This is a genomic window from Mycolicibacter acidiphilus, from assembly GCF_018455725.1.
GTDB lineage: Bacteria > Actinomycetota > Actinomycetes > Mycobacteriales > Mycobacteriaceae > Mycobacterium > Mycobacterium acidiphilum.
Genome location: NZ_JAHCLR010000019.1, coordinates 1 through 53501 on the forward strand (window position 1 = coordinate 1; position 53501 = coordinate 53501).

Annotated in this window: 51 protein-coding genes; 16 read left to right on the forward strand and 35 right to left on the reverse strand. The window is 69.9% G+C overall.

Annotated features, from left to right (window positions below):
- Positions 1–999: 13E12 repeat family protein (locus tag KIH27_RS10925; protein ID WP_214092971.1), on the reverse strand; the 999-nt coding region annotated here is incomplete at its 3' end.
- 182 nt (positions 1000–1181) lie between these two features.
- On the opposite strand from KIH27_RS10925, the gene KIH27_RS10930 reads away from it, so the two are divergent.
- Positions 1182–1889, forward strand: coding sequence for a histidine phosphatase family protein (locus KIH27_RS10930; RefSeq protein ID WP_214092972.1), 708 nt, complete (start codon positions 1182–1184; stop codon positions 1887–1889).
- 50 nt (positions 1890–1939) lie between these two features.
- Positions 1940–3958, forward strand: a complete 2019-nt coding sequence (locus tag KIH27_RS10935; RefSeq protein ID WP_214092973.1) for an SDR family oxidoreductase — start codon at positions 1940–1942, stop codon at positions 3956–3958.
- Here the strand turns inward: KIH27_RS10935 and KIH27_RS10940 are convergent.
- From KIH27_RS10940 to KIH27_RS10960, 5 genes are read right to left on the reverse strand one after another with little or no spacing between them, the layout of a single operon-like run.
- Positions 3949–4836 (reverse strand): dihydrodipicolinate synthase family protein, encoded by an 888-nt coding sequence (locus tag KIH27_RS10940; RefSeq protein WP_214092974.1) that lies wholly within the window; start codon positions 4834–4836, stop codon positions 3949–3951. The two genes, KIH27_RS10935 and KIH27_RS10940, sit on opposite strands and share 10 nt — an antisense overlap.
- Positions 4837–4856: 20 nt before the next feature.
- Positions 4857–6065 (reverse strand): dihydrolipoamide acetyltransferase family protein, encoded by a 1209-nt coding sequence (locus tag KIH27_RS10945; protein ID WP_214092975.1) that lies wholly within the window; start codon positions 6063–6065, stop codon positions 4857–4859.
- Complete coding sequence (locus KIH27_RS10950; RefSeq protein WP_214092976.1) at positions 6065–7072, reverse strand: alpha-ketoacid dehydrogenase subunit beta; 1008 nt, start codon at positions 7070–7072, stop codon at positions 6065–6067. Before KIH27_RS10950 ends, KIH27_RS10945 begins: the two co-directional genes overlap by 1 nt.
- Positions 7069–8100, reverse strand: coding sequence for a pyruvate dehydrogenase (acetyl-transferring) E1 component subunit alpha (gene pdhA, locus KIH27_RS10955; RefSeq protein WP_214092977.1), 1032 nt, complete (start codon positions 8098–8100; stop codon positions 7069–7071). Before pdhA ends, KIH27_RS10950 begins: the two co-directional genes overlap by 4 nt.
- Before the next feature lies 1 nt (position 8101).
- Positions 8102–8578 (reverse strand): CBS domain-containing protein, encoded by a 477-nt coding sequence (locus KIH27_RS10960; RefSeq protein WP_214092978.1) that lies wholly within the window; start codon positions 8576–8578, stop codon positions 8102–8104.
- Positions 8579–8631: 53 nt separating this feature from the next.
- Here KIH27_RS10960 and KIH27_RS10965 point away from each other — a divergent pair, with 53 nt between their 5' ends.
- Complete coding sequence (locus KIH27_RS10965; RefSeq protein WP_214092979.1) at positions 8632–9582, forward strand: nucleoside hydrolase; 951 nt, start codon at positions 8632–8634, stop codon at positions 9580–9582.
- An 8-nt stretch (positions 9583–9590) separates the two neighbouring features.
- Here KIH27_RS10965 and KIH27_RS10970 read toward each other — a convergent pair whose 3' ends face one another.
- The 3 genes from KIH27_RS10970 to guaA all read right to left on the reverse strand — a co-directional run bounded on the left by KIH27_RS10970 (position 9591) and on the right by guaA (position 13673).
- Positions 9591–11168, reverse strand: a complete 1578-nt coding sequence (locus tag KIH27_RS10970; RefSeq protein ID WP_214092980.1) for a DNA polymerase Y family protein — start codon at positions 11166–11168, stop codon at positions 9591–9593.
- A 44-nt stretch (positions 11169–11212) separates the two neighbouring features.
- On the reverse strand, positions 11213–11896 hold the full coding sequence (gene imuA', locus KIH27_RS10975) for a DnaE2-dependent mutagenesis accessory factor ImuA' (RefSeq protein WP_214092981.1): 684 nt from the start codon (positions 11894–11896) through the stop codon (positions 11213–11215).
- A 220-nt stretch (positions 11897–12116) separates the two neighbouring features.
- A complete protein-coding gene (guaA, locus tag KIH27_RS10980) occupies positions 12117–13673 on the reverse strand; it encodes a glutamine-hydrolyzing GMP synthase (protein ID WP_214092982.1) in 1557 nt (518 codons plus the stop codon).
- Between the two features lie 85 nt (positions 13674–13758).
- Here guaA and KIH27_RS10985 point away from each other — a divergent pair, with 85 nt between their 5' ends.
- The gene (locus KIH27_RS10985; RefSeq protein WP_372451350.1) at positions 13759–14508 is read left to right on the forward strand and encodes a beta-phosphoglucomutase family hydrolase; all 750 of its coding nucleotides are present in this window, start codon (positions 13759–13761) and stop codon (positions 14506–14508) included.
- Positions 14505–16862 (forward strand): glycoside hydrolase family 65 protein, encoded by a 2358-nt coding sequence (locus KIH27_RS10990; protein ID WP_214092984.1) that lies wholly within the window; start codon positions 14505–14507, stop codon positions 16860–16862. The genes KIH27_RS10985 and KIH27_RS10990 overlap by 4 nt, the downstream gene beginning before the upstream one ends.
- 7 nt (positions 16863–16869) lie before the next feature.
- On the opposite strand, the gene KIH27_RS10995 is transcribed toward KIH27_RS10990, so the two are convergent.
- The 4 genes from KIH27_RS10995 to guaB form a co-directional block, all read right to left on the reverse strand.
- The gene (locus KIH27_RS10995; RefSeq protein ID WP_214092985.1) at positions 16870–18606 is read right to left on the reverse strand and encodes a GMC oxidoreductase; all 1737 of its coding nucleotides are present in this window, start codon (positions 18604–18606) and stop codon (positions 16870–16872) included.
- A gap of 52 nt (positions 18607–18658) precedes the next feature.
- The gene (locus KIH27_RS11000; protein ID WP_214092986.1) at positions 18659–19909 is read right to left on the reverse strand and encodes a PE-PPE domain-containing protein; all 1251 of its coding nucleotides are present in this window, start codon (positions 19907–19909) and stop codon (positions 18659–18661) included.
- 189 nt (positions 19910–20098) lie between these two features.
- Positions 20099–21226: a GuaB3 family IMP dehydrogenase-related protein gene (locus tag KIH27_RS11005; RefSeq protein WP_214093018.1), complete on the reverse strand. Its 1128-nt coding sequence runs from the start codon at positions 21224–21226 to the stop codon at positions 20099–20101.
- 38 nt (positions 21227–21264) lie between these two features.
- Positions 21265–22731: an IMP dehydrogenase gene (guaB, locus tag KIH27_RS11010; protein WP_214093019.1), complete on the reverse strand. Its 1467-nt coding sequence runs from the start codon at positions 22729–22731 to the stop codon at positions 21265–21267.
- A 260-nt stretch (positions 22732–22991) separates the two neighbouring features.
- Between guaB and KIH27_RS11015 the strand changes: the two genes are divergently transcribed.
- A complete protein-coding gene (locus KIH27_RS11015) occupies positions 22992–23396 on the forward strand; it encodes a DUF5319 domain-containing protein (protein ID WP_214092987.1) in 405 nt (134 codons plus the stop codon).
- Position 23397: 1 nt separating this feature from the next.
- On the opposite strand, the gene KIH27_RS11020 is transcribed toward KIH27_RS11015, so the two are convergent.
- On the reverse strand, positions 23398–24201 hold the full coding sequence (locus tag KIH27_RS11020) for a hypothetical protein (RefSeq protein ID WP_214092988.1): 804 nt from the start codon (positions 24199–24201) through the stop codon (positions 23398–23400).
- Positions 24202–24454: 253 nt separating this feature from the next.
- Between KIH27_RS11020 and KIH27_RS11025 the strand changes: the two genes are divergently transcribed.
- A complete protein-coding gene (locus KIH27_RS11025; protein WP_214092989.1) occupies positions 24455–24742 on the forward strand; it encodes a WhiB family transcriptional regulator in 288 nt (95 codons plus the stop codon).
- 107 nt (positions 24743–24849) lie between these two features.
- Here the strand turns inward: KIH27_RS11025 and KIH27_RS11030 are convergent, their stop codons facing one another.
- A complete protein-coding gene (locus tag KIH27_RS11030) occupies positions 24850–26391 on the reverse strand; it encodes a hypothetical protein (RefSeq protein WP_214092990.1) in 1542 nt (513 codons plus the stop codon).
- Positions 26392–26617: 226 nt separating this feature from the next.
- Here KIH27_RS11030 and KIH27_RS11035 point away from each other — a divergent pair, with 226 nt between their 5' ends.
- From KIH27_RS11035 to KIH27_RS11045, 3 genes are all read left to right on the forward strand, one after another.
- Positions 26618–26935, forward strand: coding sequence for a DUF732 domain-containing protein (locus tag KIH27_RS11035; protein WP_214092991.1), 318 nt, complete (start codon positions 26618–26620; stop codon positions 26933–26935).
- Between the two features lie 99 nt (positions 26936–27034).
- Positions 27035–28015: a PE-PPE domain-containing protein gene (locus KIH27_RS11040; protein ID WP_250149940.1), complete on the forward strand. Its 981-nt coding sequence runs from the start codon at positions 27035–27037 to the stop codon at positions 28013–28015.
- A 2-nt stretch (positions 28016–28017) separates the two neighbouring features.
- On the forward strand, positions 28018–28992 hold the full coding sequence (locus tag KIH27_RS11045) for a PE-PPE domain-containing protein (protein WP_214092992.1): 975 nt from the start codon (positions 28018–28020) through the stop codon (positions 28990–28992).
- A gap of 12 nt (positions 28993–29004) precedes the next feature.
- Here KIH27_RS11045 and KIH27_RS11050 read toward each other — a convergent pair whose 3' ends face one another.
- Positions 29005–29283, reverse strand: coding sequence for a hypothetical protein (locus KIH27_RS11050; RefSeq protein WP_214092993.1), 279 nt, complete (start codon positions 29281–29283; stop codon positions 29005–29007).
- A gap of 2 nt (positions 29284–29285) precedes the next feature.
- Entirely contained in the window at positions 29286–29585 is a 300-nt protein-coding gene (locus KIH27_RS11055) for a GlsB/YeaQ/YmgE family stress response membrane protein (RefSeq protein WP_214092994.1), read from the reverse strand.
- A 599-nt stretch (positions 29586–30184) separates the two neighbouring features.
- Between KIH27_RS11055 and KIH27_RS11060 the strand changes: the two genes are divergently transcribed.
- A complete protein-coding gene (locus tag KIH27_RS11060; RefSeq protein WP_214092995.1) occupies positions 30185–30526 on the forward strand; it encodes a hypothetical protein in 342 nt (113 codons plus the stop codon).
- Between the two features lies 1 nt (position 30527).
- Positions 30528–30800 (forward strand): CopG family ribbon-helix-helix protein, encoded by a 273-nt coding sequence (locus tag KIH27_RS11065; RefSeq protein WP_214092996.1) that lies wholly within the window; start codon positions 30528–30530, stop codon positions 30798–30800.
- 58 nt (positions 30801–30858) lie between these two features.
- Here the strand turns inward: KIH27_RS11065 and groL are convergent, their stop codons facing one another.
- Together groL and groES are read right to left on the reverse strand one after the other, a co-directional pair.
- Positions 30859–32481, reverse strand: a complete 1623-nt coding sequence (gene groL / locus KIH27_RS11070; protein ID WP_214092997.1) for a chaperonin GroEL — start codon at positions 32479–32481, stop codon at positions 30859–30861.
- Positions 32482–32569: 88 nt separating this feature from the next.
- Positions 32570–32872 (reverse strand): co-chaperone GroES, encoded by a 303-nt coding sequence (gene groES, locus KIH27_RS11075; RefSeq protein WP_214092998.1) that lies wholly within the window; start codon positions 32870–32872, stop codon positions 32570–32572.
- Between the two features lie 230 nt (positions 32873–33102).
- On the opposite strand from groES, the gene KIH27_RS11080 reads away from it, so the two are divergent.
- Positions 33103–33726 (forward strand): C39 family peptidase, encoded by a 624-nt coding sequence (locus tag KIH27_RS11080; protein WP_214092999.1) that lies wholly within the window; start codon positions 33103–33105, stop codon positions 33724–33726.
- Between the two features lie 137 nt (positions 33727–33863).
- On the opposite strand, the gene KIH27_RS11085 is transcribed toward KIH27_RS11080, so the two are convergent.
- The 12 genes from KIH27_RS11085 to KIH27_RS11140 form a co-directional block, all read right to left on the reverse strand.
- Positions 33864–35279 (reverse strand): 9-bladed beta-propeller domain-containing protein, encoded by a 1416-nt coding sequence (locus tag KIH27_RS11085; RefSeq protein ID WP_214093000.1) that lies wholly within the window; start codon positions 35277–35279, stop codon positions 33864–33866.
- Between the two features lie 20 nt (positions 35280–35299).
- Positions 35300–36331: a tRNA (adenosine(37)-N6)-threonylcarbamoyltransferase complex transferase subunit TsaD gene (gene tsaD / locus KIH27_RS11090; RefSeq protein ID WP_214093001.1), complete on the reverse strand. Its 1032-nt coding sequence runs from the start codon at positions 36329–36331 to the stop codon at positions 35300–35302.
- On the reverse strand, positions 36328–37410 hold the full coding sequence (tsaB, locus tag KIH27_RS11095; RefSeq protein ID WP_307856846.1) for a tRNA (adenosine(37)-N6)-threonylcarbamoyltransferase complex dimerization subunit type 1 TsaB: 1083 nt from the start codon (positions 37408–37410) through the stop codon (positions 36328–36330). Before tsaB ends, tsaD begins: the two co-directional genes overlap by 4 nt.
- Positions 37407–37889: a tRNA (adenosine(37)-N6)-threonylcarbamoyltransferase complex ATPase subunit type 1 TsaE gene (tsaE, locus tag KIH27_RS11100; RefSeq protein ID WP_214093003.1), complete on the reverse strand. Its 483-nt coding sequence runs from the start codon at positions 37887–37889 to the stop codon at positions 37407–37409. Before tsaE ends, tsaB begins: the two co-directional genes overlap by 4 nt.
- Positions 37882–39048: an alanine racemase gene (gene alr / locus KIH27_RS11105; protein WP_214093004.1), complete on the reverse strand. Its 1167-nt coding sequence runs from the start codon at positions 39046–39048 to the stop codon at positions 37882–37884. Before alr ends, tsaE begins: the two co-directional genes overlap by 8 nt.
- A gap of 59 nt (positions 39049–39107) precedes the next feature.
- Entirely contained in the window at positions 39108–39383 is a 276-nt protein-coding gene (locus KIH27_RS11110; RefSeq protein ID WP_214093005.1) for a hypothetical protein, read from the reverse strand.
- A 71-nt stretch (positions 39384–39454) separates the two neighbouring features.
- Positions 39455–40843 carry a glutamate decarboxylase gene (gene gad / locus KIH27_RS11115; RefSeq protein WP_214093006.1) on the reverse strand — a complete coding sequence of 463 codons (1389 nt, stop codon included), beginning with the start codon at positions 40841–40843 and terminating at the stop codon, positions 39455–39457.
- 8 nt (positions 40844–40851) lie between these two features.
- A complete protein-coding gene (locus KIH27_RS11120; RefSeq protein ID WP_214093007.1) occupies positions 40852–42273 on the reverse strand; it encodes an NAD(P)H-hydrate dehydratase in 1422 nt (473 codons plus the stop codon).
- A gap of 43 nt (positions 42274–42316) precedes the next feature.
- Positions 42317–42934 (reverse strand): rhomboid-like protein, encoded by a 618-nt coding sequence (locus tag KIH27_RS11125; RefSeq protein ID WP_214093008.1) that lies wholly within the window; start codon positions 42932–42934, stop codon positions 42317–42319.
- A gap of 200 nt (positions 42935–43134) precedes the next feature.
- On the reverse strand, positions 43135–43689 hold the full coding sequence (locus KIH27_RS11130; protein ID WP_250149941.1) for a hypothetical protein: 555 nt from the start codon (positions 43687–43689) through the stop codon (positions 43135–43137).
- Positions 43690–43698: 9 nt separating this feature from the next.
- Positions 43699–45567: a glutamine--fructose-6-phosphate transaminase (isomerizing) gene (gene glmS, locus KIH27_RS11135; RefSeq protein ID WP_214093009.1), complete on the reverse strand. Its 1869-nt coding sequence runs from the start codon at positions 45565–45567 to the stop codon at positions 43699–43701.
- A 155-nt stretch (positions 45568–45722) separates the two neighbouring features.
- Positions 45723–45992 carry a nucleotidyltransferase domain-containing protein gene (locus tag KIH27_RS11140; protein ID WP_214093010.1) on the reverse strand — a complete coding sequence of 90 codons (270 nt, stop codon included), beginning with the start codon at positions 45990–45992 and terminating at the stop codon, positions 45723–45725.
- A gap of 74 nt (positions 45993–46066) precedes the next feature.
- On the opposite strand from KIH27_RS11140, the gene KIH27_RS11145 reads away from it, so the two are divergent.
- From KIH27_RS11145 to KIH27_RS11155, 3 genes are all read left to right on the forward strand, one after another.
- Positions 46067–46906: a dienelactone hydrolase family protein gene (locus KIH27_RS11145; RefSeq protein WP_214093011.1), complete on the forward strand. Its 840-nt coding sequence runs from the start codon at positions 46067–46069 to the stop codon at positions 46904–46906.
- A gap of 20 nt (positions 46907–46926) precedes the next feature.
- Entirely contained in the window at positions 46927–47109 is a 183-nt protein-coding gene (locus KIH27_RS11150; protein ID WP_214093012.1) for a hypothetical protein, read from the forward strand.
- Between the two features lie 68 nt (positions 47110–47177).
- The gene (locus KIH27_RS11155) at positions 47178–48977 is read left to right on the forward strand and encodes a fatty acyl-AMP ligase (protein WP_214093013.1); all 1800 of its coding nucleotides are present in this window, start codon (positions 47178–47180) and stop codon (positions 48975–48977) included.
- Between the two features lie 71 nt (positions 48978–49048).
- On the opposite strand, the gene gjpA (KIH27_RS11160) is transcribed toward KIH27_RS11155, so the two are convergent.
- The 4 genes from gjpA (KIH27_RS11160) to gjpA (KIH27_RS11175) all read right to left on the reverse strand — a co-directional run bounded on the left by gjpA (KIH27_RS11160) (position 49049) and on the right by gjpA (KIH27_RS11175) (position 53082).
- Positions 49049–50047, reverse strand: coding sequence for an outer membrane porin GjpA (gjpA, locus tag KIH27_RS11160; protein WP_214093014.1), 999 nt, complete (start codon positions 50045–50047; stop codon positions 49049–49051).
- A gap of 186 nt (positions 50048–50233) precedes the next feature.
- A complete protein-coding gene (locus KIH27_RS11165) occupies positions 50234–50467 on the reverse strand; it encodes a hypothetical protein (protein ID WP_214093015.1) in 234 nt (77 codons plus the stop codon).
- 155 nt (positions 50468–50622) lie between these two features.
- Positions 50623–51600 carry an outer membrane porin GjpA gene (gene gjpA / locus KIH27_RS11170; RefSeq protein ID WP_214093016.1) on the reverse strand — a complete coding sequence of 326 codons (978 nt, stop codon included), beginning with the start codon at positions 51598–51600 and terminating at the stop codon, positions 50623–50625.
- 396 nt (positions 51601–51996) lie between these two features.
- Positions 51997–53082: an outer membrane porin GjpA gene (gjpA, locus tag KIH27_RS11175; RefSeq protein ID WP_214093017.1), complete on the reverse strand. Its 1086-nt coding sequence runs from the start codon at positions 53080–53082 to the stop codon at positions 51997–51999.
- Positions 53083–53501: the final 419 nt, after the last annotated feature.

The following is a 53501-nucleotide window of genomic DNA, read 5'->3' on the forward strand; positions in this document are numbered from 1 at the left end:
GAATATCCGCAGGTAGTGGTGGGCGTGTTCGGCCAGTCGGAGGACGTCGCGTATCGGTAGCCAGGTGCCGCCGCCGGTGTGGGCTTTGCCGATTCCGGTTTCGAGTTCGGCGAGGCTGGTCGAGACGATGATGGTGGCGGGCAGTCCGTTGTGCTGGCCGAGGTCACCGGAGGCCAGCATGGCGCGTCCGAGGGCGGTGAGGGCGTCGTGGTTGCGTTGACCGGCGCTGCGGTGGTCGTTGTCGATCGCGGCCTGTGATGGGGTGCCGTCGACGGTGGGGGTGTCGTCGGCGGGGTTGCACATGCCGGGGCCGGCGAGTTTGGCGAAGACGGCGTCGAGGGTGGCGCGGGCTTGCGGGTCGAGGTGGCCGCTGATCTTGGTCATCCCGTCGGCGTCTTGCTTGCCCAGGGTCAGGCTGCGTTTGCGGGCCCGGTCCTCATCGGAGAAGTTGCCGTCGGGGTTGAGGTGGTCATAGAGACGGGCGGCGAGTTTGGCCAACTCATCGGGGCGGTGCTCGCTGGCCAGGTGAGCCAGGTGGGTTTCGGCCTCCTCTCGGGTGCCGAGGGCGACGGCGGCGGGCAGGTGGTCGAAGAAGTCGCGGATGACCTGTACGTGGGACTGGCCGAGTAGGCCGTTGCGCTGGGCGGTGGCGGTGGCCGGCAGTGCCGGGGGCAGGGGTTCCCCGGTGAGCGCACGCCGCGGACCGAGGTCGGCGGCGTCGGCGATGCGGCCACGGGCTTCGCTGCGGGTGATCCGAAGCCGATCAGCGAGCACCCAGGCCGGTTCGCCGCCCAGGTCGGCGCGGTCAGCGATGGTGACGGCGTTGACCAGGGGATGTTCGACCGCCGGCAGCCGACGCCGCAGCGTCTCACAGCGCTCCAGCAGGGCCAGTTGCTCGGGGGTGGTCAGTGCATCGAAGTCCAGTTCCAGGGCCCGGTCCAGATCAGCGGCCAGGGCCTGGAAGATCCCCAGCACCCCATCCCGATCGATCGAACGCATGTGCTAATAGTACGAGTCCCCACCGACACAAAACCGAGGCCAAAGCCACAGTGACGCAAGCGAAATCAGTGGCTTATGAGGCCAGCGCCGGCCGTCACCGCACCCTGGATTCCGCTCGACACACCGGCACGATTTCGGCTGAATCGGCCGCGCCGGGGCCGTCGACACGGCAGGCTGTCGCCATGACGAACCGCACCGGCCGTATCCTCCGGCGAGCAGCGGCCGCACTCGCGCTGGCGCTGGTGGTCGGCGGCTGCTCAAGCGCGCCGCACCAGCGCACCATCACCCTGACCCTGATCCGGCACGCGGAGTCGGTGGCCAACGCCGACGGCGTCATCGACACCACGGTGCCCGGCCCCGACCTCACCGAGAAGGGCCGCACGCAGGCGCAGAACATCGCGCACGAACTGCAGCACAACCGCTACGACGGCGTCTACGCCTCGTCGATGGTGCGCAGCCAGCAGACCGCCGCCCCGCTGGCCCAGGAACTCGGCCGTCAGGTGCAGGTGCTGCCCGGGCTGCGTGAGATCAACGCCGGTTGGTTCGAGAACAAGCCGTCGTCGATGAGCGACTCGACGTACCTGGTGGCCCCGGAGGGCTGGATCCGCGGCGAGCGGACCGAAACCATCCCGGGCTCGATCGACGGCAACCAGTTCAACGACGAGTTCACCGCCGCGGTCCGGCGGATCTACGACACCGGCGACAGCAACCCGGTCGCGTTCTCGCACGGCGCGGCGATCATGACCTGGGTGCTGATGAACGTGAAGAACCCGCGCGACGAGCTGATGACCGATCACCAGCTGCCCAACGTCGGCCGCGTGGTCATCACCGGCAGCCCCGTCACCGGCTGGAAGCTGGTCGACTGGGACGGGATCCGCGCATTCAACTGAGTTGATGCGCACCTGTTGACGCGACCGCCGACAGCGGTCACGATGACCCCATGCGATATGTCGTTACCGGCGGTACCGGGTTTATCGGACGACGTGCGGTGTCCCGGCTGTTGGAAACCCGGCCCGACGCCGACGTCCGCGTGCTGGTGCGCCGGGAGTCGTTGAGCCGGTTCGAGCAGCTGGCCACCGAGTGGGGTGAGCGGGTGAAGCCGCTGGTCGGTGACCTGACCGTGGCGGATCTCGGGCTGACCGACACGGTGCTCGACGAACTCGGCGCCGTCGACCACGTCCTGCACTGCGCCGCGATCTACGACATCACCGCCGGGGAGGCCGAGCAGCGGGCGGCGAACGTGGAGGGCACCCGCGCAGTGATCGGGCTGGCTCGCCGCTGCGGCGCCACCCTGCACCACGTGTCGTCGATCGCGGTGGCCGGCGACTTCCGCGGTGAGTACACCGAGGCCGACTTCGACGTCGATCAGCGGCTGCCGACGCCGTATCACCAGACCAAGTTCGAGGCGGAGCAACTGGTGCGGTCGACGGCCGGGCTGCGCTTCCGGGTGTATCGGCCGGCGGTGGTGGTGGGCAACTCGCGCACCGGCGAGATGGACAAGGTCGACGGGCCGTACTACTTCTTCCCGCTGCTGGCCAAGCTGGCGCTGCTACCCGGGTTCACCCCGATGGCACTGCCCGACACCGGGCGCACGAACGTCGTCCCGGTCGACTACGTCGTCGACGCGCTCATCGAGTTGATGCACGCCGACGGACGCGACGGTGCGACGTTCCACCTGACCGCGCCGAAAACCATTGGACTGCCCGACATTTACCGCGGGGTGGCGCGGGCAGCCGGGTTGCCGCCGCTGCGGGCGAAATTACCGGGCGCGGTGGCCGCCCCGGTGCTGGGCGCTCGCGGCCCGGTCCGGGTGTGGCGCAACATGATCGCCACCCAGCTCGGCCTGCCGGCCGAGATCCTCGACCTGGTCGACCTGAAGCCGACGTTCATCGCCGACGCCACGCGGGACGCGTTGCAGGGCACCGGGATCGAGGTGCCGGAGTTCACGGCGTACGCACCGGCACTGTGGCGGTACTGGGCGGAGCACCTGGACCCCGACCGGGCCCGTCGCGACGACCCGGGCGGACCACTGGTCGGCCGGCACGTGGTCATCACCGGAGCCTCCAGCGGCATCGGGCGCGCGTCGGCGATCGCGGTCGCCGAACGCGGCGGCGTGGTGTTCGCGCTGGCCCGCAACGGTGCGGCACTGGACGACCTGGTCGCCGAGATCCGCGCGGCCGGCGGGCAGGCGCACGCATTCACCTGCGACGTAACCGATTCGGCGTCAGTGGAGCACACCGTCAAGGACATCCTGGGCCGGTTCGACCATGTGGACTACCTGGTGAACAACGCCGGCCGGTCGATCCGCCGCTCGGTGGTCAACTCCACCGACCGACTGCACGACTACGAGCGGACGATGGCGGTGAACTACTTCGGTGCGGTGCGGATGGTGCTGGCGCTGCTGCCGCACTGGCGGGAGCGCCGGTTCGGGCACGTCGTCAACATCTCCAGCGAGGGCGTGCTGGGACACAGCCCCAAGTACAGCGCGTACGTGCCGACCAAGGCGGCGCTGGACGCGTTCGCCGACGTGGTGTCCACCGAAACCCTGTCGGACCACATCACGTTCACCACCATCCACATGCCGCTGGTGGCCACGCCGATGATCGCGCCGTCCCGAAAGATGTTCCCGGTCGGCGCGATCAGCGCGGAGCACGCCGCGGCGATGGTGGTGCGCGGCCTGGTGGAGAAACCGGACCGCATCGACACCCCGCTGGGCACGCTGGCCGAGGCCGGCAACTACCTCACCCCCGGCCTGGCCCGCCGGCTGCTGCATCAGCTGTACCTGGGTTACCCGGATTCCGCGGCGGCACGCGGCGTCGCCCCAGCCGAGGACGCCGCTCCCCCGCGGCGGCCGCAGCGCCGGCCGAAGCACCCGGTGATCCGGCCGTTGCGGACGTCGCTGCGGGTGCCCCGGCCGGTCCGGCGTGCGGTGCGACTGGTACCCGGCGTCTACTGGTGAGCTGAGAGCGCGGCGCGCACCCGGACCCGGCCTGCTTCGTCGATCGGGCGCAGCGGGCGCGGCAGGAAGTCCGAATCGGCCAGGCCGAGTTCGCCGGCGATCGCCGCGGCCACCCGGGCGCTGCCGTAGTCGGCGTACAGCCGCCAGATCGACTGCAGCGACGCCGAGATCTCCCGCGCTGCAACGGCGTCCCCACTCGAAGCCGCCCGCAGCAGTGCCAGCGCCGGTGCCGGCAGCAGCCCGGCGATCACCGAGTACCAGGCGTCGCACCCGGCGAGCAGCCCGTCGACGGCGAACGGATCACCGGAGACGCCGATCGTGACGTGCGCCGGCAGCACCTTGCGCAGCGTCGCCGCCCGCTGCCCCGCCGGCAGGTCACCGACCGGGGCGCCGGGGATCTTCACCGACGCCACGTTCGGCAGCGCGGCGATCTCGGCCAGCAGCTCGTCATCGAAGGTGAATCCGGTGGTCACCGGGTTGTCGTAAACACACAGCGGCACGGTCAGTTCCGCGGTCACGTCGGTGTACAGGCCGAGCACCTCCGCGCGGGTCAGCGGCTGGTAGGACACCGGCGCGAGCAGCACCCCAGCCACCCCTGCCGCCTGCACCGCCTCAGTGAGGGTCAGCACGTCGTCGGTGGACAGCGCCCCGACACTGGTGAGCACCGGGACGCTCCCGGCCGCATCGACGGCCGCCGCTGTCAGCCGGACCCGTTCGGCGACCGGCAGATAGGCGTAGTGCCCGGTGGAGCCCAGCGCGCAGATCGAGTCCACCCCGGCGTCGGCCAGGCGCCCGATGATGCCCCGGAAGGCGTCCTCGTCGGCGCCGCCCGGGGTCAGCGGGGTGGGTGGGAATGCGCACAGGCCGGTGAAGTCCATCCGGCCATCCTTGCCGATGCTCAGATCAGCATCCGCAGCGGATGTTCGAGCAGCCGCACCAGATCCTGCAGGAACGCCGCCCCGGCGGCACCGTCGAGTACCCGGTGGTCGACGGTGAGCGTCAACCGCATCCTGCTGGCCGCGGCGAACTGTCCGTCGCGCACCACCGCTTCCTCGGTGACGGTGCCGACCGCCAGGATCGCGGCCTCCGGCGGGTTGATGACGGCAGTGAACGACTCGATGTCATACATGCCGAGGTTGCTGATCGTGAACGTGCCGCCGGACAACTCGGCCGGACTGAGCCGGCCGTTGCGGGCCCGTCCGATCAGTTCGTGTGCCGCCGTGGCGATCTCGGTGAGACTCTTGTGGTTCGCGTCGGCGATCACCGGCACCAGCAGGCCGGCGTCGGCGGCGACCGCGCACCCGATGTTGACCCGGCGGTGGCGGATCAGGTGATCGCCACCCCAGGACGAGTTGACCTCCGGGTGACCGACCAGGGTGACCGCGCACGCCCGGATCAGCAGATCGGTGACGCTGATCTTCGACGCCCCGGCGGGCCGGTCGGCGTTCAACTCCGCACGCAGCGTCTCCAACGCACCGACGTCCGCGACGGCCGTGAGGTAGAAGTGCGGTGCCGCAGCGCTTTCGGTGAGCCGCTGCGCGGTGATCCGGCGGATCGAGGTCAGCGGCACCCGCTCGTCACCGTCGAGCCCGGGCGTCGGGGCGCTGCGGGTCGGCACCAGCACACCCGAAGCAGCACTGGGCTTCTCGTTGATCAGCGCGTCGATGTCCGCCCGGACAATTCGCCCGTCCGGGCCGGTGCCGGTGACCGTGGAGAGGTCGATGTCGTGTTCGCGGGCGAGCCGCCGCACCAGCGGGGTGGCCCGCAGGTGCGATTCGTCGACGGGTTGCGCCTGCGTCGGGATGTGCACGGCGGCAGCTGGTTTCGGGGGCTGCTCAACCTGTGCCGACTCAGCGGCCTGCCCTGCCTGCGACGGCTCGCCGATCACCGCGATCGGCTGCCCGATCGGCACCGTCGACCCTTCGGGGGCGATGATCCGGGTCAGCACCCCGGAGTCGTAGGCCTCCAATTCCATCGTCGCCTTGTCGGTCTCGATCTCGGCGAGGATGTCACCGCGGCGCACGGTGTCACCTTCGTGCACCAGCCAGGAGCTGATGACACCTTCGGTCATGGTGTCCGACAGCCGCGGCATCGTGACATCCGGCATCAGCGGCCTCCTCCCGAGTAGGTGAACCGGGTGGCGTCGAGTACCTCGCGGATCACCCGGGCCAGGTCGGCGGCGTCGGGCAGTGCCGCGTTCTCCAGCGGTTTGGCGTACGGCAGCGGGATCTCGGCGGCCGCGACCCGGCGCACCGGGGCGTCGAGGTAGTCGAAGGCTCCCTCGGCGATGGTCGCGGCGATCTCCGCGCCGATGCCGTAGGTCAGCCAATCATCTTCCAGCACAACGGCTCGGGTGGTCTTGCGCACCGAGGCGCAGATCGTCTCCCGGTCCAGCGGCCGCAGGCTGGACAGGTCCACCACCTCGATCGAAACGCCCTGTTCGGCGAACCGGCGGGCGACGTCCAGCGCGATCAACGTGGCCCGCGAATAGGACACCACCGTCAGATCGGTGCCCTCCCGCAGGATCGACGCCCGGCCGATCTCGGCGAGCTGCTCGCCGTCGGGCACCTCGCCCTTGGTGTTGTACAGCGCCAGGTTCTCCAGGAACAGCACCGGATCGTCGTCGCGGATCGCGGTGGTCAGCATGGCTTTTGCCGCGGCGGGGGTGGCCGGGGCGACGACCTTCATGCCGGGCACGTGCGCGTAGTAGACCTCGAGGTTCTGCGAGTGGGTGGCCGCGAGCTGCTGGCCACCGCCGCCGGGGGTGCGGATCACCATCGGCACGTTGACCTGTCCGGCGAACATCGCGTGCAGCTTGGCGGCGTGGTTGACGATCTGGTCGATCGCCAGCAGTGAGAAGTTGATCGTCATGATCTCCACCACCGGGCGCATCCCGAGCATCGCCGCCCCGGTGGCCACGCCGGTGAAACCGCCCTCGCAGATCGGGGTGTCGATCACCCGGGTCGGACCGAATTCGGCGAGCAGCCCGGCGGTGATCTTGTAGGAGCCCTCGAAGACGCCGATCTCCTCGCCGATCAGGATCACCGACTCGTCGCGCAGCAACTCGGCGCGCAGCGTGTCGTGCAGCGCCTGGCGGTAGGTCAGCTCGGTCATAGGATCGGCTCGCCCGGAAGCCGGTGCGGCGCATTGGCGACCGGGGTGGCGTAGGCGTAGGTGAACAGCTGGGCGATATCGGGGTCGGGGCTGGCGTCGGCGAAGTCCACCGCGGCGTCGACGGTGGCCACCGCGTCGTCTTCGATGGCGCACGCCCCGGTCTCGTCGAGCACTCCGGTGTCGATCAGATGCGCCCGGAACGCCGGCACCGGGTCGAGTTCGCGCACCCGTTCGGTCTCGGCACGGCTGCGGTACTTGGCCGGGTCCACCACCGAGTGCCCGCGCAGTCGCTGGCTGACCGCCTCGACCAGACCCGGCTGGCGCTGCGTGCGGGCGCGGTCCAGTGCGGCGGTGGCGGCGTCGCGCACCGCGAGCACGTCGTCGCCGTCGACCCGCACCCCCGGAATCCGGTAGGAGGCGCCGCGTTTGTACAGATCCGGTTCGGCAGCGGCCTTGTCTACCGGGGTGCCCATGCCCAGTCCGTTGTTGACGATCACGTATACGATCGGCAGCCGCCACAGCCCGGCCAGGTTCAGCGCCTCGTGGAACGAGCCGATGTTGGTGGTGCCGTCACCGAGCAGGCACATCACCGCCTCGGCGTCCGGGCCGGGTTCGCCGCGGTAGGTCAGGGCCAGCGCCGCCCCGGTGGCCGGCGGAATCTGGCCGCCGACAATGCCGTAACCGCCGAGCATCCGCAGTTTCACGTCGAACAGGTGCATGGAGCCGCCGCGGCCGCCGGACACCCCGGTGACCTTGCCGAACAGTTCGGCCATGATGCGGCCGGGTTCCATCCCGCGGGCCAGCGCGTACCCGTGCTCGCGGTAGGTGGTGAACAGGTAGTCGCGCTGCTGCAGGGCGGCCATCAGCCCGACGACGGTGGCCTCCTCGCCGAGGTTGAGGTGACAGTAGCCGCCGATCTTGGCCCGCTGGTACATCTGCGACGCGCGCAGTTCGAATTCCCGGATCAACGCCATCTGCCGGTAGTAGCCGCACAGGGTCTGTGCGGGCTCCGTTGCGGCAGCAGGCATTTCAGGCACCGGGCGGTTGCTCCTGCAGTTCGAACCCGTCACCGGGAGCGTGGCAGCGCGGGCATTTCTCCGGCGGCCGCCCGCCGCGCACCGGTTCGCCGCAGACCCGGCACACCCATTCGGTGGCCAGCGTCGCCAGCACGTCGTGCCGGCTGACGATCCCCACCAGGCGGCCCTGCGCCATCACCGGCACCCCGCGGATGCGGCGGTCGATCAGCAGGTGGCGGACGTCGTCAATGGTGGAGTCGGCGCTGACGGTGATCACCGCGGTGGTCATCACGTCACGGGCGGTCTGTCCGGCCTTGGCCAGCAGGTCGTATTCGCTGACCATGCCCAGTACCGCGCCGCCGTCGTCGACCACCGGCGCGGTGCTGATCCGACGTCGGGTCAGGGTCTCGGCCGCGTGTTGGGTTGTGTCACCGGGGCTTAACGTCGCAACCGGCGAGGACATGATGTCGCCGGCTGTGATCGGGTGCACATCGGAAAGCCTACGCCGAAAACGGCACGCGGGGCGTGGGTATCGTCGGAGCGGTGAGCTCAGTGGACCCGGTCTTCGCCGACGTCGACACCGGCGTGGACGACGCGATCGCGCTGGTCTACCTGCTGGCCAGCGAGGCCGACCTGGTGGGGATCGCCTGCACTGGCGGCAACGTTGCGGTGCAACAGGTTTGCGCGAACAACCTGGCGCTGCTTGCGCTGTGCGGGGCGACCGGCGTTCCGGTGTCCCGCGGAGCCGAGGCGCCGCCGGTGCTGACCGCCGAGCACATCCACGGGCCGCAGGGGCTGGGGTACGCCGAGCTTGCGCCCGGCACCGGCGCACTGACCGGGTATGACGCTGCGACGGCCTGGATCTCCGCCGCACGCGATCACCCGGGACGGCTGGTCGGCCTGGTCAGCGGACCGTTGACGAACCTGGCGTTGGCGCTGCGGGCCGAACCGGCGTTGCCGACGCTGCTCGACCGGCTGGTGATCATGGGCGGGGTGTTCAGCGGCGAACGGGCGAGCCGGGCGGAGTTCAACATCGGGGCGGATCCGCAGGCCGCGGCCGAGGTGTTCGCGGCGTGGGGTGCGGTTGCGCCGCAGCGACTCCCGATCGTCTGCGGGCTGGATGTGACGCAGCGCGTCGCGATGACGCCGGCGACCCTGGAGCGGCTGGCGGCGGTTGCAGGTTCGTCGAATCCGCTGGTCCGGTTCATCAGCGACGCGCTGCGGTTCTACTTCGAGGCGCATGACGCCCGCGGGCACGGCTACCTGGCCTACCTGCACGACCCGCTGGCCGCGGCGGTCGCCCTGGAGCCGGGGTTGCTCACCACCCGGCCGGCGGCGGTGGGTGTTGAACTGGCGGCACCGGATTGCGGCCGCACCGTCGCGGACTGGGCGGCCTCGCAGCCCAACGCGCTGATCGGCGTCGACATCGATCCGGCGACGGTCCTCGACCGAATGGTCGACCGGATCGGTGCGTTCGCCCGCCGACTGGGCTGATCCCGGGCCTATTCGTAGCTGCCCTCCAGATACCACTGCCGCCGGCGGTAGCACAGCAGCAGCGCCGCACCGGGCTCCCCGTCCGGGGCGTCCAGCAGCGCCTGTACCCGGGCGGTGCGTCCCGAGCCCGAACCGGCCCCGGCACCGGTCCGCTCCGGGTCCCACCACCGCTCGTCGACCAGCCAGGGCCCGGCCCACCAGCGCAGCCGGTCGTCCCGGCCGCGGGCGATCAGCCGCACCGGGTCGGCGGAGAACATTCCCCGGCCGGTGACCCGGATCGGGTTGCGGTCGGCGTCGAGCAGTTCCACCGGGTCGTCATGGAGCACCGTCGGCGACGGCCCGGGCAGCCGACCGGGCCACGGCTGGCGCGGGTCGGCCAGCGGGATCGGCTCATCACCCAGCGGGGTGAAGGTGATGCGCTCGGCCGGGCCGCGGCCGCCGGACAGCACCGGCACCCGCACCGACTCCTGCCCGAGCAGGCCCTGCACCCGGGTCAGCGCCCGGCGGGCTCGCAGCCGGTCCTCCTCACCGAGGCCGCCCCAGAGCGGCAGCTGCAGCGCTGTGACATCGGAGAGCACCTCCACCGGCTGCAGCCGCAGCACCGTCAGCGGCCCCGACGGCCGGTCCCGGGTGTCCCGGGAGTTCAGCCAGCCGTCCAGCTGCCAGCGCACCCGGTCGGCGGTGGCGTCCTCGGTCAGCGGTTCGGCGCACCGCCATACCCGGGTCAGCTCCGCCCCGTCGGCGGTGACGGCGTGGATGGCCAGCCGGGTGCAGCCGACCCCGGCGCTCAGCAGCGCCCGGTGCAACTCCCCGGCCAGGGCGCGGCCGGCGAACGCCGCGGCGTCCACCCGGTCGATCGGCGGGTCGCAGTGCAGCACCGCGTCGAGGTCCGGCGGCGGCGTCCGTCCGACCGGCCCGCGCTCCGACTCACCGCGGGCCAGCCGGTGCGCGATCACCGCGTCGGGGCCGAACCGCGATGTGACATCGGTGCGGGGCAACCCCGCGAACTGCCCGACGGTGCGAATCCCCAACCGCCACAGCAGATCCACCAGGTCGTCGCGGCCCGGGCCGGAGAGGCTTGGTTCGGCGGCCAGCTGCCGGGTCGACAGCGCCGACAGGAACCGCGCGTCACCGCCGGGCTCCACCACCGCCCCGGCGCGGGCGGCGAACACCGCGGTGGAGAGCTGGTCGGCGATCCCCACCTGGCATTCGACGCCGGTGTCCGTGCTGACGGCCACCGCATCGATGAGACGTTCGGCGGCCTGCTGCTCGGAGCCGAAGGCCCGGGCGGCGCCGCGCACCGACACCACCAGCAGGCCGGGCCGCAGCACCTCGACGTGAGGCACCTCGTCCTCGACCGCGGCGACCACCGGCTCGAAGAACCGGGCGTCGCGGTCGGCGTCGGCGGACGTCACGTGCAGCTGCGGGCAGCGGGCCGCCGCCTCCCGCCGGCGCAGCCCGCGCCGCACCCCGGCCGCCCGGGCCGCCGCCGAGCAGGCGATCACCCGGTTGGCCAGGGTGACCGCGATCGGGGCGGTCGCCGGCAGCCCGGCCGCGGCCGCGGCGGCGACCGCCGGCCAATCCATGCACCAGACCGCCAATACCCGGGACGGCACCGCACTGCCCGGCACTAGCCGGCCCGGGTCCGGGCGACGTGACGCCCCCGCGCCCGCACCCCGAGCCGCACCGCGCTGATCCGGCCGAATCCGGGGGTGGCGCACGTCGTCTCATAGCTCCGCACCCGGGCGTCCAGCCGCAACGCCGCGCCCGGCCAGTCGCCGTCGGCGACCAGCAGGGTGCAGCCCCGCTGGCGGGCGCGGGCCGTCACCGCCCGCACCCGCGTCGGCGCCACCGCCCGCCCGGCCAGACCGAGCACCACCAGATCCATGCCGTCCATCAGCACCGCGGCCACCTCCACCGGATCGTTGCCGGGGTCGGGGATCACCGCGACCCGACTCAGATCGGCGCCCATCTCGACCGCGGCCAGCAGCCCGATGTCCGGCTGGCCGACGATGGCGGCATTACCCCCGTCGGCCGTCACCGCGGCCACCATGCCCAGCAGCAGCGAGCGGGCCCCCGACAGCACCGCCACCGTGCCGCGCGACACCCCGCCGGGCAGCACCTCAGTCAGCAGCGCCGGCACCGGCAGCGCGGTCTCCGACACCGGCGCCGACTCCTCCGCCACCGCGGCACCCCGGCTGGACTGGCCCACCTTCCCCGACACCGCCGCCATCTGCCGGCGCAGCTGTTTGAGCTGTTCAGACCGGTTGCCGTGCCGTTGCCCGGAAGCCTCCAATGCAGTAGCCGCCGTCATGATCGCCTCCGGGAAACCTCGAAATCATTCGAAACTATGTTCGATGAATACGAGTGAACACTCCCCCACCGACAACCGTCAAGCCGGGTCGCCACGGGCGTCTCACGGGCCTCGGATGTCACGCCGGCAACGCCACATTACGTCGAGATTGCCGTCAGGGCTGTGGCCGAAGCAGCGGCACAACCGTGGCTGCAATCTCAGTGAGAGCGCGGGTCTCCGCTCACTCCCACTCGATGGTGCCCGGCGGTTTGCTGGTGACGTCCAGCACCACCCGGTTGACCTCGGGCACCTCGTTGGTGATCCGGGTGGAGATCTTCTCCAGCACCTCGTAGGGCACCCGGGTCCAGTCTGCGGTCATGGCGTCCTCGCTGGAGACCGGCCGCAGCACGATCGGGTGCCCGTAGGTGCGGCCGTCACCCTGCACCCCGACCGAGCGGACGTCGGCCAGCAGCACCACCGGGCACTGCCAGATCTGGTGGTCCAGGCCGGCCGCGGTCAGCTCCGCGCGGGCGATCGCGTCGGCGCGGCGCAGCGTGTCCAGCCGCTCGGCGGTCACCTCGCCGACGATCCGGATGCCCAGCCCCGGCCCGGGGAACGGCTGGCGCGCCACGATCTCCTCCGGCAGCCCCAGTTCGCGCCCGACCGCGCGCACCTCGTCCTTGAACAGCAGCCGCAGCGGCTCCACCAGCTTGAACTTCAAGTCGTCAGGCAGCCCGCCGACGTTGTGGTGGCTCTTGATGTTCGCGGTCCCGGCGCCGCCGCCGGACTCCACCACGTCCGGGTAGAGCGTGCCCTGCACCAGGAACTCGATCTCCGCATCGTCGGCCAGGGTGTCGCGCACCGCGCCCTCGAAGGCCCGGATGAACTGTCGGCCGATGATCTTGCGCTTACCCTCGGGGTCGCTCACCCCGCTCAGCGCGCTCAGGAAGGTGTCGGCGACGTCGACGGTGATCAGCCGGGCGCCGGTGGCGGCGACGAAATCGCGTTCCACCTGTTCGCGCTCCCCGGCGCGCAGCAGCCCGTGGTCGACGAACACGCACGTCAGCCGGTCGCCGATCGCGCGCTGCACCAGGGCGGCGGCCACCGCAGAGTCCACCCCACCGGACAGCCCGCAGATCGCATGCCCGTCACCGACCTGCTCACGCACCTGCGCGATCAGCGCGTCGGCGATGTTGGCGGGCGTCCAGGTCGCGTCGATGCCGGCGAACTCGTGCAGGAACCGGCTGAGCACCCGCTGCCCGTACGGGGTGTGCAGCACCTCCGGGTGGTACTGGACACCGGCAAGGCGCCGCGCCCGGTTCTCGAACGCCGCCACCGGGGCGCCTGCCGTGCTGGCCACCACCGCGAAGCCGTCCGGCGCGGCGGTCACCGCGTCGCCGTGGCTCATCCACACCGGCTGGGTCTGCGGCAGGCCCGAATGCAGCTCGCCGCCGGCCACCGTCATCTCGGTGCGGCCGTACTCGCTACCGCCGGTGTGCTCCACGGTGCCGCCGAGGGCCTGCGCCATCGCCTGGAAGCCGTAGCAGATGCCGAACACCGGCACGTCGAGGTCGAACAGCGCCGGGTCCAGCCGCGGGGCGCCGTCGGCGTAGACACTGGCCGGCCCGCCGGACAGCACGATCGCCCGCGGGTCGCGGGCTTTGATCTCCGCGACGGTGGCGGTGTGCGGGAGCACTTCGGAGAACACCCGCGCCTCCCGGACCCGGCGGGCGATCAGTTGGGCGTACTGCGCGCCGAAGTCGATGACCAGTACGGGACGAGAAGAAGGTGTTGACACCGCACAGAGTTTAGTGGCGGCAAAACATAGCCGGGCCGACGGCACGCGTGGTGAAGTGGAGGCCAGCCGCTGGAAGGAGACCCGCGTGTCCGAGCTGCTTGGTCTACCCGGGTCGGTGCACGCCTGCCTGTTCGACCTCGACGGCGTCCTCACCGACACCGCGAGCGTGCACACCGCGGCGTGGCAGGCGATGTTCGACGCGTTCCTGGCGCAGCGCGACGGCCCCGGGTTCACCCCGTTCGACCCGGTCGAGGACTACCGTCGCTACGTCGACGGCCGCAAGCGCGACGACGGGGTGCGGGCGTTCCTAGCCAGCCGCGACATCACCCTGCCCGACGGCGACGCCGACGACCCGCCGGAGGCCGAGACCGTGTACGGCCTGGGCAACCGCAAGAACGCGGCGTTCGCACAGACCCTGCGGGACCGGGGCGCGGAGGTGTTCGAGGGCTCCCGGCGCTACCTGCAGGCGGTCGTCGCCGCCGGTCTGCCCACCGCGGTGGTGTCGGCCAGTGCCAACGCCGGCGAGGTGCTGCGGGTCACCGGGCTGGCGCAGTTCATCAACTGCCGCGTCGACGGGGTGACGCTGCGCACCGAGCACCTGCCCGGTAAACCCGCCCCGGATTCGTTCCTGCGGGCCGCGCAGCTGCTCGGGGTCGCCCCCGACCACGGCGCGGTGTTCGAGGACGCGCTGTCCGGGGTGGCGGCGGGCCGAGCCGGCGGCTTCGGCTTCGTGGTGGGCGTCGACCGGGTCGGGCAGGCCGCGGAGTTGAGCGCCGCCGGTGCCGACGTGGTGGTCGACGATCTGGCGGAACTACTGCGGGAGGGCGAGCGGTGATCTCCGACGAATTCTTTCCGGTCGAGCCGTGGCAGGTGCGCGAGAGCCACCTCGACGTCGACCTGCTGGGGCAGACCGAGGCGCTGTTCGCACTGTCCAACGGGCACATCGGGTTGCGCGGCAACCTCGACGAGGGCGAACCGTACGCCCTGCCCGGCACCTACCTGAACTCGTTCTACGAGGTGCGGCCGCTGCCGTACGCCGAGGCCGGGTACGGCTACCCGGAGGCCGGCCAGACCATCGTCAACGTCACCAACGGCAAGATCATCCGACTGACGGTCGACGACGAACCGTTCGACGTGCGCTACGGCGAGCTGATCGAGCACGAGCGGATCCTGGACCTGCGGGCGGGCACCCTGACCCGCAACGCCCACTGGCGCTCGCCGGCCGGCAAGCAGGTGAGGCTGCGGTCGACCCGGCTGGTGTCGCTGTCGCAGCGCGGTGTCGCCGCCATCGAATACACCGTCGAGGCGGTCGAGGAGTTCGTGCGGGTGACGGTGCAGTCCCAGTTGGTCGCCAACGAGGACCTACCGTCGACGTCCCGCGATCCGCGGGTCGCGGCGATCCTGGAGAGCCCGCTGGAGCCCGTCGAGCACGAGCACACCGACCGGTCCGCGGTGCTGGTGCACCGGACCCGCACCAGCGAGTTGATGATGGCCGCCGGGATGCACCACGAGATCGAGGTGCCCGGCCGGGTTCAGGTGAACACCATGGCGATTCCCGACGTGGCCGGCACCACCGTGGTGTGCGGACTGCGGCCGGGTCAGAAGCTGCGCGTGGTGAAATACCTGGCCTACGGCTGGTCCAGTGAGCGGTCCCGGCCCGCGCTGCGCGACCAGGTGATCGCCGCGTTGACCAGTGCCCGCTACAGCGGCTGGGAGGGGCTGCTGAGCGCCCAGCGGGCCTACCTCGACGATTTCTGGGACGGCGCCGACGTCGAGATCGAAGGCGACCCGGACTGCCAGCAGGCGATCCGGTTCGCGCTCTTCCACATCCTGCAGGCCAGTGCCCGCGCCGAGCGCCGGGCGATCCCGTCGAAGGGCCTCACCGGCAGCGGCTACGACGGCCACACCTTCTGGGACAGTGAGAGTTTCGTCCTGCCGGTGCTCACCTACACCGCTCCGAACGCGGCGGCGGACGCGCTGCGCTGGCGGGCGTCGACGCTGGACCTGGCCAAGGACCGGGCAGCCGAACTGGGCCTGGCCGGAGCGGCGTTCCCGTGGCGGACGATCCGCGGCCAGGAGTGCTCCGGGTACTGGCCGGCCGGCACCGCGGCGTGGCACATCAACGCCGACATCGTGATGGCGTTCGAGCAGTACCGGATCGTCACCGGTGATCGGTCGCTGGAGAACGACGGCCTGGCGGTGCTGGTCGAGACCGCCCGGCTGTGGCTGTCGCTCGGGCACCACGACCGGCACGGGGTCTGGCATATCTACGGGGTGACCGGCCCCGACGAGTACACCGCGATCGTGCGGGACAACGTGTTCACCAACCTGATGGCCGCGCACAACCTGCGCACCGCGGCCCAGGCCTGCGCCCGTCATCCCGACACCGCGCACGAAATGTGCGTCAGCACTGAGGAGATGGCCGCGTGGCGGGCCGCCGCCGACACCGTGCACATTCCCTACGACGAGGAACTCGGCGTGCACCCGCAGTGCGAGGGGTTCACCTCCGGGCCCGAATGGGACTTCGACGGCCGCGACACCTACCCGCTGCTGCTCAACGAACCATACGTGCGGCTGTACCCGGCGCAGGTGGTCAAACAGGCGGACGTGCTGCTGGCGATGCAGTGGCGCAGCCACGCGTTCACCCCAGAACAGAAGGCCCGCAACGTCGACTACTACGAGCGCCGCACGGTGCGCGATTCGTCGCTGTCGGCCTGCACCCAGGCGGTGCTGTGCGCCGAGGTCGGCCACCTGGAACTGGCGCACGACTACACCTACGAGACGGCGCTGATCGACCTGCGCGATCTGCACGACAACACCCGCGAGGGTCTGCACATGGCGGCGCTGGCCGGTGCCTGGACCGCGCTGGTCGCCGGGTTCGGCGGCCTGCGCGACGACGACGGGGTGCTGTCCCTGAACCCGGCCCTGCCCGACGGGATCCGCCGCCTGCAGTTCCGGTTGCGGTGGCAGGGAATTCGGCTCACCGTCGACGCCCACCACACCGAGGTCACCTACACGCTGCGCGACGGGCCGGGCGGCACGCTGACCATCCGGCACGCCGGGGAGGAACTCGAACTGACCACCGAAACACCGGTGACGGTCCCGGTGCGCCGGCGCGAGTCACTGCTGCCGGCCCCGCCGCAACCGCCGGGCCGGGCGCCGACCCACCGGCGCACGCTGGCGCGCTGAACCCGGCTCAGCCGGCGGCGTCGGTCTTGCCGGTCTTCTTCCAGCGCAACGCCCCCGAGGCGCCCGCCGGCACCACCGGGTTGTTCGGCGCGATCGGATCCAGCCGCCGGTAGGCCTCGCCCTGCGCCGGCCGCAGGTCCTCCTCGCCCTTGTTCGGCCACAGCGACGCCGCCCGTTCGGCCTGCGCGGTGATCGACAGCGACGGGTTGACACCCAGGTTCGCCGAGACCGCCGCACCGTCCATCACCGCCAGCGTCGGGTAGCCGTACACCCGCTGGTAGGGGTCGATGACACCGTGCTGCGGGCTGTCGCCGATCGCAGCGCCGCCGAGGAAGTGCGCCGTCAGCGGGATGTTGAACAGTTCACCCCAGGTGCCGCCGGCCACCCCGTCGATCTTCGCGGCGATCCGCCGGGTGACCTCGTTGCCGACCGGGATCCAGGTCGGATTCGGCTCACCGTGGCCCTGCTTGCTGGTGTACCGGCGGAAGCCGAGCTTCCCGCGCTTGGTGAACGTGGTGATCGAGTTGTCCAGGTGCTGCATCACCAGCGCGATCACCGTGCGCTCGCTCCAGTGCCGCGGGTTGAGCAGGCGCAGAATGTGTTTCGGGTCTTCGCGGCCCTGATCGAGCAGCTGACGCCAGCGCGGGACGTCGGTCCCCTGCGGACCGCTGCCGTCTGTCATCAGCGTCTGCAGCAGCCCCATCGCGTTGGAGCCGATGCCGTAGCGGACCGGTTCGACGTGGGTGTCGGCGGTGGGGTGGATCGACGAGGTGATCGCCACGCCGTGCGTCAGGTTCAGATCCGGGTTCACGTTCAGCGTGGCGGCGCCGACGATCGACTCGGAGTTGGTGCGGGTCAGCACGCCCAGCTTGTCGGAGAGCTTCGGCAGCTTCCCCTTGTCCCGCATCTTGAACAGCAGCCGCTGCGTGTTGTAGGTGCCGGCCGCCACGATCAGGTGCGTCGCGGTGAACGTCTTGCGGTGCCGGCGCGGCGACGGGCCGGTGCGCGCGGTGTGCACCCGCCACAGGCCGTCGCCGCCCTGCTCGAAGCCGGTCACCGTGGTCAGCGGATGCACTTGCGCGCCAGCGGATTCCGCCAGGTACAGGTAGTTCTTCACCAGGGTGTTCTTGGCACCCCACCGGCAGCCGGTCATGCACTCGCCGCATTCGATGCACCCGGTGCGGGCCGGGCCGGCGCCGCCGAAGTACGGGTCGGCGACGGTCTTGCCGGGGGTCTTCTCACCGTTCTCGCCGAAGAACACCCCGACCGGGGTCGCGGTGAACGTGTCGCCGACGCCCATGTCGTCGGCGACCTGCTTCATGATCCGGTCGGCGTCGGTGAACGTCGGGTTCTTGACCACGCCCAGCATCCGTTGCGCCTGGTCGTAGTGCGGCATCAACTCGGCGTGCCAGTCGGTGATGTGCGCCCACTGCTTGTCGTTGAAGAACGGCGCCGGCGGCACGTAGAGGGTGTTGGCGTAGTTCAGCGAGCCGCCGCCGACCCCGGCGCCGGCCAGCACCATGACGTTGTTGAGCAGGTGGATGCGCTGGATGCCGTAGCAGCCCAGCTTCGGCGCCCACAGGAACTCCCGCAGGTGCCAGGAGTTCTTGGCGAAATCCTTGTCGGCGAAGCGGCGGCCGGCTTCCAATACCCCGACGCGGTAGCCCTTCTCGGTCAGCCGCAGCGCACTGACGCTGCCGCCGAACCCCGAGCCGATGATCAGAACGTCGTAGTCAGGCTGCATCGGATCAGTATGACCCCGGTTACTGGTACCGCCGGTACCGGGGGTTCCACGATCAGCCGAGCCAATCGCCGAAGAACTCCCCAAAGGTCTCCACCGGGGCACCGGGCGGGCTGACCACGATCGAGTTGATCAGGTCCGTCCAGTTCGCCGGGTTCGCGTCGGTGATGACGCCGTCGCCGTACAGCGAGCCGACCACTGCGGCGATCACCGGGTTGGCCATCAGCGGCTCGGGGATGAAGACGCCGGGCAGGTCGGCACTGTAGGCCGTGAGCCCCTGCTGCCAGCCGACGTTGAGTGCCGTCAGCACCTGCGACCAGTCCAGATTCGGCATGCCGAAGCTGACCGGGGTCGGGGTGTCGGCCGGCCCGTCGTTCCAACCGTGGTCGATGTTGCCGTAGCCGAGGTTGACCAGAATCCGCATGTCCGGCTCGAGCAGGTCGTACAGCGGTTTACCCATCCCCGGCATCAGCCGCAGCGGTGCCAGCAGCGGCAGGATGTCGGAGTGGATCATGTAGTAGTCGGCCGTCGAGTCCGGAGTCACCGGAAGCTGAACCGCATCGGCTATCTGCTCCGGAGTCAGCCCGAGGTAGAGCGGGTGGGTCATCGCCATGCCGGCGATGTCGTTGAGCACCGAGATGAAGTTCATCGGGTAGCGCGGGAAGTCCGCCCAGCCGTCGTACTCCAGGGTGTACACGTCCGTCGGGTACAGGTCGTTCGGGGTCGCCTGGTCCAGCGTCACGTTCAGCGCCGGGATGAACGGGTGCGTCCCGTCCACGTCGAAGGCCGTCAGCAGTCCGCCGTTGGGGTTGGCGGTGTTGCCCACCAGCACGAAGTGCACATCCGAGAGTGGGACGCCGGCGGCGTTGAGCTGCTCCATCGCATACGTCGACAGCGCCGAACTCTGCGAGTACCCGAAGACGTAGATCGGGTTGTCCGCGCTGATCCCGCCCTCGGCGATCCGAGCCTGGATCGCGTTCACCAGGATGTTCGCCCCCTCATGCTCCGACGGCCCGAAGTCGCTGCTGGACTCGGGGGTCTCCAGGACCGTCGGCGTGCCGGTGAAGCCATTCGGCTGCAGGAACAACCCGTTCGCCGTCTGGGCGTAGAAGTCCGATGGCCGGGGCACTCCACTGGCCCCCAAGACGAATGCGGTGCCGGCACCGGAGTCCGCGCTGGTCAACCTGATGCCGAGCGCAGGCCCGCGTGACGGTGTATCAGTGGCTGCGGCAGCCGTCGCGGCGACGAGTGCCGCTGCGATCCCGATCGTGGATGCCCGGAATGCCTTGTGAGACACCGTCGTCATTGCGCAGTCCCCTCCCCGGAATCGTCGCCCACAGCAGATGGCGTCGACTATGCGACGAGAACGGACGTTCAGACCGCATCAATGAACATTTACCACCGGATGCGGGTGAAAGTAGAAAGAATCGGCCTGCTAGTTACCGTACGATTTCGGCGCGGTTCGGCGCGCTCAGCGGGACGAAACGCGCCGAAATCACGAGCCGACGGTCAGGCCGACCTTCTGGAACTCCTTGAGGTCGCAGTAGCCGGCCTTGGCCATCGCCCGGCGCAGCCCGCCGACCAGATTCAGCGCGCCGAACGGGTCGTCCGACGGCCCGTCGAGCACCTGCTGCAGCGACGGACGCTCGCCGACCGCGACCTGCATCAGCGCCCCGCGCGGCAACGACGGGTGGGCCGCGGCGTTCGGCCAGTACCAGCCGTCGCCCTGCGCCTCGGCGGCCGCGGCCAGCGGCGTGCCCAGCACCACCGCGTCGGCGCCGCAGGCGATCGCCTTGGCCAGATCCCCTGAGGTGTGGATGTCGCCGTCGGCCAGCACGTGCACGTAGCGGCCGCCGGTCTCGTCGAGGTATTCGCGGCGCGCGGCGGCGGCGTCGGCGATCGCGGTGGCCATCGGCACGGAGATGCCCAGCACCTCGTCGGACGTCGTCACCCCGGCGGTGGAGCCGTAGCCGACGATCACCCCGGCCGCGCCGGTGCGCATCAGGTGCAGCGCGGTGCGGTGGTCGAGCACGCCGCCGGCCACCACCGGGATGTCCAGCTCGGAGATGAACGTCTTGAGGTTCAGCGGTTCGCCGTCGGACGCCACCCGCTCCGCGGAGATGATCGTGCCCTGGATGACCAGCAGGTCCACCCCGGCCGCCACCAGCGCCGGGGTCAGCGCCTGTGCGTTCTGCGGGCTGACCCGCACCGCGGTGGTCACCCCGGCCTCGCGGATGCGCGCTACCGCGGCCCCCAGCAGCTCCGGGTTCAGCGGGGCGGCGTGCAGTTGCTGCAGCAGCCGGACCGCCGCCGACGGGTCGGCCGCCGACACCTCGGTCTCCACCACCCGGGCGATCGCGGACCCGACGTCGGCGTGCCGCCCGATCAGGCCCTCGCCGTTGAGCACGCCCAGGCCGCCGAGACGCCCCAGTTCGATGGCGAACTCCGGTGACACCAACGCATCGGTGGGGTGCGCGAGCACCGGCATCTCGAACCGGTAAGCGTCGAGCTGCCAGGCGGTGGAGACGTCCTGCGAGGAGCGGGTGCGCCGCGACGGCACGATGTTGATGTCGTCGAGTTCGTAGGTGCGACGGGCGGTGCGGCCCATGCCGATCTCAACCATGTCACGCATGGAAAGCCTCTCGGGTAACCGGATTCAGGTCAGTGCACGTAATAGTTCGGTGCTTCGACGGTCATGGTGATGTCGTGCGGGTGGCTCTCCTTGAGGCCCGCCGGCGTGATCCGCACGAACTGCGCCTGCTGCAACGTCTCGATGGTGGCCGAGCCGGTGTAGCCCATCGCCGCCCGCAGGCCGCCGGTGAGCTGGTGGATGACGCTGCCCAGCGGGCCGCGGAACGGCACTCGGCCCTCGATGCCCTCCGGCACCAGCTTGTCCTCGGAGAGCACGTCGTCCTGGAAGTAGCGGTCCTTGGAGTAGGACTTACCGGCCCCGCGACCCTGCATGGCGCCCAGCGAGCCCATGCCGCGGTAGCTCTTGAACTGCTTGCCGTTGACGAAGATCAGGTCCCCGGGTGACTCGGCGGTCCCGGCGAGCAGCGACCCGAGCATCGCCGTCGACGCACCGGCGGCCAGCGCCTTGGCGATGTCGCCGGAGTACTGCAGCCCGCCGTCGGCGATCACCGGCACCCCGGCCGGCGCGCAGACGGCCACCGCCTCCATGATCGCGGTGATCTGCGGGGCGCCCACCCCGGCGACGACCCGGGTGGTGCAGATGGAGCCGGGGCCGACCCCGACCTTCACCGCGTCGGCGCCGGCCTCGACCAGCGCGGCGGCCCCCGAGCGGGTGGCGACGTTGCCGCCGATCACGTCGACGCGCTCGCCGACCTCCGCCTTGAGCTTGCCGACCATGTCGAGCACACCCCGGTTGTGGGCGTGCGCGGTGTCGACGATCAGCACGTCGACGCCGGCGTCGGCCAGCGTCATCGCCCGGATCCAGGCGTCGTCGCCGACACCGACCGCCGCACCGACCAGCAGCCGGCCGTCGCTGTCCTTGGTGGCCAGCGGGTGCTGTTCGGTCTTGACGAAGTCCTTGACGGTGATCAGCCCGGTCAGCTTGCCGTGGCCGTCGACGATCGGCAGCTTCTCGATCTTGTGCCGGCGCAGCAGGCCCAGGGCGGCGTCGGCGCTCACGCCTTCCTGGGCGGTGATCAGCGGGGTGTGGGTCATCACCTCGGCGACCGGCTTGTTCTGGTCGGCCTCGAAGCGCATGTCCCGGTTGGTGATGATGCCGACGAGGGAGCCGTTGGCGTCGACGACCGGCAGCCCGGAGATGCGGAACCGGGCGCACATGGCGTCGACCTCGCCCACCGTGTTCTCCGGTGAGCAGGTCACCGGGTCGGTGACCATCCCGGCCTCGGAGCGCTTCACGGTCTCGACCTGGGCGGCCTGCTCGGTGACCGGCAGGTTGCGGTGCAGCACGCCCATGCCGCCGGCGCGGGCCATCGCGATCGCCATCCGCGCCTCGGTGACGGTGTCCATCGCCGAGGAGACCAGCGGCACCTTCAGGCGGATGCGCTTGGTCAGCTGACTGGAGGTGTCGGCGGTGGCGGGCACCACGTCGGACGCGGCGGGCAGCAGCAGCACGTCGTCGAACGTCAGCCCCAGCATCGCGATCTTGTCGGGGTTGTCGCCCCCGGTCGGCGCCGCGCCGTCGAGGGCGCCGCCGGCATGGGCGCCATACCGAGTTGCCGGGGCATGGGCGTCACCAACGGACATCGGGGGCCTCCACGTTACGCAGCCTGGGTGAAAAGGCCATCCTAATCGGGACGCCAAGCGTCCATCGGCCCGCATCACCGTAATAAATCACCGCCCGCGCGACCCGCCCCGCCGCTAGCGTTACGTCGGGGCGACTGCGTACCCTATGGGACGTGCGTGACCACCTGCCACCAGGCTTGCCGCCCGACCCGTTCGCCGACGACCCCCACGACCCCTCCGCGGCCCTGGACGCCGTCGAACCGGGCCAACCGCTGGACCCGCACGAACGCAGCGCGGTCGAAGCCGACCTGGCCGACCTCGCGGTCTACGAGACGCTGCTGGCCAACCGGGGCATCCGCGGCCTGGTGGTGTGCTGCGACGACTGCCAGCAGGACCACTACCACGACTGGGACATGTTGCGCGCCAACCTGTTACAGCTGCTGATCGACGGAACCGTGCGCCCGCACGAACCGGCCTACGACCCGGAACCGGACAGCTACGTGACCTGGGACTACTGCCGCGGCTACGCGGACGCCTCGCTCAACGGGGCGACGTCGGAGTACGACGGCTACCGCTGACTCACCGCTGCCACACGCCGCCGCGGCGGCGCACCGTCTCGGCGCAGTCATCCCTGATGCCCCGGATCTGCTCGGCGGACCGGGTGGCGCTGCCCAGGTCGGCGAGCAGGCACGCCAGCGCCCACCGCAGCGGGATCAGCCCCCGGCGGTCGGCCTCGCCGAGGGCGGCATCGGCAACGCGGCGCGCCTGCTCCGCACTGCCGGCGCAGCACAGCGCCGCGGCCAGCACCACCTGACCTTTCACCCGGTGCCGCAGCATCGTGGCGGGCGTCAGTTCCACCGCGTGCTCGGCGTGCCGGACCGCGGCGGCGCCGTCCCCGGTCACCATGGCCAACTCGGCGCTGACCCAGCCGCGTCGCACCGCCAGCCGGGGCGTCGCATCGTCGGGGACGGTGGCGGCCCGGGCCAGCAGCGCCGCGGACGCGGCGAACCGGCCCACTCCCAGCGCGTCAGCGGCCAGTCCGACCAGCGCATCGGCGGTGGCCTCGGGATCCGCCCCGGCCAGCGCCAGCGCCCGCCCGTCGAGACCGCGGGCGGTGGCATGGCCGCCGAGTTGGCGCAGGAACGACGCCCGGGTGCTGTGCGCCAGCGACGTCAGCCGGCCCGCCGATCCGCGCAGCAGCACCGCTAGATCCGCCTCGGCGCTGGCGTAGCGGCCCTGGCCGCCGGCGGCCACCGCCCGCAGCCACAGTTGCTCCGGTGTGGTCGCGCCCGGCAGCGGCCAGCGGCCGGGTTGATCGCCGAAGGCGACGGCGGTCAAAGCGGCCGGCACGGCGTCGCAGGGGTTCCCGGTCGTGTCACGCATCGCAGCGCGACGTTAGCAATGCCGACCCCGATCCGGGCACTCAGGGAACGTCCAGGGTTTTCGATTAGCAGGTCTTAACTATTACGTTGGGCGGAGTTCAGACGCGTGGACTAGCGTCCCCGAGGCGCCGAACGTATCGACGCGGATTGCCGCACGACCATCCGGATGGTGTGCGGCGATCGCTTTGACACCACTCATCGGGCCGGGTACGACCCCGGCCGGCAACGCACGAGTCGCTTGGAGAGGGGTTTCGATGCCGCAGACCGAGTTGTTGCCCGGGCGCAACGCGGATGCCTGGGACTGGCAACTGCGCGGTGCCTGCCGCGGCGTCGACTCGTCGGTGTTCTTCCCGCCCGACGGCGAGCGCGGCCGCGCCCGCGCCCGGCGGGAACGCAACGCCAAGGAATGGTGCCGGACCTGCCCGGTGATCGAGCAGTGCCGGGCGCACGCGCTCTCGGTCGGTGAGCCCTACGGAATCTGGGGCGGCATGTCCGAGGCCGAACGGCACGCGGCCCTGCGCTGCAACGTGCGGCGCGGGTAGCCCCCAAAGACCACCTCGGTACAGGTGCGTGACTTCCGCAGCCTGTCGGTGGAGATAGAACAGCCCCCGAATGTGGATCCGGGGGCTGTTCGCTTTTCCGGCTGAGGCTAGACCGGTGGGGCCTCCGAGGTACCCGACGTGCCACCGGCGCCGCCCAGTCCGCCGGTGAGCCCGTCGTGGGCCTTGCCCGCGGCCCCGGGCTGACCGGCTACATCACCGGACTTGCCGCCACTGCCACCGGTGCCGCCGTCGCCGCCGTGTCCACTGCCGGTACCGTCGCCGCCGTTGCCGCCGTAACCACCGAATCCACCGCTGCCGCTGAAGCCGGCGCTCCCGTCGGTGCCGTTGCCACCGGCACCGCCGTTGCCGCCGACGACGTCGTCGACGCCGGTTGCCGCGGTGCCACCGGTCCCACCGTGACCGCCCGACCCGCCGGCACTGAAGGCGCCGGCGGCTGGCGTGCCACCGATGCCGCCGGCCCCGCCGTCACCTGCGGTCTGCCCGGCTAGCGTCGCGGCACCGCCCATACCTCCGGTGCCGCCCATGCCGGCGACGCTGGCGATGCCGCCGGCCCCGCCGGTGCCGCCCTGGCCACCGTCACCGCCCACCCCGGCGCTGGCGCCCGTGACCGGCGCCGCCGCACCGCCGGAACCGCCGACACCGCCCTGGCCGCCCATCCCGCCGAACCCGAGGAAGGTGCTGGTCGTCCCGCCGGTGCCGCCTTCGCCGCCGGCGCCACCGGCGGTGGCCGCGGCGCTTTCCGTGCCGTCGATGCCGGCGGCGCCGGTTCCGCCCTGGCCGCCGTTGCCGGCGTCGCCGAACAAGAACGCCAGCCCCTTGCCGCCGACACCGCCCGCGCCACCGACCGCCTCGGCTGCAGTACCGCCGGCGATACCGGTACCGCCCTGACCGCCGGCGCCGCCGGTACCCATCAGCGAACCGCCGGTGCCGCCGGCGAAGCCGTGTCCGGCGACCGTGCTCAGGGTGGCGTCGGCGCCGCTGCCGCCGGCCCCGCCGGTGCCGATCATCCCGGCGTCACCGCCGTTGGAGAGCCCGACGCTGTGCGTCACCGCGTCGGCCCCGGACCCGGTGCTGTAGGTGAACTCACCGCTGCCGCCGTTGCCGAAGATCCAGCCGCCGTCCTGGGCGGCCGTGACGTCGGTGAGTGCGCCGTCCGGGCCGACGGTCGCAGTCGCGTCGGCGCCGTTGCAGATCAGACCGCAGTGGTCGCCGAATGCGAACATCTGGTTGATGGAGTCGAAGGCGTGCGAGCTGATCAGCTGGTCCCCGATGTTGATGACGCCGGCCTCGAACTGCACGTAGCCGAACAGGATCGGCTCGAGGATCTGGTTCAGGCCGGACAGGGTCGGCAGGGAGGCCGCCGCCCCCGCCACATCGGCGTCTAAGGTCAGTCCGTCACCGGTGAGATCACCGGTCGGTGCGGACGCCGGGTCGAGCAGCGTGGCCAGCGTCGCCGGGTCGAAGATGTCGTCAAGCGGGTCTGCATCTGCCGTCGGGGCGCTGACAAGTGGACTTATCCCGAATGCCAGGAGCGCCGCCGCGGACGACGCCGCGCCCACCGCGCGCCGGCCGGATCGCGAACCGATAAACCGCTGGTCAACGACCTGCCGTGCTTGATTACGTGTCATGCGAGAGCCCCCTCGGGAAGAATGGGCCGACGACCGTCGCCAAGCCGATTGGACATTAACGTAATTTAAATGCACCATTCAGCTCAATTCGAACCAGCTGATTCACAGCTGGTCTGTCAGTGTTCGCGCAGGAACGGTGTCGGGTAGCGGTCGAGTTCGTAACACCGCGGTGGGTTGCACCATCCGCTAACGTTCCGAAGCGACCCGGACCCCAGGAGGAAGCACCATGGGACGACAACTCTTCACCGGAATCACCGGACTGGCCGCGGCTGTGGCCACCGCTCTGATCGGCGCGCCCGCCGCCCACGCCGACGAGGCCGGCTTCCTCAACGAACTGCACCGCAACGGCTTCAAGGGCTGGGAGGTCGGGGGCCAGCAGATGCCCGACGGCGTGCTGGTGGCGCAGGGCTACACGGCCTGCAACCGCTTCCACCTGGGCGAGAAACCCGACCAGTTACTCGCGCAACTGGGCGCCGGCGACGTCGAGACCGGCCGGGCCCTGATCAGCGCCGCGCAGCACAACCTCTGCCCCGACACCCTCTGATCCGAGGGGCGTCTCCCCTAGAAAAACCCCGCAGCCCCTCGACCGAAATATCAGAACGTGGTAAGAAATTCTGATACGCAACAAGGGGGATTGCCGGGGATGAACGCGCACCGCAAGATCACCAACGTAGCCGCTGTCGGCATGGTCCTGGCCGGACTCGGCGCAGTGGTCGTCCAGCCCGTGCGGGCCGAGGCGGTCCTGCTGGCCACCGAGGGGCCACTGGCCGGCAGCATGACCGCCCTGATCATGGGCGGCACCACCGAGCCGACACCGTCACCGGAATACGCCCGCACCGTTGAAGAGCTGTTCCTCAACCCGCTCGGGTTCAACGGCGGCTCACTGGATTCGACCGTGTGCACCATGGACGGCACCGACCCGTGCAGCGCGCCGCTGCAGGTGCTGACCACCCCGGAGTTGATCCAGCAGGGTCCGAGCAGCCTCACCGGTGCGTCGAACATCGTGCTCGCGGTTGAGAACGAATTCGCCGCGCACCCGGGCGCTTTCGACGCCGACCATCCGCTGACGATCTTCGGCTACTCGCAGAGCGCTACGGCCGCGTCCATCGCGATGGAACGCCTCGACGCCCTCGGCATCGACCACAACGCCCTGCACTTCGTCTTCATCGGCGACCCGTCCGCCCCCACCGGCGTTTGGCAGGGTATCGAGGCCGCGATGGACGCCACGCTCGGCAAGGACCTCACGAACTGGCTGCTGACCACCTTCGGTATGACCGAGGTCCTCGGCAACCAGACGCCGACCGATCTGTACCCGGCGACCATCTACAGCCTGCCCGACGACCCGGTCCCGAACTGGGACGCCGTCTACGAGAAGGACGGCCTCTGGGGCGGGCTGCTGAGCATCTTGGGTCCGCACGTGGAGTACCTGGGGCTGACGCCGGATCAGGTCGCCGACGCCACCACCGTCACCGATGGCCTGCTGAACTTCGTCAACATCAACGGCGACGACATCAACGGCCTGCAGGCCTGGCTCGACGCGGTCTTCGTCGGGGGTGCGGCCAACAGCGGGATCTTCCAGAGCATCGCCGACTCGCTGCAACTGCTGTTCACCAACTCGTTCTGACCATGCGCAGCACCGTTGCCCGGATCGCCACCGTCGGCGTGACGGTCGCCGCGACCACCGCGGGCCTCAGCCAGCCGGTGCGCGCCGAGGCGGCACTGCTGTCCGCCGCCGGCCCGCTGGCGGGCAGCGAGACCGCGCTGATCCTCGGCGGCACCACCGAGCCGACGCCGTCACCCGAATTCGCCCGCACCGTCGAGGATCTCTACCTGCACCCACTGGGATTCGACGGCGGCGCAACCGGTTCGACCGTCTGCACGATGGACGGCACCGACCCGTGCAGCGCACCGCTGCAGGTGCTGACCACCCCGGAGTTGATCCAGCAGGGTCCGAGTGGGCTGACCGGCGCATCGCTGATCACGATCGCCGTGCAGAACGAATTCGCCGCCAATCCGGGCGCATTCGACGCCGAGCACCCGCTGACGATCTTCGGCTACTCGCAGAGCGCGGCCGCCGAATCGATCGCGATGGAACGCCTCGCCGACCTCGGGATCCCCAAAGAGGATCTGCATTTCGTCTTCATCGGCGACCCGGCCACCCCGACCGGTCAGTTGCCGAATCTGGAAGCGGCGATGGACTCGGTGCTGGGCGCAAGCCTCACCGACTACCTGCTGAAGCTGTTCGGGTTCACCGGCGTACTGGGCGCCGTGACCCCGAATGACCTGTACCCGGCGACGATTTACAGTCTCGCCGGCGATCCGGTCGCGAACTTCCAGCAGGTCTTCGAAGCCGACGGCCTGGGTGCGGCGATCGCGGGCATCCTGGGCCGGCACGTGGAGTACCTGGGGCTGACGCCGGATCAGGTCGCCGACGCCACCACCGTCACCGACGGGCTCATCGACTACGTCAACATCGCCGGCACCGACATCAACGACGTCGAGGCTTGGCTGAGCGCGGTGTTCGTCGGCGGCGCCGCGAACAGCGGGCTCTACGAGAGCCTCTGGCAGTCGATGGAACTGTTCTTCACCAATGCCTTCTGAACTGAGGCGCGCTCAGCCGTGCGGGGCCTCGGATATCGCACTGTCCGGCGTGCCCAACGTCTTGCAGTAGGTCGACACCGACAGTCGTGTTGCCGAGATCTCCAAGTGGTTCGGTTCCGAACCGCTCTTGTCTTTGAGCATCTTGGCGATTTCGTCGTCCTGTTTCTTCTCTTCCTGGCCGACGAAGTCGGAGCACTTCGTGTCGCCGCCGGTGTTGATCACCGCCGACTTCGAGCAGCCGCTGGACAGCAGCACTCCGAGCGCAATTGCAACGAACGCAACGTATTTCATCGTCATGCCTTCCGGCCGAACAGTCGCAGCAGCCAGAGCAGAATGATCGCACCCAAGACCGCGGTGAACAGCGTGAACCACCAACCGCCACCCGCCGTGTCGAGGAAGAAGCTGAGCAGGAATCCGCCGATCAGCGCGCCGACGACGCCGACGACGACATCGGTGACCAAGCCGTACTTGGTCTTCATCACGATGCCCGCGATCCAGCCGGCAACAGCGCCGGCGACGAGATAGCCGATCCAGCCGACACTGGTCAGTGTGGACGAACGGGCCAGGAATTCGGTAGCTGCCAGAACATTCATGGCAATCTCCTTTCAACGCCATCAGCACTGCATATTCGACGCCGTAAAAGTCTAGCCATTCCACGCGGCACTATGAGAAGAATGCGCGAACCGATCAGCTCATCGACTTCACGTGCCCCCGGTGCGCTGCCGGCGGGGTTCGATGCGTCCGGGGCACCATCGGAAACCGACACTGCATGGACCTCGACGGTGGCGTGCACGTCTACCGCAGCGAGACCTACCGCGTGACACGCGATGCGGTCCCACTGGGCGAGCCCGGCCCCCTCGGTTAACGCTCCGCACTGCTGGCGATCGGCGGAGAATTCGGTGCCGCTGTGGATCATCCGGGCGGATCACGGGCCGTCCGGACCCTATGGCCACGCGACGAAAACGCCCCCGGCCCAACAGGACCGGGGGCGTTCGTCAATCGATTTCGGCGCGTTCAGTGTCGCTGAGCGACGTTAATCGCGCCGAAATCCTCAGTGGGCGTGCCCGGCGTGGTCGGCGGCCTCGACAGGCTTGTCCACCACCGCGGTCTCAATGATGACGAATTGAAGCCGCGCGACACCCCGGTCTTCGCAAGCATTGTCCACCGACAATAACTGTCTTACACTTCCGATGTGCGGTTCGAGTACATGCCCCATGCTCGGCAGCACAGCATTGATGAACACGAGATGCGGGCCGTCATCGAGTACCCGCTACTGCGATACGCCATCACGACAAAGGGGTTTCCAGATGCGGATACCTACATGTTCATCGGCAACGTGGCCGACGACGGGCCCTGGATTGAGGTGGCCGCCGAAGATGAGGGCGGGCAGACGTGGATGGTGTTCCACGCGATGATGCTCACCCCGAAGACGGCCTCGGAAATCTATTCGTACTCCAATGGCTCGGTGGACCTGCGGAACGACTGCGTCGGACAGCGGAAGTTCATCGGCCCTCAGCACGGAAAGGAGCACTGAGATGCCCAAGCGAACCGCCGACGACTACGCGAAGATGAGCGCCGAGGTGGAGTCAGGCGACTACACCGTCCGAGGTCCCATTGAATCGGGAACCACTCTCCGTATGGGCCGCCCAGTCGGAGACAGCCGCCGCGGCGCCAGCCCCACTCGAACGGTCCGCCTCGCCGCGGAACTCGACGCCAGGCTCGCCGAGTACGCCGAACACACCCACCTCAGCCCCAGCGAGATCATGCGCCGTGCCCTAGACGATTACCTGCGCCGGCTCGGCGCGTAGCACCCGGACAACAACACCCCCGGCCCAACAGGACCGGGGGTGCCGTCGCAACTACCAACTAGTGCGCGTGCCCGTGATGCCCGTGCCCGGCGTGGGCGTCGGCCTCGACCGGCTTGTCCACCACAGCCGTCTCGGTGGTCAGCACCATCCGGGCCACCGATGCGGCGTTGAGCACCGCCGATCGGGTCACCTTCACCGGGTCGACGACACCGTCGGCGGCCAGGTCGCCGTAGGTCAGCGTGGCGGCGTTGAAGCCATGCCCGGCCGGCAGTTCGGCGACCTTGCTGGTCACCACCGCGCCGTCCACGCCGGCGTTGGTGGCGATCCAGTGCAGCGGTGCGCTCAGCGCGGCCGAGAACACGTCCACCCCGGTCGCCTCGTCACCGGTCAGCGAAGCCCGCAGCTCGGTCAGCACCGACCGTGCCTGCAGCAGCGCGGTGCCACCGCCGGAGACGATGCCCTCCTCGACTGCGGCCTTGGCCGCCGCCACCGCGTCCTCGACCCGGTGCTTCCGCTCCTTCAAAGCGGTCTCGGTGGCCGCCCCGACCTTGATGACCGCGACGCCGCCGGCCAGCTTGGCCAGCCGCTCCTCGAGCTTCTCGCGGTCCCAGTCCGAATCGGTGGCCTCGATCTCGGCGCGCAGCTGCTTGACCCGGCCGGCGATCGCCTCGTCGGTGCCGCCGCCGTCGACGATCACGGTGTCGTCCTTGGTGACCACCACCCGCCGGGCCGAACCCAGCAGGTCCAGGCCGGCGTCGCGCAGCGTCAGCCCCACGTCAGGGTTGATCACCTGACCGCCGGTGACGACCGCCAGGTCCTCCAGGAACGCTTTGCGGCGGTCGCCGAAGAACGGCGCCTTGACCGCGACGGCCTTGAGGGTCTTGCGGATCGCGTTGACCACCAGCGTGCTCAGCGGCTCACCCTCGACGTCCTCGGCGATGATCAGCAGCGGCTTGTTGGCCTCGACGACCTTCTCCAGCAGCGGCAGCAGATCCGGCAGCGAGCTGATCTTGTCGCGGTGCAGCAGGATCAGCGCGTCCTCCAGGACGGCCTCCTGCAGGTCGAAATCGGTGACGAAGTAGGCCGACAGGAAACCCTTGTCGAAGCCGACGCCGTCGGTGATCTCCAGCTCGGTCGAGAGCGTCGAGGACTCCTCCACGCTGACCACACCGTCGTTGCCGACCGTGGTCATCGCCTCGCCGACCAGCTCACCGATCTGCTCGTCACGCGAGGACACGTTGGCGACCTGCGCGATCGACTCCTTGCCGGCGACCGGGGTGGCCGCGGCCAGCAGCGCCTGCGAGACCGCATCGGCGGCCTTGGCGATGCCGGCGCCCAGGGCGATCGGGTTGGCGCCCGCGGCGACGTTGCGCAGGCCGGCGGAGATCAGCGCCTGGGCCAGCACGGTCGCGGTGGTGGTGCCGTCACCGGCAACGTCGTTGGTCTTGGTGGCCACCGACTTCACCAGCTGGGCGCCGAGGTTCTCGAACGGGTCCTCCAGGTCGATCTCGCGGGCCACGGTGACACCGTCCATGGTCACCGCCGGACCGCCGAACGCCTTGGCCAGCACCACGGTGCGGCCGCGCGGCCCCAGCGTGACCCGGACCGCGTCGGCGAGCTTGTCGACCCCGGCCTCCAGAGCGCGTCGGGCGGTCTCGTTGAACTCAATCTGCTTGCTCATAGCTCATTCCTCATAAACGCGCACCGCCCCGGAATCTCCCGCGATTGCGGGGATTTCCGGGGCGGGACACGATGGCTTTTTTCGGGGCTTACTTGTTGACGACAGCCAGCACGTCGCGAGCGGACAGGATCAGGTACTCCTGGCCGTTGTACTTGATCTCGGTGCCGCCGTACTTGCTGTAGACGACGACGTCACCCTCGGCGACGTCCAGCGGGATCCGCTTGGTGCCGCCCTCGTCCCACCGGCCGGGGCCGACGGCGACAACGGTGCCTTCCTGCGGCTTCTCCTTGGCGGTGTCGGGGATGACCAGACCGGACGCGGTCGTGGTCTCGGCCTCGTTGGCCTGTACGAGGATCTTGTCCTCGAGTGGCTTGATGTTCACGCTCGCCACGATTGGAGCCCTCCACTTGATCAGGGTGTGGGTTCGGGGCTGCTCCCCGAACCCTTTGGGGAATTACGCTGTGGCGTTCGTCCGTGCCCTCGCGTCGTCGTCGCGGGTGCCGAGCCAGGGATTGTCCGACTGCCACCTAGCACTCTATACATGCGAGTGCTAGCACTCAAGGTCAACCCGTTGCTGCCTTTCCCAGCGGCCCTCCAGGCATCCGTTCGATACTGGATCCCATGTTGACGCGCATCCGCAGCATCGCCGCCGCAACCGCCATCGCCCTGGTCGGCATCACCGGGACCGCCCACGCCGACGGCCAGATGTACGGCGACCCCGAGGCGGCCGCCGCCTACTGGCGCTACCAGCACCAGGAGGACTGCGGACTGATGGCCATCGCCGACGTCGTCGGCCAGCTGACCGGGCACGAACCGCTGCAGATCGGCATCGAACTGCGCGGGTTGTTCAGCAAGAGCCAGACCCATCAGGGCAGCATCTACGAGTTCGACGGCACCTCCCCCGGCGACATGGTGGTGCTGCTGCAGCAGTACGGGATCGCCTCCGACCTGACCACCGGCAACACGATGAGCCAGTTGGAGCAATACCTGGGCGCAGGCCACAAGGTGATCGCCGGCCTCAACGCGGAGACCATCTGGAACTACCCGCCGGACCAGGGGCAGCACACCAGCGCCGACCACGCCGTCGTCGTCACCGGGGTCGACACCGCCAACAACGTCGTGCACCTCAACGACAGCGGCACCCCCACCGGGCGCAACGAGCAGATCCCGACGGCCACCTTCGAGCAGGCCTGGGCGACCGGGGACAACCTGCTGATCGTCACGCGGGCGACCAACAGGCTGTAGCGGCGTCGGCCGATGACGACGCGCTGCACGCGGTGAAGGACCGGCTGCGCGGGGAGAGCAAGACGCTGGGCAAGCTCGCTCCGAACTGTTGTCGCAGGCACTGGCGGTGCTCGATCGGCAGTGAGGGTGCGGCCGCGCTACCGATCGGCAGGTACCAGTGAAACCAGCGTGCCGGTGCCGCTCGGGGCGGCGACCAACGTAGCGCCGACGGCCCACATCGGCGGTGGCTTGTCGATCTGCCACAGCACCGCACAGGTGTCGCTATCGACGGCCACCAGTGGGGCGCTGGAGGATTGGTCGGCGAATTGGCCGATCACGACGGCGCCGTCCGAGCCGACGAATCGGTGCCCCAGCGGGAGACCCGGGCACGACGAGACCCGCGCGCCGGTCTTCAGGTCGAACTTGTCCCAGACACCCGCCGGGTCGTCGCGCGCCGATCGGTTGCCGATGAAGAGATTGGCGCCCAGAAACCGGGAGGCGTTGGGCGACATCTCGACCTGCACGATCACCATCGGCGTACCGCGGCCGTCGAATATCAGCTGGGTTTCACCGCGGCCGCCATGCCGGAAGCTCAGCCAGGGCAGCTTGCCGTTGCTTTCCTCGATGGCGATCGCACCCTTCGGCGGTTGGTACTGGCCGACCACGCGGCCACGTTCGTCGTAGAACCGGAAGCCCTGCAGGTGCTCGGGATCGGTGACGAGGAACCCACCGCTGTAGGGCGTCACGTGTCCAGGGACAGTGGCCGCGACGGTGCCGTCAGCGGTGGAGAACACCGTGGTCGGTCCCCCCTTGGCTTGGGTCACCGCAAACTCCGGCGAAATCGACGAGGGCCTGTCATCGCCCTCGACGAACCAGGTTGGCTTCCCGTCGTCGCCGATCCCGTGGGTTCCGCCGTGGTAACCGATGGCGACCGCGTACGCACCGAGCTGCTCGACTGTCAGATCCGATTCGTCCCGGATCGACGGCTTGAGGTCGGTGGGCGCGTTGGTGATGATCCGGCCCGCGTCGGCGTCGACCACGAAGATCTCGTAGCCATTGCGACTGTCGGTCTCGCTCAGGCAGATCACCCGGTCCGGTCCGTTGGTGAGACAGGTCGATAGCCCAGCGCCGATCTGCACCGGTGTGAACAGCGGTCGGCCGTGGACGACGTCGACGCCCAACAGCCATCGATCGGTTGCTCGGGTCAAGTCCTCGAGCACGAAATACGCCTTGTCGCCGACGCTGCCGACGTATTCGGTGAACTGCGCACCGGGCTTACCCGGCTCGGGCAGCAGCGCATTGATATCGATGGTCCAGCCAGTCACCGGCTTGGTGCGCATCGACGGGAGCAGTTGCTGACCGGCCACCCCGGGCTTGCCGGGGTAGGAGACGGGCGGAATGTCCACCGCGCCGAAGAACGACCCGAAGGCACGGGCGCCGGCCACGACGACGGCCAGCGCCACGACGACCGACCCGACGATCCAGTACCACCGCGGACCCGATCGCGCTGAGGGCGTCGGACCGGGCGGCGGACCCCAGCCGGGGTAACCGCCCGGCGGCACGCCTGGATACATTCGGTCCTCGCTTCGTTGAGCTAGTCGGCGGGGGTGGCGCGGACGACGGGCAGGCCCGGGTCGGTGGCGACGTCCAGCGGCGACGGCGGCGCCCCGGCGGCGATCAGGTGCGCAGCAAATGACGCGATCATCGCGCCGTTGTCGGTGCACAGCCGCGGTGACGGCACCCGCAGCGTCAAACCGGCTGCGGCGCAGCGCTCTTCGGCGAGCTCACGCAGCCGGGAGTTGGCCGCCACTCCCCCGGCGATCAGCAGCGTGGAGACGCCGAGGTCGGTCGCGGCGCGCACCGCTTTCATGGTCAGCACGTCGGCGACGGACTCCTGGAAGCCCGCGGCGACATCAGCCGCCGAGAAGTCGGGGTGTGATTCCACGTAGCGCGCGACGGCGGTCTTCAAGCCGGAGAAGCTGAACGCGTAGGGGGCATCACGCGGGCCGGTCATGCCGCGCGGGAACGTGATCGCGGTGCGGTCGCCGGTGCGGGCCAGTTCGTCGAGCACCCGCCCGCCCGGATAGCCCAGGTGCAGCAGTCGGGCGACCTTGTCGTAGGCCTCGCCGGCGGCGTCGTCGACGGTGCTGCCCAACTCCACGATCGGTTCGCCGAGTGACCGCACGTGCAGCAGGTGGGTGTGCCCGCCGGAGACCAGCAGGCCGACGCATTCGGGCAGCGGCCCGTGTTCGTAGACGTCGGCGGCCAGGTGCCCGCCGAGGTGGTTGACGGCGTAGAACGGCACCCCCCAGGCGGCCGCGTACGCCTTGGCGGCGGCCGCGCCCACCAGCAGCGCACCGGCCAGGCCGGGTCCGATGGTGACCGCGACGGCGTCCGGGCGCTGCAGCCCGGCGGCGTCCAGCGCGCGGCGCATGGTCGGGCCGAGCGCCTCCAGGTGCGCCCGCGACGCGATCTCCGGGACCACGCCGCCGAAGCGGGCGTGCTGGTCCACGCTGGAGGCCACCTCGTCGGCCAGCAGCGTCACCGACCCGTCGGTGCCCAGCCGGGCGATGCCGACTCCGGTTTCGTCGCACGAGGATTCGATGGCCAGCACGACGGTGCTCATCGGCGTGGCTCCCGTCGCATCGTGTAGGCGTCGGCGCCGTTGCGGTAGTAGCGTTTTCGCAGCCCGATGTCGACGAATCCCACGTCGCGGTAGAGCGCGATCGCCGCCTCGTTGTCGGTGCGCACCTCCAGGTACACCACGGCGTCACCGGCGAACTCCAGCAGGGTCTCCAGCAGCCGGCGGCCGATGCCCCGGCCCTGGTGGGCGGTGTCGACGCCGATGGTGTGCACCTCGTATTCGAACGGTTCGGCGCGGCCCAGCCGGGCGATGCCGGCGTAGCCGACCAGGGTGTCACCGATCCGGGCGCCGACGTAATGCTGATCGGCCGCGCCGACCGCACGGCTGAACGCCTCCGCCGGCCACGGGTCGTCACCGTCGAACAGCTGCGCCTCCAACTGTGCGCAGCGCTGCGCGTCGGTGGCGACCAGCGGTCCGATCCCGACAGCCGGCGCCGGGGCGGACGGTTTGGCGTCCGGTCGGCGCAGGTACAGCGGCCGCAGCGCTGCCGGCGCGGCATCCCAATCCGCCACGGCGGCAACCAGTCCCGCCGGGCCGGGGTGGGCGATGTCGAGCACCGGGAGTCCGAACAGTCCGGCGTGCGCCGGCGACCCGGCAACGGCCCGCGCCGCACCCGGGTCGACGTCGGCGGGGGCGTTGACCGCGGGGCCGGCGACCCGGACACCGCCGGAGTAGCGCGCCCAGTACACCTCGCGCCGGCGGGCGTCGGTCACCACCAGCAGCTCATCGTGACCCGCGGCGGCCACCGCGATCGCGTCCAGGCTGCACACCCCGTGCACACCGATGCCCAGGGCATGCCCGTAGGCGGCGGCGGTCGCCATGCCGACCCGCAGCCCGGTGAACGGCCCCGGCCCGCAGCCGACCACCACCGCGGCCAGATCGGTCATGGACAGTCCGGCGTCATCCAGTGCGGCAAGCACATTGGGGGTTAGCCGCTCGGCGTGCGCACGTGGATCGATGGTGGTGCGCTCGGCCAGCACGGTGCCGCGGTCCGCGAAGTCCACCAGGCCCGCGGTGACGGCGGGGGTGGCGGTGTCGATGGTCAGGATCGCTTGTGTCACGGCAGGTTCCATCGCCAGGTGACGGTGCGTTCGGTCTCGTCGTCGCCGCGGTGCAGGCGCACGTCGAGGTGGCGGTCCGACAGCCGCTCGGCCAGCCCCTCCCCCCACTCCACGACGACGACGGCGTCGTCGAGTTCGGTGTCGAGGTCCAGGGAGTCCAACTCGCCGAGCAGATCCAGTTCAGGGTCGTCGAGCAGCCGGTACATGTCGACGTGGATCATCGCCGGCGCGCCGGGCCGCCGCGCCGGGTGCACCCGGGCCAGCACGTACGTCGGCGAGGTGACCGGTCCGTCGACGTCCATGCCCTGCGCGATTCCCTTGGCCAGCACGGTTTTTCCGGCACCGAGCGGCCCGGTGAGCACCACGACGTCACCGGCGCGCAGCCCGCGTCCCAGTTCGGCGCCGAGCGCGACAGTGTCCGCCGCGGTGGGCAGCGCGGCGGCGCCGTCCGACAGGCCCGGCGCGGCGGCGTCAGACATCGGCGCCCCGATGGGTCCGGGTGACCCGCCCGCGCGGGCTGTTCACCACCTCGTAGTGCACGGTGCCCAGCGCGTCCGCCCAGTCCTGTGCCAGCGGTTCGCCGCGGGTGCCGGGCCCGAACAGGATGACCTCGTCGCCCTCGGCGACGTCGACGGGGCCGGGCCCCAGGTCGATGACGAACTGGTCCATGCAGACCCGGCCGACGTTGCGGCGGCGCCGGCCGTTGACCAGCACGTCGAACCGACCGCTCAGCGGACGGAACACCCCGTCGGCGTACCCGATCGGCACCAACGCCACGGTGGTGTCGGCGTCGGCGACCCAGGTGTGCCCGTAGGAGACACCCTCGCCCGCCCGGATCGAGCGGACCAGCACCACAACGGATTTCAGCGTCATCGCCGGGATAAGACCGAGGTCGCCGCGTTCCGGCAGCGGACTCAGGCCGTACAGCGCGATGCCGGGCCGGACCATGTCGTAGGTCAGGTCGGGGCGGGTCATCAGCGCCGCGGAGTTGGCCAGGTGCGCCACCTCGACGTCGAAGCCGGCCGCACGGGTGGCGGCCAGCGCGTCGGCGAAGCGCCCGGCCTGCACGTCGTTGTGCGGGCTGTCGGGTTCGTCGGCGCAGGCCAGGTGCGACATCACGCCGCGCACCCGCACCGCCTCCTCGGCAGCGGCGGTCCGCAGCGCGCTCAGCAGGTCGGGCAGGTCCGCCGGGTCCACCCCGTTGCGGTTCATCCCGGTGTTGACCTTCACCGTCACCGTGGCGGTGACACCGGTGCGCTGGGCTGCGTCGACGACCTCGCCGAGTTGGCGCACCGAGGAGACCGCAACCTGCACGTCGGCGGCGAGCACCGGTGCGAAGTCGGTCCCGGGGCGGTGCAGCCAGGCCAGCACCGGGGCGGTGATGCCCGCGGCGCGCAACGCCAGCGCCTCGTCGACGGTGGCGACGCCCAGTTCGGCCGCGCCCGCGGCCAGTGCCGCGCGGGCAACCTGCGGGGCGCCGTGGCCGTAGCCGTCGCCTTTGACGATCGCCATCAGCTGCGCGGAGCCGGCGTGACCGGCCAGCACCCGCACGTTGTGGGCGATCGCGTCCAGGTCCACCACGGCCTCGGCGAGCAGGGGGTATTCCTGCGTTCCGGGCGGCGGGGTCAACGTATGCATCCCCGCGATTCTCCCAGAACCCGCCACCGGGCCGTGCCACCACGCCCGTCAGCCGTGCGTCAGCGGCGATACCCCATCATTCCGCCGGACATCCGCTGCTCCCAGTACGGGTCGACGGGCCGGCACGCCGCGGTGAACACCTTGCTGCAGTCGTGGCGGCGCTCCTCGCCGTGGATCGGCGAGCCGTCATGCCCCGGCGGAGCGGGGGAGCTGGACCGCGGCACGTTCGCGGCGTACGCACGGAACCGGGAATCGTCATCGACCGGCAGGAATCCCACCAGCGAGACGCCGGCCACCGCCCCAGTCATCACCTGTATCGCTCTACGATGTTTCATCGAAGTTAACTGTAACAGGTTATTTCCTGTGAGTCGTTGGAGATATTCGGTCCAGCGTGTCCCGACCGGGGCTAATGCGCGAAATGCCCCTCGGCGTAGTGGGTGCCGGGCTTGAGGTGATCCAGCGAGGCCACCGCCTTCATGATGTCGTCGAACAGCGCCCGGGCCAGATCGGCCGAGAGCCCCTCGCGGACCACGACGCGCAGCACCGAGACGTCCTCGGCCCCCTCCGGCATGGTGTAGGCCGGCACCTGCCAGCCCGAGGTGCGCAGTTCGTGGGAGATGCCGAACTCGGTGTAACCGGGGTCACCGGACAGCCGGAAGGACAGCACCGGGATCGCCGACCCGTCGCTGATCACGTGGAACCGTCCGCTGGCGGCCAACTGGCTGCTCAGCCAGCGCGCGGTGTCGCTCAGCGTGCGCATCACCTCGAGATAGCCGGCCCGGCCCATCCGCAGGAAGTTGTAGTACTGCCCGACGACCTGGTTGCCCGGCCGGGAGAAGTTCAGCGTGAACGTCGGCATGTCCCCGCCGAGGTAGTTGACCCGGAACACCAGTTCCTCGGGCAGGTACTCGGCCGAGCGCCACACCACGAATCCGATGCCGGGGTAGGTCAGCCCGTACTTGTGGCCGCTGACGTTGATCGACACCACCCGCGGCAGCCGGAAGTCCCACTTGAGGTCCGGATGCAGGAACGGCACGACGAAGCCACCGCTGGCCGCGTCGACGTGCACCGGCACGTCCGGGCCGCCGTCGGCGGCCAGCTTGTCCAGGGCCGCGCAGATCTCCGCGATCGGCTCCAGCTCCCCGGTGTAGGTGGTGCCGAGGATCCCGACCACGCCGATGGTGTCCTCGTCGACCGCGGCGACGACCTGCTCGGGGCTGATCACGTAGCGGTCCTCGCCCATCGGCAGGTAGCGCGGCTCGACATCGAAGTAGCGGCAGAACTTCTCCCACACCACCTGCACGTTGGAGCCCATCACCAGGTTCGGGGTGCGGCCCTTCCAATCCTGCCCGGCGGCCTGGACCTTGTTGCGCCAGCGCCACTTCATCGCCAGCCCGCCGAGCATCACCGCCTCACTCGATCCGACGGTGGAGACCCCGATCGCGCTGGACGGGTCGTCGTCGCGCAGGTCCTCGGCGTGGAACAGGTCGGCGACCATGCACACGCAGCGCTGCTCGATCGCCGCGGTCGCCGGGTACTCGTCCTTGTCGATCATGTTCTTGTCGAACGACTCGGCCATCAGCTTGTGGGCTTCCGGGTCCATCCAGGTGGTGACGAACGTGGCCAGGTTCAGCCGGGAACTACCGTCGAGCATCAGCTCGTCGTGGATGAACCGGTAGGCGGTCTCGGGGTCCATCGCCTCGTCGGGCATCCGCAGCGCCGGGATCGGCGCGGTGAACACCCGGCCGGTGTAGGCGGGAGCGATCGAATGGGCGGGAACGGACGGGTGCGACATCAAGACTCCTACAACTGGCCGATAGCGGTGCGGATGTGGGCGAGGATGCGCGACGCCGATGTCGGCGCATCCCGGGGTCCGGGGTCGGCGGCCGAGGCGGCCGCAGCCCGAGCATGAACGAACGCCGCCGCGGCGGCGGCCTCGGCGGGCCGCAGGCCCGACGCCAGCAGGGCGCCGATCATCCCGGACAGCACGTCGCCGGAACCGGCGGTGGCCGCCCAGGACGATCCGGCCGGGTTGAGATAGGCGCACCCGTCGGGTTCAGCGACGACGGTGACGTTGCCTTTCAACAGCACGGTGGCGCCGAGTTCATCGGCGAGGGCGCGGGCGGCGCCGACCCGGTCGGTACCGGGCGGGCGACCGGCCAACCGGGCGAACTCGCCGGCGTGCGGGGTCAGCACGGTCGGGGCGGTCCGGTCGATCACCAGGTCTTTGTGGGCGGCGAGGATGGTCAGCGCATCGGCGTCGACGAGCACCGGCAGGTCGGTGCCGAGCGCGAACCACAGGGCGGCCGCGGCGGCGTCGTCGGTGCCCAGCCCGGGGCCGACCACCCACGCCTGCACCCGGCCGGCGGCGGCCGGACTGGGCGCGGCCACCACCTCCGGCCAGTGCGAAACGACTTGCGCCGCAGCACGTCCGGCGTAGCGGACCATGCCGGAGGTGGCGGCCACCGCCGCCCCGGCGCACAGGATCGCCGCACCCGGGTAGGTCGCCGAGCCGGCCAGCACCCCGGTGACGCCCTGGGTGTACTTGTCATCGTGCGCGCCGGGCGCCGGCCAGCGGGACAGCACGTCGGCGGCCTCGAAGCCGTGGATGTCGGTGGCCGGCAGGTCCAGGCCGATGTCGATCAGTTCGACCCGCCCGCAGTCGCCGAGTGCATGCACCGGCTTGAGTCCGCCGAACGTGACGGTCAGTGCGGCGCGCACCGCCGGGCCGTCGGCGACGCCGGTGTGCGGGTCGAGTCCGCTGGGGATGTCGACGGCGACCACCGGGATGCCGGCGTCGCTGACGGCGGCGAACACCTGCGCGGCGTCCGGCCGCAGCGCACCCCGCCCGGAGATGCCCACCACGCCGTCGATCACCAGATCCGTCGCGGGCGGCACGGCGTCGACCACCCGCCCGCCGGCGGCACGAAACGCCGCCAGCCCCTTGGCGTGGGCACGCGCCGGATTGAGCAGCACCGCGCTCGCCGACGCGCCCCGGCGACGCAGGAAGGTGGCCGCCCACAGGGCGTCGCCGCCGTTGTCCCCCGACCCGATCACCGCACAGACCCGCCGCCCGGCGATCCCGCCGGCGCGCGCCCTCAACTCAGCGGCGATCGCGGTGGCCAGACCGAACGCCGCACGCCGCATCAGCGTCCCGTCCGGCAGCCCGGCCAACAGCGGTGCCTCGGCGGCGCGAATCTGCTCGACCGTGTAGTAGTTCCGCATTACCGGCCACCCTACGTCGCCCCGGTTGTGAAGACCCTGACAATCAGGGCTGCCGCGCGGCCCTGGTCAGCGGGTAGCAGCAGAGCCCGATGACGACGGCTGCGAAGTGGCCGATCGCGGTGAAGTCCAGGTGGATGACGAGCGGGACCATGAAGATCACCAGCAGCGCCGCCAGGTAGCCCCATCGCCACGGCCGGCGCACCCGGTAGGTGAGCACCGCGGCCATCCCGGCCAGGAAGTAGCTCACCCCGATGTCGCGGGCGTAGGTGAGCCGCTCGGACTCCCGGTGCAGGTTGATCAGCACGTACAGCGCCGTCTCGCTGACGTAGGTGGCGCCGACGTGCGCGGCCAATCCCACTGCGGCCCACCGGCGTTGCCCCAGCCAGTGTTCGGCCGGCGCCAGGATCAGGGTGAACAACACCAGGTACGGCGTCCAGTCCTTGCCGTCGATCCACAGCAGGCTGGCGATCAGCACCTCGAACGGGTCGGTCGCCAGGTGGTGCAGGTTGGTCGACTGGTCGATGAGCACGCTGTGCAGGTGGCGTCCCGCCACGTTCTGGATGACGGTGGTGACGCCCAGCGCGAGCAGCCACAGGTAGGTCAGCGGCGCGCTGCGGATGAAGTGCCACGCCGCGGTCGCGCGGGTCTTCACGTCTGCCACGGCGTACAGCGTCGCACAATCGGCGATGTGGACTGGTCGCAGTTCGTCATCCGGTAGCGCGGGTCTCACCAGTAACAGGCGTACCGCCGGCGGACCACTGAGGTGTTGTGGAAAACGATCTCGCCGGTGATATCAATAGTCAGACGATCCCCGTACCGGCCTCGCGGTACCCGAGTGCCACAAGAGGTCGCAGCGCCCGCTCAGAACACCCGACTGTCCGGTGCCGCGATGACGAACCCGTGGGTGACGGCCGGCCCCTTGGCGACACCGTTCTCGTGCGCAGCGTTGAGGACGCAGACCATCTCGGTGCCCGGCGGAGTCCCGCACACCAGAGACTGGGTGGGCGAGAAATCCCAGAACACGATCTTGTGGCCGGGCATCAGCATCGTCGTCGGGACCTTCGCCGGGTCACCGAGCAGGCCGGCCGGCGCCGTGGGCAGGAACAGCGCCGGGCCGTCGCCGTCGGCGTAGACCGCGGCGAGGCTGACGCTGTGGGTGCCCGCCGGTGCGCCCGGGAAATTCCCGGTGCAGGCCAGGCTGTGCGTCACCTTCCCGCGGCTCTTGCGGCAGGCCAGCCCACTGGGGGTGGTGAACGCCAGATCCGGGATTCCGGTGAGGTCGGCGACCGTGGCCGGCAGCGGTCCGCTGGCGTCGATCAGCGGGCTGAGGTCTGGCACATCCGGCGCCGCAACGGCATTGGGAACGGGCAGCACCAGTGTCGCGGCAGCAGTCATCGCCACAAGCAATCGTCGCATCGGAATCCTCTACTCGACCGTGACCGACTTGGCCAGGTTGCGTGGCTTGTCCACGTCGTACCCGCGGGCCTGCGCGACGCCGGCGGCGAACACCTGCAGCGGGATCGTCGACAGTAGCGGCTGGAAAAGTGTTGGCACCGCGGGGATTTCGATCAGATGGTCGGCGTACGGCCGGACCGTCTCGTCGCCCTCCTCGGCGATCACGATGGTGACGGCGCCACGCGCCTGGATCTCGCGGATGTTGGAGAGCAGCTTGGCGTGCAGCATCGCGGCGTTCTTCGGCGACGGCATCACCACGATCACCGGCAGGTCGTCCTCGATCAGCGCGATCGGTCCGTGCTTGAGCTCACCGGCGGCGAACCCCTCGGCGTGCATGTACGCCAGCTCCTTGAGCTTGAGCGCACCCTCCAGCGCCACCGGGTAGCCGACGTGCCGGCCGAGAAACAGCACAGCACGCGACGACGCGAACCGTTGCGCCAACTCCCCCACCGAGGCGATCCCGGCCAGCACGTGCGACACCAGTTCCGGCATCGCCTCCAGCTGGCGGTACTCGCGCTCCACCTCGTCGGGGTACTTGGTGCCGCGGGCCTGCGCCAGCGCCAGCCCGACCAGGTAGTTCGCGGTGATCTGCGCCAGGAACGTCTTCGTCGAGGCGACCCCGATCTCCGGCCCGGCGCGGGTGTAGAGCACCGCATCGCATTCCCGCGGGATCTGACTGCCGTTGGTGTTGCAGACCGCGAGCACCTTCGCCTTCTGCTCCTTGGCGTGCCGCACCGCCTCCAGGGTGTCGGCGGTCTCGCCGGACTGGCTGATCGCCACCACCAGCGTGCTGCGGTCCAGAACCGGGTCGCGGTAACGGAATTCGCTGGCCAGCTCGACCTCCACCGGCAGTCGCGCCCAGTGCTCGATCGCGTACTTGGCCAGCAGCCCGGAGTGATACGCGGTGCCGCAGGCCACCACGAACACCTTGTCGATGTCGCGCAGTTCCTGCTCGGACAGCCGCTGCTCGTCGAGGATGATCCGGCCCTCGTCGAAATGCCCCAGCAGGGTCTCGGCGACCGCGGTGGGCTGCTCGGCGATCTCCTTGAGCATGAAGTACTCGTAGCCGCCCTTCTCGGCGGCGGACAGGTCCCAGTCGATGTGGAAGGTGCGTGCCGAGGCGGTCACGTCGTGGCCGTGGAAGTCGCTGATCGTGTAGCCGTCGGCGGTGATCACCACCGCCTGGTCCTGGCCGAGCTCGACGGCGTCGCGGGTGTAGCCGATGAACGCCGCCACATCGGAGCCGAGGAACATCTCGCCGTCGCCGACGCCCACCACCAGCGGGGTGGATCGCCGGGCGGCGACGATGGTGCCGGGCTCGTCGGCGTGGGCGAACACCACGGTGAAGTGGCCCTCCAGCCGGCGCAGCACCGCCAGCGCCGACGCGGTGAAGTCCCCGGCGGTGGGCCCGTCGGCGTACTCGCGGGCCAGCAGCTGGACGGTGACCTCGCTGTCGGTCTCGCTGGCGAACTCCACGCCGGTGCGCTCCAATTCGTCGCGCAGCACCGCGAAGTTCTCGATGATCCCGTTGTGCACGACGGCGAACTTGCCGCCTGTGTCGGTGTGCGGGTGGGCGTTGCGGTCGGTGGGCCGGCCGTGGGTGGCCCACCGGGTGTGGCCGAGCCCGGTGCCACCGACCAGCAGCGCCGGATCGGTCTCGGCGAGTTGGGCTTCCAGGTTCGCCAGTCGGCCCGCACGGCGGCGGACGGTCAGCTGCCCGACCCCGTCGACGATCGCGATGCCGGCCGAGTCGTAACCGCGGTATTCCATCCGGCGCAGCGCTTCGACGACGACGTCTTTGGCCGGCCGGGGCCCGACGTAGCCGACGATTCCGCACATAGCCGATAAGAGTAGTGCAACGGCGCCGGAGCACCGGAAACTTCGCAGGTCAGGGACGTGGCCCCGGCCCGAGGTAACCGGTTACCTGCTCGATGAATCGGTCGAGGTCACCGAGATCGTCGTTGCGTGCCCTGAGCAACCGAAGAACCCGTACTTCATCGACCACGCTGCAGCACCGCCTCGGCGAACTGGCGGTGCGCGCGGGTGATCCGCGGCAATTCATCGAGGTAGATCTTGCGGGTGGTGGCTTCCCAGACCACCCGGACAGCCGGGTCCTGTTCGAAGATGAGCTTTCCGTGCAACGCGATCCGGCCGGCAAGCTCAAGCGGGGCGGTGTTGAGCACCAGCAGGTCGACCCTGGGCGGCAGCACGACTTCGAACGCCGGCGGAACGTTGCCGTCGAAGTAGGCGGCGGGGTTGCCCACCGTTCGATTGTCGCACCGCACGGCGGTCCGGTGAGGCCGACACAGTGGCCGTCGCCGTGCGCTACCGTCATCGGGTGGCCAGCACCAAGCGGCTCTACGCTGCGTTGACTCGACCCGGCCCGCACCGTGCGCTGCGCGGCGATCTGGCCTTCGCCGGGCTGCCCGGCGTGGTGTTCACCCCGGCGTCGGGTTACAACCTGCCCGCGGTCGCGTTCGGCCACGACTGGCTGGCCCGCGCCGAGCGGTACGCCGGGCTGCTGGAGCACCTGGCGTCGTGGGGCATCGTCGCGGTGGCCCCCGACACCGAGCGCGGGCCGCTGCCGTCGGTGCTGAACCTCGCCGCCGATCTGGGCCGGGCGCTGGACATCGCCACCGGCGTGCGACTGGGGCCCGGCCGGATCAGCGTCAACCCGCGCAGGCTTGCGGTCGCCGGGCATGGTTTCGGTGCCTCGGCGGCGGTGTTCGCCGCGGCCGAGCGGGCGAGCAACCTCAAGGCGGTGGCGGCGATCTTCCCCGCCACCACCCATCCGTCGGCCGAGCAGCCGGCGGCGACACTGACCGCGCCGGGTGTGGTGTTCAGCGCCCCCGGTGATGCGACGACGCTGCGCTCGAACGCCCTCGAACTGGTGCGGGCCTGGGACGCCGGGTCGCTGCGGGTGGTCAACAAGGTGACACCGGCCGGGCTGCCCGAGGGCCGGCGGCTGACCGGGTTCTTCGGGTTGCCGACGTCGGATCGGCGCACCCAGCGACGGGTGCGCGCCCTGCTCACCGGATACCTGCTGGCGCAGTTGGCCGGCGACAAGACCTACGCGGCGTTCGCCGACCCGGAGGCGCATCTTCCGCACACCGCCGAGCCGGGTGAACTGCCGGAACTCGCCACCCCGGAGGAGAAGTTCGTCGCGCTGTTGAAGTAGGGCGGCAGTACCCTCACGTCATGGTGTCGGACGCCTCCAACGAACTGCGCGCGACCATGAACGACCACTTCAACCGAGTCGACCGAGGGGTCGCGGAGGCGCTCGCGGGGCTCGACGGCCTCATCACAGGCCAACAGCAGATCATCGGCTTGATTCAGGGCCTGATCGATGACCGGAACGAAAGCGGGCCGGGCACCCGCTGACTCAAGCGGCCCCGACACCGGCGCGGGCCGACTGTGTCGTGCGACACCCCGGAGGCCAAGATGGGGACATGGATATCGCTGCGCCGACGACGACGCTGGTCGATTTGCTGCGCCGGCAGGCCGACCGGTACGGCGACAGGGTGGCGTTCAGCTTCGCCTACAACGGGGACGACGACGGCCGCAGCGAGCTCAGCTATCGGGAACTGGACCGGCGCGCCCGGGCGATCGCGGCGAACCTGCAGCGGCACGGCGCCGCCGGCGAGCGGGTGCTGGTGATGGTCCGCCCGGGCCTGGACTTCATCGCCGGGTTCTTCGGCTGCCTGTACGCCGGCGCGATCGCGGTGCCGGTGCACCAGAAACTGGCCCCACGCCTGCAGGTGGTGGTCCCCGACGCGCAGGCCAGGTTCGCGCTCACCGCCACCGAGACCCGGGAGGCGACCCGCGCCGCGGTCGCCGGGATCCCCGGCGCACCCGAGCAGTGGTTTCTCACCGATGCCGGCGCCGACCCCGACACCTGGACGGCTCCCGGCATCGACGCCGACTCCCCCGCCCTCATCCAATACACCTCGGGCTCAACGCGATTGCCCAAGGGCGTGGTGCTGACCCACCGCAACCTGCTGCACAACGTCGACACGATCCACCAGGCGTGGAACGGCGACGACACCTCGATCGGCGTGTATTGGCTTCCGCCGCACCACGATATGGGTTTGATCGGCGGCATCCTGGAGATGTTGCACCTGGGCTGCACGACGTATCTGATGTCGCCGACGGCGTTCGTCAAGGAGCCGATGCGGTGGCTGCGGCTGATCTCCGGGCGTCGCGGTGTGATCACCGCGGCGCCGAACTTCGCCTACCAGATGTGCGTCGACGCCAGCACCGCGCAAGAGCGTGCGGCACTGGATCTTTCCGGCCTGACCACCGCTATGAACGGCGCCGAGCCGGTGCGAGCGTCGACGCTGGCGGCGTTCGCCGACGCGTTCGCTCCGGCCGGCTTCCGCCTGGGCTCGTTCTTCCCGGTGTACGGCCTGGCCGAGGCGAGCCTGCTGGTCTCCGGCGGGTCGGATTCCGGGATGCCGGGCGTGCGCTACGTGGACCGTGGCGCGCTCGGGTCCGATCGCGTCGTGGACATCGCGGCCGACGCCCCTGCTGCGACACCGCTGGTGGGGTGCGGGCGACCGCGCGGCGACCAGGACGTGATCATCGTGGACCCGGTGACGTTTGAGTGCTGCGACGTCGACGAGGTCGGTGAGATCTGGGTTTCCGGACCGAGTGTCGCGGTCGGTTACTGGGGGCGTCCCGAGGAGACCGAGCAGACCTTCGCCGGGCGCACGGCCGACGGCGCCGGCCCCTACTTGCGCACCGGCGATCTCGGATTCCTGTGCGCCGGTGAGCTTTTCATCACCGGTCGGGTCAAGGACCTGGTCGTCATCGACGGGCACCACTACTACCCCAACGACATCGAGGCCACCGTGGCAGCCTGCCACCCGGCACTGGCCGCCGGACGCGGCGCAGTGTTCGCGGTGCCGCCGATGCCGGGGGCGGTGGAGCAGTTGATCGTGGTGCAGGAGGTGGACCGTGAACAGGCGAGCGATTCCGTCGTCGACGCCATCCGCTCGGCGGTCCGCGCACGGCACGGCATCGAGGCCGGCGCGGTGGTGCTGGTCGAGCCGCGCTCGCTACCGGTCACCTCCAGCGGCAAGATCCAGCGCGGGCAGGCCGCGCAGCGGTTCGCCGACGGCACCCTGGCGGTGCTGGCACGGTGGCAGGCGCCGGCGCCGGCGCTGGCGGACCTGCAGGCCGCCGCTGACACGCTCGCGCAGTTGCAGGCGGCCGCGGCCCTGCAGGGCGACCCCCGACCCGGCGGATAGCGCCCTATATATAGCAGTGCACCCCTGCCGCGGAGGTGACTCCGCAGCAGGGGCGCCGTGCTGTCGGGTGACTAGCTGGCGTCGCCCAGGTCGTTGATCAGGCCGGTCAGGATGTCCTGCATGCCGAGCAGGGCGCCCATCGGGCCGATGCCCTCACCCACGATGTGGTTGAGGCCCAGGATGTTCGCGATGGACGGCAGACCGCTGAGGTCCAGGCCGACGGCGTTGAACAGCGAGCCGCCGATGGCGGTGTCACCGACGCCGTTCTGCACCAGCCCGGTGCTGAACAGGCCGCCGAACGCGAAGCTCAGGTGGTCGATGCTGACACCCTCGGGCAGCTTGATGACGTCGGACTCGCCGATCAGCGGGATCAGCTCGTCCAGGTTCAGGGTGGCGCCGTTGAGGAAGCCGTTGAACATGTTCGCCGGCAGGTTGATCAGCTCCTGCAGCGCGGCGTCGGTGTCCGGGGTGTCGGCACCGAGGTCGGCCTGGATGGCGTCGATGCTGTTCAGCGCCGCCACGATCGGGGCGATCGACGGGCTCAGCGCACCCAGCAGCACCCCGCTCATCGGGGAACCCGCGAACGTCAGCAGCGACAGGTTGTCGCCCTCAAGCGGGTCGATGCCGAAGGTGTGACCCAACGGGTTGGTGCCGTTGAGCACCGAGAAGAAGGTGCCGTGGCCCTTGTCGAGCACGTGCTGGGCCAGCGGGGTGACGTGCTGACGCAGGTAAGTGGTCACGTCGGCACCCTCGAGGTCACCGAAGCCCTGGAAGGTCAGGTCGTTGAGGAGGTCCTTGCCGTGGTCGGCGAGCGCGTCCGGGTTGGCCTTGAGCGCCTCACTGAACGCCTTGGACACCTCGTCCGCCGCACCGGACAGGATCGCCTGGTTGGCCTTGGCGGTATCGATGGCCTGCTCCCAGGCGCCGGTGAAGTCGAGGTCGGCGGTGAGCGCGACGTCGTGGGTGACGTGGGCGTCCAGCGAGCCGAGCGCCACCGGGGTGACGGCGACCATGCCGGCGGCGACCAGCGCGATGCCGGCGGCGACGTAGGGACGGGACACGTTCTGCATGTATATCTCCTGTTGCGATGAATGCACGCTGTGCGTACATCTGTTCGTTTACATCAGAAGCCTACATGTACATGTGTGATCGCTTGTAATCGGCATAGCAATCACTGTTAGTCACCGAAGACAGATTCGCCTACGCGGCGAGTGGCCCCCTCCGGGCGGAGGGGGCCACTCGATGGCGGGCCGGTCCTACAGACCCGCGAACACGTCAGCCAGCGGGCTGCCGTCGCCGTCCCAGCCGAGCGCACCGGCGATGATCTGGTCCAGGTTCTCCAGCGCCGCCAGCGGGCCGAGCGCATTGCCGGGCGCCGGCAGGCCTATCGCGGTCAGACCCAGCGAGTTCAGGATCGAGCCGCCGATACCGGCGTCGGCGCCCATCGCCTCGCCGCCGACCTCCAGTGCGGTTCCGCCCGGCGACAGCAACCCCGGGCGGCACCGGCGGTGACGTAGAGACGAAGGGCGTGCTGCATCAACGGAACTCCTGGATTGGGGTTTGATCCGCGACGGCCTGCCACGGAGACCCGACAGTGACGGTCACCCTCGTGCGAGGGTGACCGTCACTGCGGATGGTTGGGAACTCAGATCGCGAGATCGAGAGCGTCAGGGACCTCGGGCGTCGGCACGGTGCCGTTGAGCACCTCGGCGAGGACCTGGCCCAGACCGGCCAGCGCCGCGAACGGCCCCAGTCCGTTGGCAGGCAGATCCAGGGTTCCCAGGACGGGCACACCGTTGATGTTCAGCCCGAGTGAGTTGAAGATCGACCCGCCGATCTCGGCATCACCGTGACCGGCACCCAGGCTGAGCAGGCCACCGAAGCCCAGGCTCAGGTGCTCGATGCTCATGCCCTCCGGGAACGGCAGACCCGCGTCCTTGATCAGCGGCACCAACGCGTCCAGGTCGAGGGTGGCGCCGTTGAGGAAGCCGCCGAGCATGTTGGCCGGGATGTTGATCAGCGCCTGCAGCGCCGCGGTCGGGTCGGCGTCCGTACCGCTGAGGTGGTCGCTGACGTCCTGGAAGCTGTTGACCAGCGCCACCAGCGGGGCGATGGACGGGCCGAGCTGACCCATGATCAGACCGCTCGCCGGCGATGACACGAAGTTCACGACCTGCTGGACGTAGTCGGGAACCTCCGGGAACTGGCCCTCCGGCATCTGCCCGGTCAGACCCCAGTACATCAGGGTGTGGTTGTTGTCCAGGCTCCACTCGGTCAGCGGGTTCAGGAAATTCTTCTGGTCGCCACCCAGGAACGTCACCGCCTCCAGCAGCTCCTTACCGTCGACGTCCGGCTTGGCCGCCATCGCTTCGGACAGCGCGGTCTGAGCGTCCTTCAGTGCGGCCTGCACCGTGTCGAGGTTGCCCTTGGCGGTGTCGATGACGTCCGTCCACGCCTGGGTGAAGTTGAGGTCGCCGAGGTCCAGCGCGGAACCGGCGGTCAGCCCTATCTCGGGCATGACGTGCAGGTCGGCGGCGGATGCGGCCATCGGGGTGATAGCGATCATGCCGGCGCCCATCAGGGCGACACCGGCGGTGACGTAGGGACGAAGGACGTGCTGCATCAACAGGGCTCCTGGCTTGGGAAATTCGATCCGCGACGGTCCGATGCGGAATGTGGCGTAACAGAACTTAGCTTAAGGCGATCTGAGTCTCAACTGGATGCGTTCCCAGCCAATGGTCACGTCGCACACCGTTTCGTACACCTGCCCACTCATCGAACAGGCCCCGATTAACCATCGGGCCAGGTGAAGCCGATATTTTGCCTGACATGCAGCCCAGGCAGGCAAGGGTTACGTTGGTGAACCATCTGCCGGCAAGGTAAATAAAATGCCGTTACTAGGATTCTCCTGAAGGGCGCATGGCCTCCCCGGGCCAGCGTCCGCACGCCCAGAAACGACGACGGGCACCCTCCCGCAGGAGGATGCCCGTCGTCGTCGTAGGAATCTAGCCGCAGGGAGTTAGAGGCCGATACTGCTCAGGTCAAAGCCGCCCAGCAGCGCGGACAGCCCGTCGACCGCTTCCGACGAACCCGAGGTGGTGTCCGGGGCGGTCAACGCCGGCAGGTCCCCGGACAGCCACTGCGAGAGGAAGTTCTCGATCATCGTGGAGGCGGCCAGCGGCCCGACACCGTGCGGAGTCAGGTCCAGGGTTCCCAGTACCGGTACTCCCGCCAGGCCGACGCCCAGACCGTTGAAGATCGAGCCGCCGACGCTGCCGATCGCGCTCGGCGTCGTCTCGTCCCCCAGAGTGCCGATGACATCGCCGGGGCTCAGCAGACCACCGAAGCCCAGGCTGAGGTGGTCGATCGACAGGCCGGCCGGGAGCGGCAGATCCAACTTCGCAAGCTCCGGAACCAGCGCGTCCAGGTCGAGCGTGGACCCGTTGAGGAAGCCGTTGAGCATGTTTGCCGGGATGTTGACCATCTCCTGCAGTGCCGCCGTCGCGTCGGCGACGTGCCCGTCGGCGGTGCTGAGGTCGGCACTGATGGCCTCGAAGCTGTTGAACAGCGCCACCAGCGGGCTGATCGACGGGCCCAGCGCCCCGAAGATCTGGCCGCTCAGCGGAGACGCGAGGAAGTTGACGATCGGCAGGATGTCGTCGGGCAGCACGGGGGTGCCGCCGGTCAGAGTGCCGGCAGGGTCGGTGATCACGTCGAACATCAGCGCATGGTTGTTGCCGAGCGTCTGCGGAACCAGGTGATCGATGAAGTTCTTCTGGTCACCGCCCAGGAACGTCAGCGCGTCCCCGAGCTGCTTGAAGTCCAGATCCTTGAAGTCGACGGTCTTCAGCGCGTCGCTCAGCGCACTGGAGGCGTCCTTCGCCGCGGTCTGCAGCGCGGTCGCGTTCTCCTTCGCGGTGTCGAACGCGTCCGTCCAGGCCTGGGTGAAGTTGATGTCACCGAGATCGGCGCCGGCGGTAAGGGCGACGTCGGGCATCGCGTGAAGGCCGACGGCCGACGTGGCGGCGATCGGGGTGATGGCGATCATGCTGGCGCCCAGCACCGTGACACCGGCGGTCACGTAGGGCCGAAGTGCTTCGTGCATCGAAATCTCCTCAGAAGTTGATCCGCCCCCGTGAGGCAGGAAGTGCAAACCACAAGATCGAGCTTAGAACAGCATAAGTTACATCTTGAATTTACGCCATCGTCAACCGGTAAATTTTTCGCAGACCGTACACATCGTCGAGATTCGGCCAACCCGAACGGCAACATAGATGCAGGTGGTTGCAGTCTTCATTGCTCAAGATGCCAACCTTCACCCGACTCCGCCGGCTGGTGGCAGACAGTCCGCGGTAGTGAACGACTCACGCCATCCGTGAACTTCCCAAGGAAGCGCTTAGGCGTGGAGCCCCAAGTCCACCCAGCCGCCGAATCCCCGGTGCTGAATGACCCGGGCACTGACCCGCGGGCCGGTCGCATGTGCCGTCGTGCCCGCCTCTGCGCGACGTTGAGACTGGTATTGCT

Coding starts and splice junctions, on each gene's coding strand:
- KIH27_RS10930 (WP_214092972.1), top strand. CDS start 1,182: ATGACGAACCGCACCGGCCGTATCCTCCGGCGAGCAGCGGCCGCACTC.
- KIH27_RS10935 (WP_214092973.1), top strand. CDS start 1,940: ATGCGATATGTCGTTACCGGCGGTACCGGGTTTATCGGACGACGTGCG.
- KIH27_RS10940 (WP_214092974.1), bottom strand. CDS start 4,836: ATGGACTTCACCGGCCTGTGCGCATTCCCACCCACCCCGCTGACCCCG.
- KIH27_RS10945 (WP_214092975.1), bottom strand. CDS start 6,065: ATGCCGGATGTCACGATGCCGCGGCTGTCGGACACCATGACCGAAGGT.
- KIH27_RS10950 (WP_214092976.1), bottom strand. CDS start 7,072: ATGACCGAGCTGACCTACCGCCAGGCGCTGCACGACACGCTGCGCGCC.
- pdhA (WP_214092977.1), bottom strand. CDS start 8,100: ATGCCTGCTGCCGCAACGGAGCCCGCACAGACCCTGTGCGGCTACTAC.
- KIH27_RS10970 (WP_214092980.1), bottom strand. CDS start 11,168: ATGGATTGGCCGGCGGTCGCCGCCGCGGCCGCGGCCGGGCTGCCGGCG.
- imuA' (WP_214092981.1), bottom strand. CDS start 11,896: ATGACGGCGGCTACTGCATTGGAGGCTTCCGGGCAACGGCACGGCAAC.
- KIH27_RS10995 (WP_214092985.1), bottom strand. CDS start 18,606: ATGCAGCCTGACTACGACGTTCTGATCATCGGCTCGGGGTTCGGCGGC.
- KIH27_RS11000 (WP_214092986.1), bottom strand. CDS start 19,909: ATGACGACGGTGTCTCACAAGGCATTCCGGGCATCCACGATCGGGATC.
- KIH27_RS11005 (WP_214093018.1), bottom strand. CDS start 21,226: ATGGTTGAGATCGGCATGGGCCGCACCGCCCGTCGCACCTACGAACTC.
- guaB (WP_214093019.1), bottom strand. CDS start 22,731: ATGCTGGGGCTGACGTTCGACGACGTGCTGCTGCTGCCCGCCGCGTCC.
- KIH27_RS11020 (WP_214092988.1), bottom strand. CDS start 24,201: ATGCGTGACACGACCGGGAACCCCTGCGACGCCGTGCCGGCCGCTTTG.
- KIH27_RS11025 (WP_214092989.1), top strand. CDS start 24,455: ATGCCGCAGACCGAGTTGTTGCCCGGGCGCAACGCGGATGCCTGGGAC.
- KIH27_RS11030 (WP_214092990.1), bottom strand. CDS start 26,391: ATGACACGTAATCAAGCACGGCAGGTCGTTGACCAGCGGTTTATCGGT.
- KIH27_RS11035 (WP_214092991.1), top strand. CDS start 26,618: ATGGGACGACAACTCTTCACCGGAATCACCGGACTGGCCGCGGCTGTG.
- KIH27_RS11040 (WP_250149940.1), top strand. CDS start 27,035: ATGAACGCGCACCGCAAGATCACCAACGTAGCCGCTGTCGGCATGGTC.
- KIH27_RS11045 (WP_214092992.1), top strand. CDS start 28,018: ATGCGCAGCACCGTTGCCCGGATCGCCACCGTCGGCGTGACGGTCGCC.
- KIH27_RS11050 (WP_214092993.1), bottom strand. CDS start 29,283: ATGAAATACGTTGCGTTCGTTGCAATTGCGCTCGGAGTGCTGCTGTCC.
- KIH27_RS11055 (WP_214092994.1), bottom strand. CDS start 29,585: ATGAATGTTCTGGCAGCTACCGAATTCCTGGCCCGTTCGTCCACACTG.
- KIH27_RS11065 (WP_214092996.1), top strand. CDS start 30,528: ATGCCCAAGCGAACCGCCGACGACTACGCGAAGATGAGCGCCGAGGTG.
- groL (WP_214092997.1), bottom strand. CDS start 32,481: ATGAGCAAGCAGATTGAGTTCAACGAGACCGCCCGACGCGCTCTGGAG.
- KIH27_RS11080 (WP_214092999.1), top strand. CDS start 33,103: ATGTTGACGCGCATCCGCAGCATCGCCGCCGCAACCGCCATCGCCCTG.
- KIH27_RS11085 (WP_214093000.1), bottom strand. CDS start 35,279: ATGTATCCAGGCGTGCCGCCGGGCGGTTACCCCGGCTGGGGTCCGCCG.
- tsaD (WP_214093001.1), bottom strand. CDS start 36,331: ATGAGCACCGTCGTGCTGGCCATCGAATCCTCGTGCGACGAAACCGGA.
- tsaE (WP_214093003.1), bottom strand. CDS start 37,889: ATGTCTGACGCCGCCGCGCCGGGCCTGTCGGACGGCGCCGCCGCGCTG.
- alr (WP_214093004.1), bottom strand. CDS start 39,048: ATGCATACGTTGACCCCGCCGCCCGGAACGCAGGAATACCCCCTGCTC.
- KIH27_RS11110 (WP_214093005.1), bottom strand. CDS start 39,383: ATGAAACATCGTAGAGCGATACAGGTGATGACTGGGGCGGTGGCCGGC.
- gad (WP_214093006.1), bottom strand. CDS start 40,843: ATGTCGCACCCGTCCGTTCCCGCCCATTCGATCGCTCCCGCCTACACC.
- KIH27_RS11120 (WP_214093007.1), bottom strand. CDS start 42,273: ATGCGGAACTACTACACGGTCGAGCAGATTCGCGCCGCCGAGGCACCG.
- KIH27_RS11130 (WP_250149941.1), bottom strand. CDS start 43,689: ATGCGACGATTGCTTGTGGCGATGACTGCTGCCGCGACACTGGTGCTG.
- glmS (WP_214093009.1), bottom strand. CDS start 45,567: ATGTGCGGAATCGTCGGCTACGTCGGGCCCCGGCCGGCCAAAGACGTC.
- KIH27_RS11150 (WP_214093012.1), top strand. CDS start 46,927: ATGGTGTCGGACGCCTCCAACGAACTGCGCGCGACCATGAACGACCAC.
- KIH27_RS11155 (WP_214093013.1), top strand. CDS start 47,178: ATGGATATCGCTGCGCCGACGACGACGCTGGTCGATTTGCTGCGCCGG.
- gjpA (WP_214093014.1), bottom strand. CDS start 50,047: ATGCAGAACGTGTCCCGTCCCTACGTCGCCGCCGGCATCGCGCTGGTC.
- gjpA (WP_214093016.1), bottom strand. CDS start 51,600: ATGCAGCACGTCCTTCGTCCCTACGTCACCGCCGGTGTCGCCCTGATG.
- gjpA (WP_214093017.1), bottom strand. CDS start 53,082: ATGCACGAAGCACTTCGGCCCTACGTGACCGCCGGTGTCACGGTGCTG.